This window comes from Actinomadura latina NBRC 106108, assembly GCF_001552195.1.
GTDB classification, from domain to species: Bacteria; Actinomycetota; Actinomycetes; order Streptosporangiales; family Streptosporangiaceae; genus Spirillospora; species Spirillospora latina.
In genome coordinates this window covers 57,331-115,001 of the sequence record NZ_BCQS01000020.1, presented here as the reverse complement: position 1 = coordinate 115,001, position 57,671 = coordinate 57,331, and the positions used below count along the sequence as shown (strand labels likewise).

48 protein-coding genes and 1 pseudogene (2 of these 49 only partly in view) are annotated in these 57,671 nt (G+C 72.3%); 28 read left to right on the top strand and 21 right to left on the bottom strand.

What is annotated here, in order from left to right; genetic code table 11:
- The 4 genes in view from AL2_RS25375 to fxsT are tightly spaced (at most 17 nt apart) and all read left to right on the top strand, a layout consistent with a single transcriptional unit that may run on beyond the window.
- Window positions 1-128 carry the 3' end of an MFS transporter gene (locus AL2_RS25375; protein WP_083946889.1) on the top strand. The gene continues 1,366 nt to the left of window position 1, outside the view, so the window shows 128 of its 1,494 coding nt (coding positions 1,367-1,494); the start codon falls outside the window, past its left edge; its stop codon occupies window positions 126-128.
- Window positions 91-1,671 carry a VMAP-C domain-containing protein gene (locus tag AL2_RS25370; protein WP_281181613.1) on the top strand — a complete coding sequence of 527 codons (1,581 nt, stop codon included), beginning with the start codon at window positions 91-93 and terminating at the stop codon, window positions 1,669-1,671. Before AL2_RS25375 ends, AL2_RS25370 begins: the two co-directional genes overlap by 38 nt.
- 17 nt (window positions 1,672-1,688) lie before the next feature.
- On the top strand, window positions 1,689-2,711 hold the full coding sequence (locus tag AL2_RS25365) for an AAA family ATPase (RefSeq protein WP_067637710.1): 1,023 nt from the start codon (window positions 1,689-1,691) through the stop codon (window positions 2,709-2,711).
- A complete protein-coding gene (fxsT, locus tag AL2_RS25360) occupies window positions 2,708-6,862 on the top strand; it encodes an FxSxx-COOH system tetratricopeptide repeat protein (RefSeq protein WP_067637708.1) in 4,155 nt (1,384 codons plus the stop codon). The genes AL2_RS25365 and fxsT overlap by 4 nt, the downstream gene beginning before the upstream one ends.
- A gap of 19 nt (window positions 6,863-6,881) precedes the next feature.
- Here fxsT and AL2_RS25355 read toward each other — a convergent pair whose 3' ends face one another.
- A complete protein-coding gene (locus tag AL2_RS25355) occupies window positions 6,882-8,102 on the bottom strand; it encodes an FxsB family cyclophane-forming radical SAM/SPASM peptide maturase (protein ID WP_067637705.1) in 1,221 nt (406 codons plus the stop codon).
- A complete protein-coding gene (locus AL2_RS25350; protein WP_067637703.1) occupies window positions 8,102-8,296 on the bottom strand; it encodes a hypothetical protein in 195 nt (64 codons plus the stop codon). Before AL2_RS25350 ends, AL2_RS25355 begins: the two co-directional genes overlap by 1 nt.
- Window positions 8,297-8,646: 350 nt before the next feature.
- Between AL2_RS25350 and AL2_RS25345 the strand changes: the two genes are divergently transcribed.
- Entirely contained in the window at window positions 8,647-9,660 is a 1,014-nt protein-coding gene (locus AL2_RS25345; RefSeq protein WP_157438355.1) for an effector-associated domain 2-containing protein, read from the top strand.
- Between the two features lies 1 nt (window position 9,661).
- On the opposite strand, the gene AL2_RS25340 is transcribed toward AL2_RS25345, so the two are convergent.
- Both AL2_RS25340 and AL2_RS25335 read right to left on the bottom strand, forming a co-directional pair.
- Entirely contained in the window at window positions 9,662-10,117 is a 456-nt protein-coding gene (locus AL2_RS25340) for a nuclear transport factor 2 family protein (RefSeq protein WP_067637699.1), read from the bottom strand.
- Window positions 10,114-10,980 (bottom strand): TIGR03619 family F420-dependent LLM class oxidoreductase, encoded by an 867-nt coding sequence (locus AL2_RS25335; RefSeq protein ID WP_067637696.1) that lies wholly within the window; start codon window positions 10,978-10,980, stop codon window positions 10,114-10,116. The genes AL2_RS25340 and AL2_RS25335 overlap by 4 nt, the downstream gene beginning before the upstream one ends.
- 117 nt (window positions 10,981-11,097) lie before the next feature.
- Here AL2_RS25335 and AL2_RS25330 point away from each other — a divergent pair, with 117 nt between their 5' ends.
- The 8 genes and pseudogenes from AL2_RS25330 to AL2_RS39415 all read left to right on the top strand — a co-directional run.
- A complete protein-coding gene (locus tag AL2_RS25330) occupies window positions 11,098-11,934 on the top strand; it encodes an EI24 domain-containing protein (protein WP_245666904.1) in 837 nt (278 codons plus the stop codon).
- Window positions 11,935-12,009: 75 nt separating this feature from the next.
- Window positions 12,010-13,290: a flagellar basal body-associated FliL family protein gene (locus AL2_RS25325; protein ID WP_067637694.1), complete on the top strand. Its 1,281-nt coding sequence runs from the start codon at window positions 12,010-12,012 to the stop codon at window positions 13,288-13,290.
- Between the two features lie 72 nt (window positions 13,291-13,362).
- Window positions 13,363-15,489, top strand: a complete 2,127-nt coding sequence (locus AL2_RS25320; protein WP_067637692.1) for an acyl-CoA dehydrogenase family protein — start codon at window positions 13,363-13,365, stop codon at window positions 15,487-15,489.
- A 59-nt stretch (window positions 15,490-15,548) separates the two neighbouring features.
- A complete protein-coding gene (locus AL2_RS25315; RefSeq protein WP_067637690.1) occupies window positions 15,549-17,261 on the top strand; it encodes an MmpA family trehalose lipid delivery protein in 1,713 nt (570 codons plus the stop codon).
- The gene (locus AL2_RS39845; RefSeq protein ID WP_281181612.1) at window positions 17,261-17,392 is read left to right on the top strand and encodes a hypothetical protein; all 132 of its coding nucleotides are present in this window, start codon (window positions 17,261-17,263) and stop codon (window positions 17,390-17,392) included. The genes AL2_RS25315 and AL2_RS39845 overlap by 1 nt, the downstream gene beginning before the upstream one ends.
- Before the next feature lie 13 nt (window positions 17,393-17,405).
- On the top strand, window positions 17,406-18,269 hold the full coding sequence (locus AL2_RS25310) for a glycosyltransferase (RefSeq protein WP_083946888.1): 864 nt from the start codon (window positions 17,406-17,408) through the stop codon (window positions 18,267-18,269).
- Entirely contained in the window at window positions 18,266-19,426 is a 1,161-nt protein-coding gene (locus tag AL2_RS25305; protein ID WP_067637688.1) for a glycosyltransferase family 4 protein, read from the top strand. The genes AL2_RS25310 and AL2_RS25305 overlap by 4 nt, the downstream gene beginning before the upstream one ends.
- A gap of 37 nt (window positions 19,427-19,463) precedes the next feature.
- Window positions 19,464-22,670: pseudogene (locus AL2_RS39415) on the top strand (alpha-(1->3)-arabinofuranosyltransferase domain-containing protein); the annotation flags it as partial.
- 1,081 nt (window positions 22,671-23,751) lie between these two features.
- On the opposite strand, the gene AL2_RS39410 reads toward AL2_RS39415, so the two are convergent.
- The 3 genes from AL2_RS39410 to AL2_RS25290 all read right to left on the bottom strand — a co-directional run bounded on the left by AL2_RS39410 (window position 23,752) and on the right by AL2_RS25290 (window position 27,401).
- Window positions 23,752-24,984: an acyltransferase family protein gene (locus tag AL2_RS39410; RefSeq protein ID WP_067637685.1), complete on the bottom strand. Its 1,233-nt coding sequence runs from the start codon at window positions 24,982-24,984 to the stop codon at window positions 23,752-23,754.
- Window positions 24,981-25,715, bottom strand: a complete 735-nt coding sequence (locus AL2_RS25295) for a class I SAM-dependent methyltransferase (RefSeq protein ID WP_067637898.1) — start codon at window positions 25,713-25,715, stop codon at window positions 24,981-24,983. Before AL2_RS25295 ends, AL2_RS39410 begins: the two co-directional genes overlap by 4 nt.
- 225 nt (window positions 25,716-25,940) lie before the next feature.
- Window positions 25,941-27,401 (bottom strand): MFS transporter, encoded by a 1,461-nt coding sequence (locus tag AL2_RS25290; RefSeq protein WP_067637683.1) that lies wholly within the window; start codon window positions 27,399-27,401, stop codon window positions 25,941-25,943.
- 133 nt (window positions 27,402-27,534) lie between these two features.
- On the opposite strand from AL2_RS25290, the gene pgfA reads away from it, so the two are divergent.
- Window positions 27,535-28,719 carry a cell envelope lipid trafficking protein PgfA gene (pgfA, locus tag AL2_RS25285; RefSeq protein WP_067637681.1) on the top strand — a complete coding sequence of 395 codons (1,185 nt, stop codon included), beginning with the start codon at window positions 27,535-27,537 and terminating at the stop codon, window positions 28,717-28,719.
- A gap of 172 nt (window positions 28,720-28,891) precedes the next feature.
- Complete coding sequence (locus AL2_RS25280; protein WP_067637679.1) at window positions 28,892-30,001, top strand: NAD(P)H-dependent flavin oxidoreductase; 1,110 nt, start codon at window positions 28,892-28,894, stop codon at window positions 29,999-30,001.
- Between the two features lie 76 nt (window positions 30,002-30,077).
- Here AL2_RS25280 and AL2_RS25275 read toward each other — a convergent pair whose 3' ends face one another.
- Together AL2_RS25275 and AL2_RS25270 are read right to left on the bottom strand one after the other, a co-directional pair.
- Window positions 30,078-30,470 (bottom strand): hypothetical protein, encoded by a 393-nt coding sequence (locus AL2_RS25275; RefSeq protein WP_067637677.1) that lies wholly within the window; start codon window positions 30,468-30,470, stop codon window positions 30,078-30,080.
- Between the two features lie 195 nt (window positions 30,471-30,665).
- Entirely contained in the window at window positions 30,666-31,478 is an 813-nt protein-coding gene (locus AL2_RS25270) for a crotonase/enoyl-CoA hydratase family protein (RefSeq protein WP_067637675.1), read from the bottom strand.
- Between the two features lie 154 nt (window positions 31,479-31,632).
- Here AL2_RS25270 and AL2_RS25265 point away from each other — a divergent pair, with 154 nt between their 5' ends.
- The 6 genes from AL2_RS25265 to AL2_RS25240 all read left to right on the top strand — a co-directional run bounded on the left by AL2_RS25265 (window position 31,633) and on the right by AL2_RS25240 (window position 38,598).
- Window positions 31,633-33,192 (top strand): acyl-CoA synthetase, encoded by a 1,560-nt coding sequence (locus AL2_RS25265; RefSeq protein ID WP_067637674.1) that lies wholly within the window; start codon window positions 31,633-31,635, stop codon window positions 33,190-33,192.
- Complete coding sequence (locus AL2_RS25260; protein ID WP_067637672.1) at window positions 33,182-34,129, top strand: Zn-ribbon domain-containing OB-fold protein; 948 nt, start codon at window positions 33,182-33,184, stop codon at window positions 34,127-34,129. Before AL2_RS25265 ends, AL2_RS25260 begins: the two co-directional genes overlap by 11 nt.
- Complete coding sequence (locus tag AL2_RS25255; RefSeq protein WP_067637670.1) at window positions 34,129-35,169, top strand: thiolase family protein; 1,041 nt, start codon at window positions 34,129-34,131, stop codon at window positions 35,167-35,169. Before AL2_RS25260 ends, AL2_RS25255 begins: the two co-directional genes overlap by 1 nt.
- Window positions 35,162-36,319: a thiolase family protein gene (locus tag AL2_RS25250; protein ID WP_067637668.1), complete on the top strand. Its 1,158-nt coding sequence runs from the start codon at window positions 35,162-35,164 to the stop codon at window positions 36,317-36,319. Before AL2_RS25255 ends, AL2_RS25250 begins: the two co-directional genes overlap by 8 nt.
- A 30-nt stretch (window positions 36,320-36,349) precedes the next feature.
- On the top strand, window positions 36,350-37,918 hold the full coding sequence (locus tag AL2_RS25245) for an acyl-CoA synthetase (protein WP_067637666.1): 1,569 nt from the start codon (window positions 36,350-36,352) through the stop codon (window positions 37,916-37,918).
- A 212-nt stretch (window positions 37,919-38,130) separates the two neighbouring features.
- Window positions 38,131-38,598, top strand: a complete 468-nt coding sequence (locus AL2_RS25240; RefSeq protein WP_067637897.1) for a MarR family winged helix-turn-helix transcriptional regulator — start codon at window positions 38,131-38,133, stop codon at window positions 38,596-38,598.
- An 8-nt stretch (window positions 38,599-38,606) separates the two neighbouring features.
- Here AL2_RS25240 and AL2_RS25235 read toward each other — a convergent pair whose 3' ends face one another.
- The 9 genes from AL2_RS25235 to AL2_RS25195 all read right to left on the bottom strand — a co-directional run bounded on the left by AL2_RS25235 (window position 38,607) and on the right by AL2_RS25195 (window position 47,856).
- Window positions 38,607-39,182, bottom strand: coding sequence for a TetR/AcrR family transcriptional regulator (locus tag AL2_RS25235; RefSeq protein WP_083946883.1), 576 nt, complete (start codon window positions 39,180-39,182; stop codon window positions 38,607-38,609).
- An 11-nt stretch (window positions 39,183-39,193) separates the two neighbouring features.
- Window positions 39,194-41,311, bottom strand: coding sequence for a YhgE/Pip domain-containing protein (locus AL2_RS25230; protein WP_067637665.1), 2,118 nt, complete (start codon window positions 41,309-41,311; stop codon window positions 39,194-39,196).
- 15 nt (window positions 41,312-41,326) lie between these two features.
- Complete coding sequence (locus AL2_RS39405) at window positions 41,327-42,205, bottom strand: ATP-binding cassette domain-containing protein (protein ID WP_245666902.1); 879 nt, start codon at window positions 42,203-42,205, stop codon at window positions 41,327-41,329.
- A gap of 315 nt (window positions 42,206-42,520) precedes the next feature.
- Window positions 42,521-43,327, bottom strand: coding sequence for a hypothetical protein (locus AL2_RS25220; RefSeq protein WP_157438353.1), 807 nt, complete (start codon window positions 43,325-43,327; stop codon window positions 42,521-42,523).
- 86 nt (window positions 43,328-43,413) lie between these two features.
- A complete protein-coding gene (locus AL2_RS25215) occupies window positions 43,414-44,190 on the bottom strand; it encodes a hypothetical protein (RefSeq protein WP_067637659.1) in 777 nt (258 codons plus the stop codon).
- Window positions 44,191-44,284: 94 nt separating this feature from the next.
- Window positions 44,285-44,965: a hypothetical protein gene (locus AL2_RS25210; protein WP_157438352.1), complete on the bottom strand. Its 681-nt coding sequence runs from the start codon at window positions 44,963-44,965 to the stop codon at window positions 44,285-44,287.
- Between the two features lie 510 nt (window positions 44,966-45,475).
- Window positions 45,476-46,135 (bottom strand): TetR/AcrR family transcriptional regulator, encoded by a 660-nt coding sequence (locus tag AL2_RS25205; protein ID WP_067637655.1) that lies wholly within the window; start codon window positions 46,133-46,135, stop codon window positions 45,476-45,478.
- A gap of 69 nt (window positions 46,136-46,204) precedes the next feature.
- Entirely contained in the window at window positions 46,205-47,395 is a 1,191-nt protein-coding gene (locus tag AL2_RS25200; protein ID WP_067637653.1) for a lipid-transfer protein, read from the bottom strand.
- On the bottom strand, window positions 47,392-47,856 hold the full coding sequence (locus AL2_RS25195; protein ID WP_245666900.1) for a Zn-ribbon domain-containing OB-fold protein: 465 nt from the start codon (window positions 47,854-47,856) through the stop codon (window positions 47,392-47,394). Before AL2_RS25195 ends, AL2_RS25200 begins: the two co-directional genes overlap by 4 nt.
- A 187-nt stretch (window positions 47,857-48,043) precedes the next feature.
- On the opposite strand from AL2_RS25195, the gene AL2_RS25190 reads away from it, so the two are divergent.
- The 3 genes from AL2_RS25190 (at window position 48,044) to AL2_RS25180 (ending at window position 50,191) form a co-directional block, all read left to right on the top strand.
- Complete coding sequence (locus AL2_RS25190; protein WP_067637651.1) at window positions 48,044-48,811, top strand: SDR family oxidoreductase; 768 nt, start codon at window positions 48,044-48,046, stop codon at window positions 48,809-48,811.
- Window positions 48,812-48,821: 10 nt separating this feature from the next.
- Entirely contained in the window at window positions 48,822-49,781 is a 960-nt protein-coding gene (locus AL2_RS25185) for an LLM class F420-dependent oxidoreductase (RefSeq protein WP_067637649.1), read from the top strand.
- Window positions 49,782-49,891: 110 nt separating this feature from the next.
- Window positions 49,892-50,191, top strand: a complete 300-nt coding sequence (locus AL2_RS25180; protein ID WP_067637647.1) for a Fe-S cluster assembly protein HesB — start codon at window positions 49,892-49,894, stop codon at window positions 50,189-50,191.
- Between the two features lie 91 nt (window positions 50,192-50,282).
- On the opposite strand, the gene AL2_RS37690 is transcribed toward AL2_RS25180, so the two are convergent.
- The 3 genes from AL2_RS37690 to AL2_RS25170 are packed head-to-tail and all read right to left on the bottom strand — an operon-like array spanning window position 50,283 to window position 52,667.
- The gene (locus AL2_RS37690) at window positions 50,283-50,483 is read right to left on the bottom strand and encodes a hypothetical protein (RefSeq protein ID WP_157438351.1); all 201 of its coding nucleotides are present in this window, start codon (window positions 50,481-50,483) and stop codon (window positions 50,283-50,285) included.
- 25 nt (window positions 50,484-50,508) lie between these two features.
- Window positions 50,509-51,606: an Rv3169 family protein gene (locus tag AL2_RS25175; RefSeq protein WP_157438350.1), complete on the bottom strand. Its 1,098-nt coding sequence runs from the start codon at window positions 51,604-51,606 to the stop codon at window positions 50,509-50,511.
- On the bottom strand, window positions 51,603-52,667 hold the full coding sequence (locus tag AL2_RS25170; RefSeq protein WP_067637645.1) for a phosphotransferase family protein: 1,065 nt from the start codon (window positions 52,665-52,667) through the stop codon (window positions 51,603-51,605). Before AL2_RS25170 ends, AL2_RS25175 begins: the two co-directional genes overlap by 4 nt.
- A gap of 98 nt (window positions 52,668-52,765) precedes the next feature.
- On the opposite strand from AL2_RS25170, the gene AL2_RS25165 reads away from it, so the two are divergent.
- From AL2_RS25165 to AL2_RS39840, 4 genes are all read left to right on the top strand, one after another.
- Window positions 52,766-53,416 carry an MBL fold metallo-hydrolase gene (locus tag AL2_RS25165; protein ID WP_067637889.1) on the top strand — a complete coding sequence of 217 codons (651 nt, stop codon included), beginning with the start codon at window positions 52,766-52,768 and terminating at the stop codon, window positions 53,414-53,416.
- A 5-nt stretch (window positions 53,417-53,421) separates the two neighbouring features.
- Window positions 53,422-54,087 carry an HAD family hydrolase gene (locus AL2_RS25160; RefSeq protein ID WP_245666899.1) on the top strand — a complete coding sequence of 222 codons (666 nt, stop codon included), beginning with the start codon at window positions 53,422-53,424 and terminating at the stop codon, window positions 54,085-54,087.
- 156 nt (window positions 54,088-54,243) lie between these two features.
- Window positions 54,244-54,447, top strand: coding sequence for a PspC domain-containing protein (locus tag AL2_RS25155; RefSeq protein WP_067637641.1), 204 nt, complete (start codon window positions 54,244-54,246; stop codon window positions 54,445-54,447).
- Window positions 54,448-54,596: 149 nt separating this feature from the next.
- Window positions 54,597-57,671 carry the 5' portion of a hypothetical protein gene (locus AL2_RS39840; protein ID WP_067637638.1) on the top strand. Its footprint extends 909 nt past the window's final position, so 3,075 of the gene's 3,984 nt are visible here — the first part of the coding sequence; it begins with the start codon at window positions 54,597-54,599; its stop codon lies off the right edge, out of view.

The following is a 57,671-nucleotide window of genomic DNA, read 5'->3' as shown; positions in this document are numbered from 1 at the left end:
GCCGCCCTCCGCAGCCCTCGGTCCGCCCTCCGTCTCCTGCGCACTATGTAAGGAGACACATTCGCGGCGTCCTATTCCGGTCGCTGCCGCATGAGGCGGCATCCGTGCGCCGCGCGTCGCGGAGGTAGGCTTTCGGGCGTCGAACTCGGCCGGCATCTCTTTGCGGCCAGCTTTCGGTCGGAGGCGGAGCGTTTGATCACGTCGCTGAACTTCGATGATCAGCATCGGCTGATCGAGGCGATCCTTCGCATCGATGCGATGAGTGTCCGACGTGAGCGGGACGTCCATGTGCAGGCACTGGAGCGCGACCTCGGGCATCGGCTGCACTACGGCCGCCAGGACAAGGAAATGCTCGACGTGTGGGGGCTCGTCGAGGCGCTGCTGAACTATCCGGGGGCGGCGCACGCGCTAGTGCGGATTCTGCGCACCCTCTACCGGAGCAGCCTGTCGGTGCGGGCGCTCGGGGAACTGGTCGCGGAGTTGCTTCCCGAGCCGTGGCTCGACCAGGCGGAGCGGCGCGAACTCCATGAACTGATCACGTCGCTGGAGCGGACGGACCCGGAACTCAAGCATCTCGGCAGGTTCCCGATGCTCTACCGGCGGGCAATCGGGCCCGCTTGGCCGCAGGTCGAGCGCGAGATCAGCAGTTTGCACGACGTCGTCGCGCTCCTGGAGGAGATGCCCGCGGGACCCGACGGCACCCCGCCGCTGCTGGTGTTCGTGCACGACCTGGCCGAGTACGCGGGTTACCCGACCGCGGCCGCGTTCCGCGACTGGGTGCGCCGCCAGGTCGACGCGCAGGGCCTGGACGGTACCGTCCTGCTGCCCGGCCGGACCCCGGAGCTGGGGCGGGCCGAGCCGGAGCAGACCGAGAACTACCTGATCATCGAGTGCGCGCCCGACGCGCTGGAGGCGGACCGCTACCTGGTCACCGCGTGGCTTCAGGTCGGCCGTGAACCGGGCAGCACACTGCGGTGCGGGGACGAGGCGCTGCCGCTCAGCCGGATCCCGGAGCTGCTGGAGCGGCTGCTCACCGCGGAGAGCTCCGTGGTCGGCCGACCCGGCCCCGATCTCACGATCGAGTTCGTCCTGCCGCGCGCGCTGCTGGACCATCCGGTCGAGCAGTCCATGATCAGCATTGCCGGGCTGGAGCATCGCATCGGGATCCGCTACCCGGTGATCGTGCGCAGCCTCGACCGGATGCGGCTGGCCGCCGTCCACCACGACTGGCGGCACAAGTGGGACTGGCTGTCCGGGCACTCGGTCGACGCGCCGGTCTGCCTGGTCACCCGGCCCGGCGAGTACGACAAGGAGGAGCTGTTCTCCGCGCTCGCCGAGGCGTCCACCGCGGTCCTCGCGCTGGCCTTCCCGCCGCGGGGCGGCGCAGGCGACGAGCCGGACGAGCACTGGGTCGGGCTGGTCGCCGGCATCCCCGTCGTCGCGTGGTGCCGGGACGGCCGCGACCCCGCGCTGTTCGCCAGGGAGGTCAAGGGCCTGCTGGCGGCGGACGTGATGAAGCTGCCGCGCCGCACGATGGAGCTGCGCCGCAAGGCGCTGTCGGGCGGCGTCGAAGGTGCCGGATCCGGCCATCTCGGGCTGCATCTCACGCTCGTGTTCGACGATGCCGACCGCATCCCCGAGCCGTACGTGCGGCTCCGACCACCCGCATAGCCCTCCGGAAGGCGTCCATGACGACAGAACCAGAGACCAGCGGCCTCGGCGGTGACTGGCGCATCTACCGGGGCGACAGCAGTCCGCACGACCGGGTGCGGCGGCTCCCGCCGCCCCCGCCGTGGCGCCGGTTCGGCCCGGCGGACGAGACCGGCGGAGGGCTGCGGCGCGACCTGCAGCAGGCGATCTCCTACCGGCCCGACGAATCGGTGGTGGACCGGGTCAACGCCGCCATCCTGCTGCGGCGCCCGCTGCTGGTGACGGGCAAACCGGGATCGGGCAAGTCCACCCTGGCCTACAACGTCGCCTACGAACTCGGTCTCGGCTCCGTCCTGTACTGGTCGATCACGAGCAACACGACACTGCAGCAGGGGCTCTACGACTACGACGCGATCGGGCGGCTGCACGAGACCAGTCTGCGCGGCGCGGGCGGAAGGTCCGACACGGCAGAGCCGCCCGACATCGGCCGCTACATCCGGCTCGGGCCGCTCGGCACCGCGCTGCTGCCCGGCGACCGCCCCCGCGTCCTGCTCATCGACGAGCTGGACAAGAGCAACATCGACCTGCCGAACGACCTGCTCAACGTCTTCGAGGAGGGCCGGTTCGACGTCCTGGAGCTGCAGCGGCTGCCCGAGGAGCAGTCACGCATCCACGTGATGACCGCCGACGGCGGTCCGAGGGTGCCGATCGACCGCGGCGAGGTGCGATGCGGGAACTTCCCCGTCGTCATCATCACCAGCAACGGGGAGCGGGAGTTCCCGCCCGCGTTCCTGCGCCGGTGCGTCCGGCTGGTGATCGAGCCACCGGACCGGAACCGGCTCGCGGAGATCATCGAGGCGCATCTCGGCGCGGACGCCAGGGCGGCGAGCGACCGGCTCATCGAGGACTTCCTCGCCCGCCGCGCCGACGGGGCGCTCGCCACCGACCAGCTCCTCAACGCCGTCTACCTGGCGACGTCCGGGAGCAGGCCACCCGAGACCAAGCTGCAGGAGATCCTCGACACGGTGCTGCGCCCCATCGAGAGGCCCAGCGCGGGATGATCGACCGGCTCGTCGAGGCGCTGCTCGCGCTCGACCCGCAGCCCGCGGCGGAGGAGATCGCGGATGCGCTGTGGCTCGCCGGCTGGTTCCGGACGCACGAGGGCCCGACCCATCTGGCGACCGGCGGCCCGGACGGACCCGGCGAGGGCGGGTCTCCCGACCCGGCGCCGCCCCCCGTCCCGCCACCGGAGCGGCCTGCGGCGCCGGAGCGCGAGACGGCGCCGCCGCGGACGGCGGAGGCGGGCCTCTACCCGGCCGGGCAGGACGTTCCGGCCGCCGCGTTCCCCGTCCGGATGCCCGCCGTGCCGGCCATCTCCGGGACGCTGCCGCTGTCCCGCGCGCTGCGGACGCTGCGGACGACCGTCCCGTCGCCGACCCGCCGGCATCTCGACGAGACGGCGACCGCGCAGCGCATCGCCGAGACCGGAGTGTTCGAGACCGTCATGGTGCCGGCGCAGGAGCGGCGGCACGATCTGGCCCTGGTCGCGGACGTCGGCTCGTCGATGGTGGTGTGGCGGCAGACGGTCGACGAGCTGCGGCTACTGCTGCAACAGCTCGGCGCGTTCCGCGACCTGCGGACGTGGTACCTGGACACGGGTGCACGCCGCCTTTCGCTGCGCACCGGTTCGGCGTTCGGCGTCGGCGCCGAGCGCGATCCGGACGAGCTGGTCGACCCGACGCGTCGACGCCTCATCCTGGTCGTCAGCGACTGCATCGGCGCGGCCTGGCAGGACGGCCGCGCCGCCGCGCTGCTTGACCGGTGGGGCCGCGTCGGCACCGTCGCGATCGTCCAGCCGCTGCCGCAGCGGCTCTGGTGGCGGACGGCGGCGGCGATCGAGCCGGTGCGGTTCGACGCGTCCGGACCCGCGGTCGCCAATGAGCGGCTCACCGTGACGCGGACAGTGCTGCAACTCCCGGACGACCGCCCGCCGGGCATCGCGATCCCGGTGGTCGAGTTGAGCGCGCGCTGGCTGCGGTCGTGGGCGGGCATGGTCGCGCGGGGAGGCCGGGACGTTATGGGCGCCGCCCTGTTCACCGGCCGTCCGGTGGCGTACCCGCCGCCCGCGGAAACCTCTGCGGCCGCCGTTTCGCCGGAATTGCGGGTCAAGCAGTTCCGGGCGTCCTCGTCGCCGGCGGCGTTCAAGCTCGCCACATTCCTTGCTGCGGCCCCGCTGAGGCTGCCCGTGATGCGTCTCGTCCAGCGGGCGATGCTGCCGACGTCCACCTCGGCCGACCTGGCCGAGGTCTTCCTCAGCGGACTGCTCCGCATGGTCGGGCGGCCGTCCGACGGCGGTGAGGAAGAGGTCGTCTACGAGTTCCACGACGGGGTGCGGGAGATCCTTTTGCAGGGGCTGCGCAGGCGCGAGGTGCAGCAGGTGCTGCGCGCGGTGTGGGGCGTCGTGCGGGACCGCATCGGCTCGTCCATGGACTTCCCGGCGCTGCTCGCCGCGCTGCGCCGGGGGGAGGCACCGCTGTCGCCGGAGCTGCCGTTCGCGCAGGTGGCGGCGCAGGCACTCGTCGGGCTCGGTGGGCCGTACCGCCAGATGGCGAAGCAGTTGAAGGACGGCGCAGTCGCAGCCGACGCGGGCACGGACCAGGCGATGGCGCCCGTCACCGGGCGGGAGCCGCCGGTGAGCGCCGAGCCCGCGCCGGTGCCGCGCCGGTGGCTTCCCGGCCGCAACCCGGACTTCGTCGGCCGCGACCGGCTTCTCGCGGATGTCCGGACGGCGTTGACCGGCGGTATGGCGGCGCTCCTTCCGCACTCGGAATCCGGCATGGGGGGCGAGGGGAAGTCCAACCTCGCGGTGGAGTACGCCTATCGTCACGCCGACGACTACGACCTGGTGTGGTGGATTCCGGCGGAGCAGACGACTTCGGTGCGGGCGGCACTCGCCCTGCTGGCGCGCGAGTTGGACATGCCGATGAGCGACGACATCAAGGAGACCGTTGACGGTGTCCTCCGTGCGTTGCGCGCCGGCCGTCCCTACGCCCGCTGGCTGCTGATATATGACAACGCTCAGGAGCCCGACCAGGTCGTCCCACTTACCCCTCGGGCGCTCGGCGGGTCCACGCAAAGCCCCGGGACGGGCCGCCATGTTCTGGTGACCTCCCGCGACCGCAGTTGGGGGCGGCATGCGCCCGTGGTGGACGTCGACGTCTTCGAGCGGCCGGAGAGCATCGCCCTGCTGCTGCGGCTGGTGCCGCGCCTGTCGGAGGCCGAGTCGGACATGCTGTCCGAACGTGTAGGAGACCTTCCGCTGGCGGTCCACCAGGCGGCGGCATGGCAGGTCGTCACCGACGGAACCGTCGAGGACTATCTGCGGCTGTTCGACCGGCGCCTTACCGACATCGCCTCGACGGCCTCGCCCGGCACCGATTTCCCGGAGTCCCTCGCGGCCGGGGTGAGCCTGAACCTCGACCTGCTCCAGGAGGCGGACCCCGTCGCCTGGGCGCTACTGGAACTGTGGGCCGTGTTCGGCCCCGAACCCGTGTCCTGCCGGTTGCTGGCCGCCGGCGGGGCGGCCGCGCTGCCCGCGCGGCTGGCGGGGCTGCTGGCCGACGAGGCGCGGCTGCGGGACGCGATGCGCGCGATCGGCCGGTTCTCCCTCGCCCGTTTCGATGAGGAGTCGGCCGCACTCCAGATCCACCGCCTCGTCCGCGCGATTCTCAACGACCGGCTCGGGGAGGGCGGGAAGCACCGCGTCCAGGAACATGTGCACGCGGTCCTGGCGGCGGCCACTCCTGAGGAGGAACCGGAAGTGGAATCGACCTGGGAACTCCGATCCGGGATCACTCCGCACGTCGTCCCTTCCGGCGTCTTCGAAGCGGACAGTCCGGACGTCCGGCACGTCGGCATCGACCAGGCGAAGTTCCTGTACCAGTCGGGGGACTTCGAGGGCAGCCGCCGGCTGGCGGAGTCCGCTCTGGACCATTGGCGGGAGCGGTACGGGCCCGACGACGAGGATGTCCTGGACGTCTCCCGCGTCCTGGCGAACGCTCTGCGCGGCCTGGGCGACAACAGGGCGGCCGCGGAACTAAGCGAGGACAACCTCGCGAGGACGCGCCGCAAGTTCGGCGCCGACCACCTGCAGACGCTCTTCGCCGCCGCCGGATTCAGTGCCGACCTGCGCTTCCGCGGCGACTTCCGCCGAGCCCACGAGGTCGACCTCGACGCGTGGCGCCGCATGCGCCAGCTGTACGGGGACGACGCGTCCGAGACCCAGCTCGCCGCCACCAACCTCGCCGTCGACCTGCGGATCCTCGGAAGCTTTCAGGAGGCTTACAACATCGACCTGGAGGTGTGGCGCAGGCAGGCCGGGCCCGGCCAGGCCTACCGGCAGCGGTTCCGCACCACCCACCACCTCGCGCGGGACCTGCACGAGTTGGGGCGATATGAGGAGGCCTGCGCCATGCAGACGGAGAGCCTCGGCAGTCTGCGGCCGGTCCTCGGCCCCGGGCATTCGCTCGTCCTGCAGGCGAAGATGAGCCATGCGGGCACCCTGCGGAAGCTCGGGCGGTTCGAGGAGGCGCACCGGCTGGCCACCGAGACCTTCGCGGCCCATGTCCGCCGGTTCGGCGAGGACCACGCGAACACGTTGGCCAGCAAGGTCTGCCTGGCCCTCACGACGAGTGCGGTCGGCCGGCCCGGCGAGGCGCTGCCGCTCATCGACGACGCGCTGGCCGGCTATCGCCGGGCGATGGGGGACGGCCATCCCTTCGTGAACGTCTGTGCGGTCAACAGGGCTGTCGTACTTCGCCAACTGGCGGAGGCGTACGCGGCGCAGGAGGCCGACCAGGCCGCGCTCTCCACCCTCGAAGCCGGAATCCCCGGACCGGATCACTACTACGCGTTGTGCGCCGCGGTGGGGCTGGCGAATGACTACTACCTGCTCGGCGAACTGGATGCGGCGGTCCGGCTCCTCTCCGATGTGCGGGGGAGGATGGCCGGTCTGCTCGGCGAGATGCATCCTCACTCGCTCGCCGTCACGCTCAATCTCCGGCGTGCGCACACCGCCATGGGCGGCGATGTGCGTGGCACCGCCTCGGCCCTGGCCTCGCTCGCGCGTGTGCTCGGCCGGGATCACCCGCAGACGCGCGCCGCCGAACGCGGCGAAATGCTCGACTGCGACATCGAACCCACCGCCCTGTGAGCCCGGCGGCCAGGCCGGGTCAGCGGCTTCGCGCGGGCTGGGCGAGGGCGAGGTCGTGCTGGACGGTCCGGCCGATGTGGCCGATCAGCCGCATGAGGTCCGGGCAGTACACCGACGGGTTGAGGTAGCCGTGCCCCTCGCGGTAGCGGTGCGCGTAGGCGCCGCCACCGCAGATGTCGCGTACCGAGCACGTCCGGCATGTCGCGGAGAGCGCCGCTAGACCGATCTGCCGCGCGACCACGCCGGGATGCCGCAGCGCGTCGTCGAAGCAGTGATCGAAAACGGTGAGGCCGGTTTCGGGCGCGCCCGCGTACGAGGTCTTCAACGAGTCGACCTGCTGTAGCGTCCCGTCGGTGTCGACGACCAGCATGGCGACGGGGGACAGCCCGACGTTCTCGCTCCGGCTCTGCCCGCCGAGCAGAATATTGATGATCTCCTCGAACATCCGGACGCCGGTTTCCTTGCGCGGCGCGTGGTACCAGCGGTCGAACACGGCGATGAGCCACTCGGCATAGGGGGTGCCGCCGCCATTCACCGGACGGCCGGGCGGTGGCGCAGTCCAGGTTCCGTGCGGAAGCAGGAAGTCGATGCGAGGCGGACCCGTCTCTAGAAGGGCCTTGTACGTCCGGACCGGATCATTGGCGAGGTCCACCGTGCACAGGAGCCCTCGGTAGAGCCTCCGGTGGGAGTCGGCGAGCCGGTTCAATCCGCGCATGACGTCGGCGTGGCTTCCGCGTCCGTTGATGCGCAACCGGTGCCGGTCGTGGCCGGCGCGGTCGCCGTCCAGGCTGACCGATACGCCCACATCGTGCTCGTCGAGCATTTCCAGCATCGAGTCGGTGAGGAGCACCCCGTTCGTCTGAGTGCTCACTTCGACGTAGCACGCGTCGGGCACGGACGCGCGGAACCGGGTCGCCGCCGCAGCGATGGCGTCCTTCCCCGCGAGCAGCGGTTCTCCGCCGTGAAGGACGATCGTCACGTTGCCGAGGGCATGGCCTCGGGCGTGCTCGCCCACCCTTGTCGCCGTGGCGTCGAGCACTTCGGGCGGCATCGCTGTGGGCCGCCTTCGCCAGGACTGGTCCACGCCCTCGTAGACATAGCAGTAATCACAAGCCAGATTGCACCGGCCGTGGATCTTGACCACAAACTCGGAGAACGGAAAGGGCCGCCATCCATCGGCCGTCAGGGCAGGAATGTCGAGGCCGTGAAGCGGCCATTCGTCGGATCCGACCCCGGGCATCACACGCGGTTGTCGAACCCGGCCCCGACCGGGTGCGGGTCGTCGTGTTCGGTGCGGGCGCGGTCGACGGCCTCGTTCAGGACCGTCCCCGCGGGTAGTTCGAAGACGTCCAGTTCGCGGGGAGTGAGACGGGTCCAGGAGAAGGAGCCCGTGAGATCGCTGGTCTCTGATGCGCTGCCATGAGTGACCGGCACGGCCGTCTCCCCCTCTTGTCCCATGGAACGGAAATGCGTCGCGCTCCCTTTGTGGACTTCAGGGATGTCAGCCTAGCCGCGCGCGACGCGACGATCATATGGACACGGCGCCTTCTGCGTGCGGATCCATGAAGACACGCCGTGGATTTTTTCGCGGCGGGTCGCTGGGCGTCGGCTCTTCGGCGGTGGGAACCGGAGCCTAACGCCGAAACTGCGCTGGAAGTATCTCCCGGAGACCTCCTCGTTCATCACCTTGTCTACGGTGGAATGTGATGGGTGACGCACTCTTGTTGCGGGGGCGGGGGGAGGGTTGCAGAGTGGGATGGGTAGCGACCAGCGGTGAGGTGCTCGTGACGGAGACCGTGCGCCCGGCCCCGGGGGGATGGCGGCCGGCGGGAATGTGCTCGTTCCTCCTCTGCGACATCGCGGGCTTCAGTGCCGCCTCGCGCCGCGATCCGGTGCGGGTACGGGTGCGGAAGGCGATGTACGAGGGGCTCGATCGGAGTCTGGCGGGGGTCGGGCTTCGGCTGGACGACTGCTACCACGAGGACCGCGGGGACGGGGTGATGGTCGTCCTGCCGGCGGATGTGCAGACGGAGTTGCTGCTGACGGCGGTGGTCGCGCGGTTGCGCGCGGAGGTGCGGCACCACAACGAGGCGGCGAGTGAGCCCGCGCGGATGCGGCTGCGGGTGGCGGTCAATGTCGGCGAGGCCGAGTCGGACGGGCGGGGGATCGTCAGTACGGCGCTGACGCACACGTTCCGGCTGCTGGACGCGGATCCGTTGAAGGAGGCGGTGGCCGCGGCGGAGACCGGGATCGCGCTGATCGTCTCGCGGCGGGTGTACGACGACGTGGTGTCCCATGGCCGGGGCCTCGTCGATCCGGGTGATTACTACCGGGTCCAGGTCCAGGTGAAGGAGACGTCCGATGAGGCGTGGGTCATGGTGCCGGGGGTCCGGCCGGCCCGTCCGGACGGGGGCGGGGTTCCGGCGGTGCCCGAGGAGGACGGGCCGGTGCCGGAGCCGGGTGGGTTCGAGGCGTTCGAGGTGGAGGCGGGCGTCGAGGTGACCGACCTGTTCCGTGTGGTGGAGGTGCTGCTGGAGATCCCCCGGCTGCGCGCCGAGCGCGGCCGCGACCAGCTGGTCGCGGCGCTGTCGCTGGAGATCGCCGGGGCCGTGCCGCGGTCGGCGGAGGCCCGCGCCGACCTTTTCGCCATCGTGCGGACGTGCCTCGACTATTCGGGTGGGTTGCAGCAGTTCCTGCGGGCCGTCCAGGGGTTCGTGGGCGAGTCGATGGCGGTGCGCCGGCTGAAGCAGACGATCGCTCAGTCGCTTCTGGCGCCGCCGGATGACACTTGGTCGTGACTCAGGGCCGGGTAATGGTGGCCATGGCTCTGTCGGGCTCCCAGTGGGCGCGGAGGGACGTGATCTTGCCGTCGTCGTTCACCTTGTAGATGAGGACGCAGTCGATGGTCATGGTGGAGCCGTCGTCCATCGTGGTGGTGATCGTGGCTACGTTCGCGCAGCAGTCGCCGTTGGCGAACGAGTCGGCGATGGTGAAGCGGAAGCCGGCGATCGTGGAGATGAAGTTGTCCCAGAAGGCGGTGATGCCGTCGGGGCCTCGGTGACCGTTGCCGGTGGGGTCGAGGAAGGACGGGCCCACGGGGTCTTCGATCAGGGCGTCGGGGGCGAAGAGGTCCAGCCAGTCGTCCTTGCGGCCTTCGATGACGGCCGCCATGGAGGCGCGGCCGGCGCGCCGGGCCGGGTGGTCGGCGTCGGGGGCGTTCCACGCGATGGCGTCTGCAACGTGTTCCTGTTTCATGGGTTCACCTTCCCGATGACCGTTTCGGCGAAGCGTTCGAGGTGCTCGATCTTCTTGGCCAGGGGCTGGGTGTCGGGGCCCTCGGCGTAGGGCATCCGGAAGCCGACGATCACGTCGGTGACGCCCTTGTCCTGCAGGCGCTTGACTCCGTCGGGCGTGTAGGCGTCCATCGAGATGACGTGGACCTCGAACGGATCGCCGGCCTTGCCCTCCTCCTTCCGGATGTCGGTCAGCCTGGTCAGCAGCCGGTCGAGGTCGTCGCCGCCGGCGTGCATCCAGCCGTCCCCGCGGACGACCGCGCGGCGCAGCGCCGGCTCGCTGTGCCCGCCGACGAGGATCGGGAAGGGACCCGCGGGCGTCATCTTGATCGCCGGGATGTCGAAGTGCTCGCCGTGGAACTCGAAGTACTCGCCGGTGCTGAGGCCGCGCAGGATGTCGATCGCCTCGTCCATCCGCTTGCCGCGCCGCTCCCATGGGACGCCCATCACCTGGAAGTCGTCCGGCCACGGGCTGAGGCCCACGCCCAGGCCGAGCCTCCCGCCCGTCATGCACGCGATGGACGTCGCCTGCTTCGCGACCAGCACCGGCGGCCGGATCGGGAGCTTGAGGACGAACGGGGTGAAGCGGAGTGTCGTGGTCACCGCGCCGAGGGCCGCGATGAGGGTGAACGTCTCGATGAAGGGCTTGTCTTCAAGGAAGTCCCGCTTGCCGTCGGCGGTGTAGGGGTAGGTCGAGTCGGACTCCTTCGGGTAGACCAGCGAATCGGCGATCGACATGCTTGTGTAGCCCGCGTCCTCGGCGGCCTTGGCCAGCGGCACGTAGAACGACGGGTCGGTCATCGCCTCGGCGTAGGTGAACCTCATGCCCAGATACTAGAACGCGTTCTAGTTCTGTGCCAGGGGCGGCGGCCGCGAGCTGCGACGGGCGGTCCGGCGGTGTTCCGCCCTCCTTGTGCGTTTGCCCCGATAAGGTCTGGGTGCGTGAGCCAACCGCACATCCGGCCCGTGCCGCAGGCGCCCGCGAAGCCGTCCGCGTTCAAGGATCTGTTCGGCGGCGCCCGCTATCTGGCGCGCGGCGTCGGCTGGACGGCGCGGCATCCGGCGCAGTGGCTGTTCGGGCTGATCCCCGCGCTGATCGTGCTGATCGTCTACGCGACGGCGCTGGTCTTCCTCGCGCTCGAGATCGGCGGCCTCGCGGGGTGGGTGACGGGGTTCGCCGACGGCTGGGCGGACGCCGCCCGGACGTCCGCGCGGGTCGTCGCGGGCATCGCGATCTTCGGGTCCGCGCTGTTCCTGGCGCTGATCACCTTCACCGCGGTGACGCTGCTGGTCGGCGACCCCTTCTACCAGGCCATCGCGTTCCGGGTGGAGGAGTCGCAGGGCGGCGCGCCGCCGGAGCCGGACATCCCGCTGCTCGTCCAGATCGGGCGGGCGATCAAGGACACGCTGCTCATCGGGGCCATCGCGCTGGCGTTCGCCGTCGTGTTCTTCGCCTGCGGGTTCCTGCCCGTGGTGGGGCAGACGGTCGTCCCGGTGGTCGCGGCGCTCGTGTCCGGCTACTTCCTCGCGGGCGAGCTGACCTCGATCGCGCTGGAGCGGCGCGGGATCCTGCGCAAGGAGCGGTTCGTGCGGATGAGGGCCGACCGGCCGCTCGTGGTCGGGTTCGGCGCCGCGACTTTTGTGGTGTTCCTCATTCCGCTGGGCGCGGTGCTCGCGATGCCGGGGGCGGTGGCCGGGGCGACCCTGATGGCCAGAGAACGCCTGGCGGACGACCCGCTGGTCACACCGGGCGATAACGGCATGGCGAACCATCACTGAGGTGATGTGAAGATGTGTCCCGAGCGTGATTACGCGCGGGATGCCCACGCCTGATCTTCGCGTAACGTGTGCCGCATGTCCGATCAGGGGGAGCGCAGTGCGCGCTGGACCGACATGAGCGAGAGCGAGCCGCGGGACGGGTTCGGGCAGGAGCCCGGCGCCGGCGGTGCGGCCGGTTCGCAGGTGGTCTTCCCCGACTCCGAGTCTCCCGAGGTGTTCATGCCCGCGCCGACCGATCCCGCCGATTCCGCCGACTCCGGCGAGGACGCAGGGTCGCACGACGTGTGGGGCAGGGTCGAGCAGGCCCCGTCCCAGGAGCCCGGCGACAGCGACGCCGACGACGTCAAGGTCGCCCCCGTCCGCGAGGAGGACCCCGCCCCCGAGGAAGCGCCCGCCCCCGAGGACGACGCGCGCCAGTGGGAGGGGTCGCTGTTCGACGAGGGACCGGGCGACTCCAACTACGTTCCGGCCGTCCCGACCGGGTCGGGGCAGCCCGCGAAGCCGGGCAAGCCGAGCAGCGGCAACTGGCAGATGCCCGAGTGGATGGCGGACGAGGAGTCCGCCGACGCCAAGCTCGGAGGCTCGCCGAAGCCGCCCCGCGACGGGCTGGACGGCGGCGGCCGGTCCCGGCTGATGCTGTTCGGCGGCGTCGGGCTGCTCGTCGTCGCGCTGATCGCGGCCGGCGCCGTCTACCTCACCCGGAGCGGCGGCGACGAGCCCGCGGAGCCGGCCGGCAACGCCGACAAGCGGTCGGCGGCGGAGCAGTCCGAGGCGGCGCAGGCGAAGCTGCCGCCGGACAAGCCGCTCGCGCGGTTCGCCGGCACCCCGAGCCGGATGCTCGGCATGGTGAGCGACGCCCATTCCGGGCTGGCGTATCCGCGGCTCGCGGCGCCGTGGCAGGTGCCCACGAAGAAGAACAGGCTGGGCACGTCGGGATGGTCCGGGCAGCAGATCCTGGTCACCGAGCGGCACGCCCAGCAGCTCTGGTACGGCCAGCTGCTCACCGGCACGCTGCACCCGGGCATGCAGAGCGCCTACCAGGGCCCGGACAGCGTGAAGAACGTCACCGCCCTGGTCGCGCAGGGGTATGAGGCGCAGTACTACGCGTTCCCGCACAAGACGGCGCCGCTGGCGTCGCAGGCGCTGACCGTGGGCGGTCACAAGGGCTGGCTGATCGCGTCCTACCTCACCTACCAGCGGGACGGGGTGCGGGCGACCGGCGAGATCGTCGCCACCGCGGTGATCGACACCGGCCGCAGGACGCCGGCGGTCGTGTTCGCGTCGATGCCGAACACGCACAAGCAGCGGTGGCCGGACATCAACGAGTTCTTCGGCCACCTGAAGACCGCGCCCTGACCAAAGACCGCGCCCTGACAAACCGAATGACGTTCTAATAGGCTGTGGCCACGTTCGAGGAAAGGTGTGGCCATGGCGATCGGGTTGACCGAGGAGCACGAGGCGCTGGCGGCGTCGGTGCGCGGGTTCGCGGAGCGGAACATCACCGCGGAGGCCGCGCGGCAGGCGGACGCCGGGTTCTGGCCCGCGCTCGCCGCCCAGGGGCTCCCCGGCCTGCACCTGCCCGAGGACGCCGGCGGGCAGGGCTTCGGGATCCTGGAGCAGGCCGTCGTTCTGGAGGAGCTCGGCCGGGTGCTCGCGCCGGGCCCGTACACGCCGACCGTGCTGGCGTCCGCGGTCCTGCACGCTTGCGGGGCCGACGTGCCGGGCTTGGCGGACGGTTCCCGCACCGCCGCGGTGGCGCTGTCCGGCAGCCTGGACGCGGACGGCTCGACGGTCTCGGGCACGGTGCAGCCTGTGCTGGGCGCTCCGCTCGCCGACCTGTTCGTGCTTCCGGCCGGTGACCGGTGGGTCGTCCTCAACCGGGAGGACGTCACCGTAGGGGCGCTGGAGTCGCTCGACATCACGCGCCCTGTGGGATCGGTCACTGTGGACGGGGTGGCCGTCGACCGCTTCCTCGACGGGGTGGACGCGCAAGCCCTCGCGGCGGTCCTTCTGGGGGCGGAGGCGTGCGGTGTGGCGGGACGTGCACTGGACGACGCCGTCGCCTACGCCAAGCTCCGCGAGCAGTTCGGACGTCCGATCGGCCAGTTCCAGGGCATCAAGCACAAGTGCTCCCGGATGCTCATCGCCGTCGAGCGCGCCAGGGCCGCCGTGTGGGACGCGGCGCGCGCGCTGAACGAACCCGAGGAGCAGCGTGCGTACGCGGTCGGAGTCGCCGCCGCTCTGGCGGCCGACGCTGCGGTCACCTGCGCCGAGGGCAACATCCAGATCCATGGAGGCATCGGCTACACCTACGAGCACGATGCCCACCTCATCTACCGGCGGGCTCTGACGCTCCGCGCGCTCCTGGGGCGGGCCGGCCGGCACCGGGCCGATGTCGCCGCGCTCGCGGTGCGGGGCGTCCGGCGGCCGATGAGCATCGAGCTGGACGAGGACGCCGAGCCGGTCCGGGCGGAGATCCGCGCCCGCGTCGCCGAGATGGCCGCGATGGACTTCCTCGAGCAGCGGGCGGCGATGGCGGAGGGCGGCTGGGTGACGCCGCACCTGCCGAAGCCGTGGGGCCGGGGCGCCGGGCCGCTGGAGCAGATCGTCATCCAGCAGGAGCTGAAGGCGGCGAAGGTGCGCCCGGTGCCGCTGATGATCGCCGCGTGGGTCGTCCCGTCGCTGGTCCAGTACGGGACGCCGGAGCAGCAGGAGCGCTTCCTGCCGCCGACGCTGCGCGGCGAGATCATCTGGTGCCAGCTGTTCTCCGAACCGGGCGCGGGCTCCGACCTCGCCGGGCTGCGCACCCGCGCCGAGCGCACCGAGGGCGGCTGGACGATCACCGGCCAGAAGATCTGGACGTCCCTCGCCCGCGACTCGCAGTGGGGCATCTGCATCGCCCGCACCGACCCCGGCCGGCCCAAGCACGACGGCATCACGTACTTCCTCGTCGACATGAAGTCGCCCGGCGTCGATATCCGCCCGCTGCGCGAATGCACCGGCGACGCCGTGTTCAACGAGGTGTTCCTGGACGGCGTGTTCGTCCCGGACGACCTCGTCGTCGGCCCCGTCAACGCCGGCTGGCGGGTCGCCCGCACCACCCTCGCCAACGAGCGCGTCGGCCTGACCAGCAGCTTCCAGCTCGGCGGCGACCTGCCCAAGCTGCTCGACCTCGCCGCCGGGCTCGGCCTGGACGGCGACCCCGTCGTCCGGGACGGCCTCGGCCGGCTGGCCTGCGACGAGCACTCGTTCAACCTGCTCGGCCTCCGCGCGACGCTGAAGCAGCTCTCCGGCACCGACCCGGGCGCCACCGCGAACGTCCGGAAACTGGTGGCGATGGAGCACGGCCAGGAGGTCACCGAGTTCGGGTTCACGCTCCTCGGCGAGGAGGGCGTGCTGACCGGCGGCTGGAAGGACGACCTGCGCGCCCGCTGGACCCGGTACCTGCTCGCGTCCCGCGCCATGAGCATCGGCGGCGGCACCACCGAGGTCAACCTGAACGTGATCGGCGAGCGCATCCTGGGGCTGCCCCGGGACCCTGAACCGGCACGGTAGCCGGGCGGCGCGGGCGGCGTCTCGCGCGCCGGGACGGGTCGGGTAGCGTCCAGGCTCACATGGGAGAACGGGGAGAACGGGCGCGGCACCTGGTGGCCGCACTGACCGGGCTGGGGCTCGGGCTGGCGGCACTCGGGCCGGGGCTCGCGCCCGGGTTCGTGCTGTCGTACGACATGGTGTTCGTGCCCGGCCCCTCGTTCACCGGCCTGACGTTCGGGCTGACCGGGATCGTGCCCCGGCACGTCCCGAGCGACGCGTTCGTCACCGCGCTCGCCCACGTCGTCCCGGCGGACGCCGTGCAGAAGATCGTCCTGCTGGCGGTCTTCGTCATGGCGTGCACGTCGGCGGCGTCGCTGGTGCCGTCCCGCCGCCTCCTGCCGCGCCTCGCCGCCGGGGTCTGCTACGCCTGGAACCCGTTCGTCGCCGAACGGCTCCTCCTCGGGCAGTGGGCACTGCTCCTCGGCTACGCGGCCCTGCCGTGGGCGGTGGCCGCCGCCGCCCGCACCGACGAGCCCGGCGGCACCCGCCGCCTCGTCCGCGCGCTGCTCCCCGCCGCCGTCGGCGGCTTCGCCGCCCTGACGATCACCGGCATCACGGCCCTGGCCGTCGCCCTGACGTCTCGGGTGCGGCTCGCCGGGGCGGTCCGGGTCGTCGTGGCGGTGGGAGTGTTGAGCCTGCCTTGGCTGGTGCCGGGGGTGCTGCGGCCGGCGGGCCTGCCCGGGGACGGGGTGGCCGTCGATCTCTTCGCGGCCCGGGCGGACACGCCGTTCGGGACGCTCGGGAGCCTCCTCCTGCTCGGCGGCGTGTGGAACGGCGAGACGGTGCCGGCCGGCTACGGAGCGCCGGTGACCGCGGCGATCTGGCTGCTCGTGGTCGTGATCGCGCTCGCGGCCTACTGGAGATGGTGCCGGGAGCCGGTGTGGCGGCGCGGTGCCGCGGTCGCGGCGGCCACCGGGTTCGTGATCGCGGCGCTGGGGGCGGTCGCCGCGCCCGTCCTCGAAGGGCTCATCGGTCTCTGGCCCGGATTCGCCGTGCTGCGGGACGGGCAGCAGTACGTCGCGCCGCTCGCCGTGGTGGTCGCGGTCGGGCTCGGCGCGGCCGCCGACCGGGCGGCCGAGGCGAGGTGGCCGGGAGTCGCCGCGGCGGCGACGGCCGTGCCGGTGCTCCTGCTGCCGACGCTGGCGTGGGGCGCGGCGGGCGAGCTGCGGGCCGTCCGCTATCCGGACGACTGGGCGCGCGCACGGCAGATCATCGACCGCGATCCCGGGAAGGGCGACGTGCTGGTCCTGCCGTGGGCGTCGTACCGGAGCTACCCCTGGAACCACGGCCGCCGCGTGCTCGACCCTGTGCCCCGCTACCTCCACCGGCGCGTCATCGTGGACGACGCCGTGACCGTGGGCGGCACGACCGTCCCGCCCGAGGACCCGAGGGCCGTCCGGCTCGCGCCGGTCGCGAGGACCGGGGCGCCGCCCGCCGAGACGCTCCGCGCCGAGGGCGTCCGGTACGTCGTGGTGGACGCGGAGACCGGGTCGGTCCGTCCGTCCGGCCAGGCCACCGAGGTGCTGCGCGGCCCTGACCTGGCCGTCTACCGGATCGACGGGGCCGCCGAGGCGGCCGGGGAGCGAGTGCCGGCAGCGCCGGTCGCGGTCGCCTGGGGCATCATGAGTCTGGTCGTTTTCTGGTCAATCCTGGGCTCAGGTACTACTCTGAGCTTTCCGTTACTCGGCAGTATCAAGCCCCGCAGCCCCCATCACCGACGAAGGACCCCCTGATGCGCATCGCCATCGCCGCAGTGGTCGGCGTTCTGCTCGCGGCCGGAGCGTCGTTCGGCACGGTCCAGCTCGTGAACGCCTCCCAGCAGGACCCGGTCATCAAGCCGCTGTACAACTACGGCTCCCGGTGACCTGTAGGCCCTGATGGGGACCTGGCGTGACGGCCCCGCCCTCCTGGAGATCGTCGTTCCCGCCTACAACGAGGCCGACCGGCTTCCGGCGGGGCTGGCACTGCTGTGCGACAAGCTCGCCGGCCTCCCGCTGCGGGCGGAGGTCATCGTCGTCGACAACGCCAGCACCGACGGCACGGCCGGGATCGTCCGGGCGTGGGACGGTCCGGTGCCGGTGCGGCTGGTGCGCTGCGAACGCCGGGGCAAGGGAGCGGCGGTCCGGGCCGGGCTGCTGGAGACACGGGCCCCGTACGTGGGGTTCATGGACGCCGATATGGCAACAGACCTCGCTGCGCTGGACGAAGCCATCGTCCTGCTGCGCGAGGGCCGCCCGGTCGTGGTCGGGTCAAGGCGCCACGGTCGGTCGGTCGTCCAGGGATACGCGCTGCCCGTCCGGCGGCTCGGCGCCATCACGTTCAACCGGATCGTCCGGGACCTCGTGGGCGGCATCCAGGACACCCAGTGCGGTTTCAAGTTCTTCGACGGGCCGCTCGGGCGGGCCGCCGCGGAACGGCTCCGCACGAGCGGTTTCTCGTTCGACGTCGAGCTGCTGGCCCACTGCGTACGGCGAGGGGCGTCCGTGACGGCCATCCCGGTGGTCTGGCGGGATCGTCCGGGCTCGACGTTCTCGGTACGGCGTCACTCGTTCCAATGCATGCTGGACCTCGCGCGCATCCGCGCGCGCGCCGGTTTCCGTATGCCCGGTGTTCCGGCGACGCCGATCATCCCCGTCGTGCCCATCCGGACGGTGCTGGCCGAGCCGAAGCTCCCTGAGCCGCGTCCGGTGCCGGTCGCCGTCCCAGAGCAGGCGCCGGCGTCGCGCACCAAGTCGGGATGACCGCGGAACTGCGGCTGGCGGTCGTCAACTGGCGGGATCCCCGGCATCCCGCCGCGGGCGGCGCCGAACGCTATGCCTGGGAGCTGGCGCGCAGGTTCGCCGGCCAGGGGGACCGCGTCCACTACGTGACGTGCCGGGCGCCCGGACAGAAGCGCAGGGAACGGGTCGACGGCGTGGACTTCGTGCGCCTCGGCGGCCGGTTCACCGTCTACCCGCTCGTCCTGCTGTGGATGCTGGCTCATCGCCGGCGCTTCGACGCGGTCATCGACTGCCAGAACGGCATCCCCTTCTTCACGCCGTGGGTGCTGCCGCGCCGTGTGCCGGTGTTCTGCGTCATCCACCACGTGCACGACGCTCAGTTCGGTCTGTACTTCCCTGGATGGCTGGCCTGGCTCGGGCAGGTGCTGGAGGGGCCCGTGAGCCGCTGGACGTACCGGCGGCACGCGTTCGTGGTGGTATCGCCGTCCACGTTGCGCGCCGTCAGGGAGCGGCTGGGGTGGACGGGAGACGCGCATATCGTCCACAACGGGTCGTCGGTCGCCGCACCCGACGCCCTGGTCTCGGAGGCGGCTGGGGACCCGGACCTGGTGTGCGTGACCCGTCTCGTCCCGCACAAGCGCCTCCACCTGCTTCTCGATCTTGCGCAGTGCCTGGCCGAAACCCGTCCCGGGCTGAGGCTCCACATCGTGGGGGACGGCCCAGAAGCGCCCGCGCTGAAAGCCGCTGTCAGCGCGCGGGGCCTGGACGGCGTCGTCATCGCGCACGGGTACGTCCCCGAGAACGTCAAGGCGGCCCTGGTCGCCCGCGCCGATCTGCACCTCAGCTCGTCCCAGGGCGAAGGCTGGGGGCTCAGCGTGATCGAGGCCGCGGCGCTGGGCGTCCCGACCGTCGCCTACGACGTGGACGGCCTGCGCGACGCCGTCCGCGACGGGACCACCGGATGGCTCGTCCACGACGGCGACGACCTGGCCGATGTCGTCGAGCGCGCCCTGAAGGAGCTGGACGAGCCTACGCAGCGCGAGCGGACGGCCACGGAATGTCAGAGGTGGGCGGCAGAGTTCGACTGGGCGCGCACGGCGGGCCGGATGCGCGACCTGATCGGTAGCGCGGTCCGGGACGCGGGCGTCCGCGGGTACGGTGGCGGACACCCTGGCTGACGTCCCGGGGGAGCAGAGAGAGGGGCGGAGGGCGAGCATGGCCGTGGGAGAGGCGAATCCGCCCCGCGCCGGCGCGTCCCGTCAGCCCGCCCCCGGCGGGCCGGACGGGCCGGACGGCCAGGACGCCGCCGCGCGGCTGCGGGAGCGGCTGCGCGTGCTGGCGTGCTGCCTCGCGCTGACCGCGATCGCGTTCGGCACCCGGCCCGGCGCCATCCTCGCCGACACCAAGATCGACATGGCGGTGAACCCGCTCGGGTTCCTCGGCCGCGCCCTCCACCTGTGGGACCCCGAGCAGTTCGGCCAGCTGCAGAACCAGGCCGTCGGCTACCTGTTCCCGATGGGCCCGTTCTTCGCGCTCGGCGACGTCGCCGGCATGCCCGCGTGGATCACCCAGCGGTGCTGGCTGTCGCTGCTGATGTGCCTCGCCTTCATCGGCACGTGGCGGCTGGCCGGGCGGCTCGGCATCGGCGGATCCGGGCGGGACGGGGACGGGCAGTGGCCCCGGCTGTTCGCCGCGGCGGCGTACGCGCTCGCGCCGAACGGGCTGGCGACCCTCGGCCAGATCTCCTCGGAGTACCTGCCGGTCGCGATGCTGCCGTGGATCGTCCTGCCGCTGGTCACCGCCGCGTCCGGCGAGGGCGGGCGGCTGAAGGCCGCGGCCCGGTCCGGGCTCGCGATCGCCTGCTGCGGCGGGATCAACGCGACCGCGACCGCCGCCGTCCTCGCCGTCCCGTTCATGTACATCGTGACGAGGCCGCGCGGGTCGTTCCGCGTCCGGATGCTCGCCTGGTGGTCGGCGGCCGCGGGCGCCGCGACCGCGTGGTGGCTGGCCCCGCTGCTGCTCACCGGCACGTACGGGTTCTCCTGGCTGACCTACACCGAGAAGGCCGAGACGACGACCGGGCCGACCGGCCTGATCAACGTGCTGCGCGGCGCGGAGCGCTGGGTCAACTACCTGATCGTGGACGGCCAGGTCTGGTGGCCGGTCGGGCACGGCCTCTCGCTCAGCCCCGTCCCGATCCTCCTCACGGGCGTCGTCGCGGCGCTCGGCCTCGCCGGCCTGCTCGCCCGGCTGCTGCCGGAGCGGACGTTCCTGCTGCTCACGCTGCTGGCCGGTCTCGCGATCGTGTCCATGGGCCACATCAGCGGCATCCCGGGCCCGTTCGCCGCCGAGCTCCGCGACCTGCTGGACGGGCCGCTCGCGCCGCTGCGCAACCTGCACAAGTTCGACGCCGCCGTCCGGCTGCCGCTCGCGTTCGGGCTCGCCCACCTGCTCGCCGCGGCCGGGCGGCACCTCCGGGACAGGAGGGCCCGGAACGCGCGGGTGCGCGGCCTCAGCGACGGGGCCGGGCCGGCGTTCGGCGTGCCGGCGCGGTCGCTGCTGAGCCTGCCGGTCGCCGCCGCCGTCGCGCTCGGCGGCATCGGCCTCACCGCCGCCTCGCACGGCCTGTCCGGGCCCGGCGACTTCAAGGAGACGCCGAAGTACTGGCGGGACGCGGCGTCGTGGATCAACGCGCGGGCCGGGCAGCAGGGCGTGCTCGCGGTCCCCGGGGCGCCGTTCGGCGAGTACCTGTGGGGCCGCCCGATGGACGACATCGTCCAGCCGCTGCTGACGGCGCGGTGGGGCGTCCGGCAGCTGGTCCCGGCCGGGTCGCCCGGCTACACGCGGGCGCTGGACGCCATCGACCTGCAGGTCCGGTCCGGGCAGGGCTCGCCGGGGCTGAGCGGCTTCCTCGGCCGGATGGGCGTCCGGTACGTCCTGGTCCGCAACGACCTGCGGCGGGAGACGCTGCGCGGCGCCTGGCCCGCCCGCCTCCACCAGGCGCTGGACGACTCGCCCGGCATGCGCAGGGTCGCCTCCTTCGGCGGGCCGGTGGGCGGCGGCAACGAGGACGCGGTGACCGACGTCGACCAGAAGTACCCGCCGCTGGAGGTGTACGAGGTCGAGGGCGCCGCCGACGTCGCGGACCTGACCGGCGCGGCCGACCCCGTCCGCGTGTACGGGGGGCCGGAGGCGCTGCTGGCCATGGCCGACGACGAGGCGCTGCCGGACGGCCCCGTCCTGCTGGACGACGACGCCCCCGACCTGGGCGGCACCCCGGTCGTGACCGACTCGCCCCGGCTGCTGCGGCGCAACTTCGGCGAACTGCACCAGACGTCCCCGACGATGTCGGCCGCGCACAGAGGCGAGGCCACCGACGTCCTCGACACGGGATGGAAGCGGTACACCACCCACGTCACCTACGGCGGCGGCGTCCGCGACGTCACGGCGTCCACGTCGGCGGCCGGCGACGACGCGCTGCCGCAGGGCCGCAGGCCCGAGGCGGTCCCGTACGCCGCGTTCGACGGCAACCGGCTGACGGCCTGGGAGACGGGCGGCTGGACCGGGCCGTCCGGGCAGTGGCTGCGCGTCGACTTCGACCGGGCCCGCGACGTCCGGAACCTGACCGCGACGTTCGTGCAGAACACCGCGCTCGGCCCGCCGGTCACGCGCGTCGCCGTCGAGACCGAGAACGGGAGCCTGGAGCAGGACGTCCAGCAGAGCGCGAACCCGCAGCCGCTCAGCGCCCCGGACGGGCCGACGCGCTGGCTGCGGCTGCGCATCACCGCGCTCGCCACCGAGCCGATCGTGCCCGCGTTCGCGCGCGCGGCGATCGCGGAGGTGGCGATCGGGGGCGTGGCGCCGGCCCGCACGTACACGATGCCCGCGCCCGGCGGGATCGACGGCCCGGCCACGTACGTGATGAGCCGGACGCCCGGCGCGACCAGCGAATGCATGAAGGGCAGCCGGCGGTGGGTGTGCGCGCCGTCCCTCGGCTCCGGCGACGAGGAGGGCGCGGGCTTCGACCGGACGTTCACCTCGGCGGTGACCGGCAAGGCGCCCGTCACCGGGACGGCGGTCCTCACCGACCAGAAGCTCGTCGACCGGTACACCGCCGTGCACGGCCAGCCGGTCGTCGCCGCCAGCTCCACGCTGTCCGCCCACCCGGCCGACCAGCCCCGGTCCGGCTTCGACGGCGACCCGGCGACGTCCTGGATCTCTGGGGAGAGGGACGCGGAACCCGCCTACACCGTCCAGTGGAACGGCCGCGAGCGGGTGTCCACGCTGACGGTCACCCGCCCGCCCGGCGCGGCGGGCCCGGTCCGGCTGCGGGTCGAGGGCGCGAACGGCCAGATCCGCGAGGGCCTGTCGGACGAGAAGGGCACGCTCTCGTTCGCGCCGATGACCACCGACCGGCTGACCGTGACCTTCTTCCGCGACGGCCGGACCCAGCCGGTGCAGCTCGCCGAGCTGACCGTCCCCGGCGTGAAGCCGTTCCCGGACGTGCGCACCTACCCGCTGGAACTCCCCTGCGGCTACGGACCGAAGCTCCAGACCGGCCCGTCCGCGATCCGGACCGGCGGCGGCCGGGCCGGTGCCGGGCGGCAGACGATCCAGACGAAGGCGACCGGGACGCTGGGCGACCTGCTCGCGGGCCGGCCCCTCCAGTTCAGCGCCTGCAAGCAGGCCGTGCTCGTGAAGGGCCAGAACCACCTGACGTCGGTGCCGCTCGACAGCTACCGCATCGACACGGTCACGGTCGGGGCCAAACCGGGGCCGGACGCCGCCGCCCGGCCGCCGCAGCAGGTCAAGGTCATCAGCTGGGGCTCCAGCTCCCGCAAGCTCGACGTCGACGCCGCCACCGCGTCGTTCCTCACCGTGAACGAGAACTTCAACACCGGCTGGCGCGCGACCGCCGGCGGCACCGAGCTGCGCGCCGTCCGGCTGGACGGGTGGAAGCAGGGCTGGCTCGTCCCCGCGGGCACCAGCGGCGTCGTCGAGCTGGCCTACACGCCCGACCGGGCCCAGCGGATCGCCGTCGTCGCCGGCCTGAACCTGCTCCTCGTGCTGCTGATCGTCGCGCTGTGGCCGGGCCGGTCCGGCGGCCGGCGGCCCGACCCGCGCGCCATGGTCGCCGGCACGGGCTGGCCCGCGTGGGCGGCGATCGGGCTCGCCGCCGCGCTCGGCGGCTGGATCGCCGGGCCGCCCGGCGTCGCCGTCACCCTCGGCGTCGCCGTCCTGTGCGGCTGGGCCCGCACCCGCCGCTCCGCCGTCCTGCGCGCGCTCGCCTCCCCGTGGCCGATCGCGATCGCGATGCTCGCCGGCACCGGCTGCCTCGCCGCCGGGATGTGGCTGGACCTGCTCGAAAACCCGGCCGCCCCGTCCGGTCCGGTCGGCGACATCGCGCCCCAGCTGCTCGGGCTCGCCGTCGTCGGACGCGTCGCGGTGGAGCTGTGGCGGCCGAAGCCGCGCGGCGGCGGCGACTCCCGCGGGCGGATCCCGCTCAGCTGGACGGCACCCGGGCAGGGGCCGGGCGGGCCCGGTCCCGGCGCCGGGTCAGCCGCTGGACCGGCCACTCCACCAGGTAGTAGCTCAGAGTCCCCGCTGCGATGGACGCCGCCGCCATCAGCGGCAGATCCGTCGCGACGTCCCCCCGGAAACCCCGGTCCGTCGCCTCGTACCAGGAAACGATGATCAGCAGCTGCCACAGGAACACGCCGTAGGAGATCCGGCCGAGGAACCGCATCACCCGGTTGCCGAGGATCGCGCCGAGCGTGGGCTGCCCGGCCGGCGCCAGCGCGACCGGCGCGACCAGCGCCGCCGCGCACAGCCCGAACACGACGAGGTGCAGCGTGGACGTCCAGAACGCGTCCGGCGTCTGCAGGCTGAGCGGGCCCGCCGCGGGCGTCGCCGCCACCACGTACAGCATCGCCGCCGCGGCCCAGCACGCCGCCCACGAGTCCGACACGGCCCGGCACAGCGCCGCGACGGGGCGCCGCTCGTCGAGCCGCGCCCACACCGTCACCACCGCGAGCGCCATCCCGATCGCGAACCAGGTGAAGTACCGCGGGAGCCACAGCCCCATCTGCGAGTGCCGGTCCGGGACGAACATGGCGGCCGTCCAGGGGAACGACAGCGCCGCGTACACGCCGATGCCGGCCAGCAGCCGCCGGGCCCGGACGCCGACGTCGTGGGTCCGCACCCGGCGCGCGTACCAGGCGAGGATCGCGGCGGTGAACGGCAGCGTGACGTACCAGGCGGCCTCGATGACGAGGCTCCAGAACTGCCCGAGTTCCGACGGGCCCAGCGGGCCGGTCCACCACGGGTCGGGCAGGTAGGTCTGCGACAGCGTGAGCAGCGAGGCCCACGTGACCGGGTCGCCGATGTGGTCGCGCCCCGCCGTGACCATGTAGACCGCGATCACGGCCCAGTAGGCGGGCATGATGCGGAGCACCCGCTTGCGCAGGTACTCCATCGTGCGCGGCGCGGACCGTCCGTCCAGCGCGGCCGCCGCCCACGGGCGGTAGAGCAGCAGCCCCGACAGCGTGAAGAAGATCGGCACGCCGATCTGCCCGCCGTTGAACAGCCACCGCGGCCCGTTCGGGTTGGTGATGGACCCCGCCGCGCTGGCGACGTGGAACACGAGGACGGCGAGCGCGGCCACCGCCCGCAGCCCGTCGATGGTGTCCTGGTGACCGGAGATCGGCGGCGGGGCCGGCCGCGCCGCGGTCCTCAACGGTCCTTCTTCCGCAGGACGAGGACCAGGTTCCAGGTCGCGATCTCCCGCAGGCCCGGCACCCGCACGATGCCCTCCGCCCAGCGCGGGTGGTAGCGCGGCACCGCGTCCAGGACCCGGACGTCGTCGCGCCGCCGCGCCCATGACAACGCCCCCGACACCGACACGGGGTGCAGGGTGCGGCCGTACCGGTTCTTCGGCGGGCGCCCGGTCCGGCGCTCGTACCAGCGGGCGGCCCGGTCGCCGCCCAGGTAGTGCCAGGGAGAGGTCTCGTGCCCGCCCCACGGCGACAGCCAGTTGGTGAACGACAGGAAGACCGTCCCGCCGGGCCGCGTCACGCGGACCATCTCGTCGCCCATCCGCCACGGGTCGGGAACGTGCTCCAGGACGTTGGACGAGAAGCAGACGTCGGCGGACCCCGTCCGGAACGGCAGGGCGAGGGCGCTGGCGACGAGCTGGTTCGCCCCGCGGCCGCCGTGCGCGGTCAGCTCATCGAGATCATGGTCGATCCCGGTGCAGCGCGCCCCGGCGGCGGCCAGCGCCCGCGCGAAGAACCCGAAACCGGTCCCGACGTCGACGACGGTCGCGTCCCGCAGATCGGTGTACGAGCCGAGCTGCGCGACGGTGTCCCGCGCCATCAGGTCGTAGAAGTACTCCGGCTCGCTTCCCTCGCGCCGGAACGCGCTCAGCAGCCGCACCGACCGCGCCAGCGTCGCGCAGTGCCGCGGCAGGGGCGGCCATCCGCCGTGCCCGGGCGCGGCCCGGCCGGGTGCCGCGGGCCGATCGTGCGCCGCCGGCTGATCGTGTGCCGCCGAGGTCAATGATCACCTCACCTGTCCGGACGCCGAGGTAACGGGGAGCTTACCGGCCGGTACGACCCCCCGGCACCCACTCCACCGGAAGCGACGGCCTCCACCGGAAGGGACGGCGGAGGGCGCGGGCGGGGTGGGGGCGGGTCAGGGGCTGGCCGGGGCCATGGGATGGGAGGCGTGGGCCATGGGGTCGGGGGCGGTCCGGGGGACGCGGCGGGGCAGCAGCGGGGAGAGCAGCGCGGCGAGGGCGAAGGCCGCCGCGCTGAACAGGAGGGTCCGGCCGCCGGCGGCGGTGAAGTCGGCGGGGCGGGGCCCGGGGCTGTCGCGGGCGCCGAAGAAGACGACGCCGGCCAGGGCGACGCCCATCGCGTTGCCCAGCTGGATCACCGAGTTCAGGACGCCGGAGGCGGCGCCCGCGTCCGAAGCCGGCAGGTCGCCGAGGACGAGGTTGGACAGGATCGGGATCGTGAGCCCCATCCCGATGCCGGCGGCGAACATCCATGGGATCGCGCGCCAGGCGTCCAGGCCGGGGCCGTGGTGGAGCGCGGCCCAGGCGAGTCCGGCGGTCGCGGCGGCCATGACGGGGGTGCCCAGCGCGACCAGGGTGCGGGCGCGCGGCTGGCCGAAGCGGTTGGTGAGCTGGGCGGTGCAGGCGATCCCGGCGGGCCACGCGAGGCCGACGAGCGCGACGCGCAGCGGCGACCAGCCGAGGCCGAACTGGAGCGTCCAGGTGAGGACGATGAAGAACCCCGAGACGCCGGTGAAGAGGACGAACATGAGGGTGAGGCCGCCCGCGTAGGAGCGGCGCGCGAACAGGCCGATCGGGACGAGCACGCCGCGTCCCGCGCGCTCCCGCCGCCGCTGGTGCAGGACGAACAGCGCCAGCACCGGGCCCGCGGCCGCCATCGCGGCGACCGACCACGCGGGCCAGCCCAGCTCACGGCCCTGGACGAGGGGGTAGGCGAGCAGCAGCGACGCGACCGAGATCAGCAGCACGCCGGGAACGTCCAGGCGGGGCCGGTGGACGGACCGGGACTCGCTCATCCACAGCCAGGCCCCGGCCAGCGTCGCGAGCCCCACCGGCAGGTTGACGAGGAAGATCGTCCGCCAGCCGGGCGGCAGCCCGGAGGTGAGCAGCAGCCCGCCGAGCAGCGGCCCGCTGACCTGCCCGACGCCGAGCACCACCCCGTAGAGGCTGATCGCCGCGGTCCGCTCCCGCGGCGTCCGGAACTCCGTCGCGATGATCGACATGACCTGCGGGACCATCACCCCGCCGAACGCGCCCTGCGCGACCCGCGCGGCGATCAGCATGCCGGGCGACACCGCGACCGCCGCCAGCGCCGACGCCGCCGTGAACCCGGCCACGCCCGCCAGGAACACCCGGCGGCGCCCGTGGATGTCGCCGAGCCGGCCGCCCGTCACCAGCAGCAGCGCGAACGCCAGCGCGTAACCGGCGCTGATCCACTGGCCGACCGCGTAGGACGCGCGCAGGTCGGACTGGATCTCGCGCAGCGCCACTCCGACGATCGTGACGTCCATGAGGTCCATGAACGTGGCGAGCAGCACCGCGAGCAGGGCGAGCCAGCGGCTCGGAGAGGGGGACACGGTGTCCTTTCCGCGGAGGTCGGCGCCTACTCTTATTGGACTGGCGGTTTGAGAGGTCCTGTAGGGTAACTCGGACATGCCGGACCCGGCCCCTCGGCCGTTGAGTTGACGACGGCAGCCCCCGGAGGTTTACATGCGGCGACCGGTCGGCCTGGTCCTGATCGGCCTCGGTGCCTTCTTCCTGGCGCTCGCGCCGCTGGTCCGCTTCTATGTGGCCGACCAGGTGGTCGTGGCGCCGCTGAACCGGTACCAGGTGACGCTGCTCGAGTCGAAGAACTCCACGTACTTCGACCAGGCGGACCTGAAGACGAAGACCGGCGTCACCCTGCTGGCCAAGAACACCGTCCGCGGTGACGTCCGCGCCAACGAGGGCGACAACGACATCGCGGTCTGGGACTCCACGACCAACATCTACGACCAGGCGAAGCCGGACCAGCCCGTCCAGATCCAGGGCTACCGCATCGCCTTCGACCGCCGGACGGCCAGGCTGGTCAACTGCTGCGGCGTCAACGTCGACGGGGACAACACCGTCCGGATGTCCGGCTACGGGCTGCTGTTCCCGCTCGCGGACGTGCAGAAGCGCGACTACCCGTTCTTCGACATGACGACGAAGCAGGCGGCGCCGATGCAGTTCGGCGCGGTGGAGAAGGTCCACGGGCTCACGACCTACCGGTTCACCCAGACGATCCCGCTGACGAAGACGGCCGCGCTCGACACCAAGCTGCCGGCCAAAATGCTGGGCCTGCCGGAGGACGCCGGGAACCAGAAGGTGGACCGCTACACCGAGGCCTACAACACCGTCTGGGTCGACCCGCGCACCGGCATCCCGGTGAAGCACCGCAAGAACATCCGCAGCACCGTCCAGACGGCGGACGGCAAGGGCAAGATGATCGTCGCCCAGGCCGACCTCGTCAGCGTCGACAAGGACCAGGCGGCCATGGTCGACCTGGCGGACAAGACCGCGCTGCAGATCGACCTGGTGCGCAGCTACGTCCCGGCCGGCGCGGTCCTCTTCGGGCTGATCCTGCTCTTCGTCGGCGGCTTCCTCGGCCTGGCCCGCCGCGAGCCGCCGCCCATCGAGGCGCCCCGCCGCGCGGACGGCAAGTTCGGCGACATGACCCCGGCCGGACCGCCGAAGCCCCCGGCCCCGCCCGCCGACCCGGGCGCGCCGTCCGGCCCCCTCTCGCCACCGGGCTCGGGCGCGCCGCCCGACCCGGCCGCGCGACCCGGCCCCGCCGCGGCTCCGCCTGCCCGCCGGCCGGCCCCCGGCAGCCAGCGCCAGCGGCGCAAGGCCGCCGGCCCCTCCAAACGCCGCTGACCCACCGGACCCGTACGGCCCGCGCACCGCGCGGGCCGTACGCACGTCCGGGCCCGGCCCGTCTGATACGCGTTCTAGTCCGGTCGGACGTTGATCCTTTCCATGCGGCCGTGCTGAGGTTTGTAAGTAGAACCTGTTGCAGTTTTGTGGGAGCGCGCTTAGGGTCGAAGCTGTGCGGACACGAGTCACCGAACTATTCGGCATCGAGTACCCGATCTTTGCGTTCAGTCACTGCCGCGACGTGGTCGCGGCAGTGAGCCGCGCCGGCGGCATGGGCGTCCTCGGCGCCCTGCACTTCACCCCCGAGGAGCTCGAACTCGAGCTCAAGTGGCTCGACGAGAACGTCGGCGGCAAGCCCTACGGCGTGGACGTCGTCATGCCCGCCAAGTACGAGGGCGCCGACATGGGCGACGCCGAGGAGCTGCTCGGCAAGCTGCAGGGCATGATCCCGGCCGAGCACAAGACGTTCCTGGAGGGCCTGCTCGCCGAGCACGGCGTCGACCCGCCGTCCGAGAAGGCGGGCAAGGCGCTGCTCGGCTGGACGGACGTCACCGCCCGGCCGCAGGTCGAGGTGGCGCTCAAGCATCCGATCGCGCTGCTGGCCAACGCGCTCGGCCCGCCCCCGGCGGACGTCGTCGCGCAGGCGCACGAGCACGGTGTGAAGGTCGCGGGCCTCGCCTCCAACGCGCGGCACGCCCGCAAGCAGGTCGAGGTGGGCGTCGACATCATTGTCGCGCAGGGCACCGAGGCCGGCGGCCACACCGGCGACGTGGCGACGATGGTGCTGATCCCCGAGGTGGTGGACGCGGTCGGCGAGGACACCATCGTGCTGGCCGCGGGCGGCATCGGCCGGGGCCGGCAGATGGCCGCGGGCATGGCGCTCGGCGCCGACGGCGTCTGGACGGGCTCGATCTGGCTGACCGTCGACGAGGCCGACACCCCCGAGCGGGCCCTGCCGAAGCTGCTCAACGCCACGTCCCGCGACACCGTCCGGTCCCGGGCGTGGACGGGCAAGCCCGCGCGCTTCCTCAAGACCGCGTGGACGGAGGCGTGGGAGAGCGAGAACTCGCCCGGCTACCTGCCGATGCCCATGCAGTTCATGCTGATCGCGGACGCGCTGCCGCGCATCCAGCGGTCCGGCGACGGCGAGCTGGTCACCTTCCCGGTCGGCCAGATCGTCGGCTCGATGAACCAGATCAAGCCGGCCGCCCAGGTCGTCTACGACCTGATCGAGGAGTACGTCGAGGCGATCGAGCGCCTCAACACCATCACCGACGCCTGACCTTCCCCACAGGCCCCGGCCGGCGGCACCCCCCGACGCCGGCCGGGGCCCTCGCACATGCGGGACCGCGGTGCGGTCAGAACCTGGTCATCCAGGAGAGGGCGCGGGCGATGACGTAGTAGACGACGGCTGCGATCGTCCAGTTGATGTAGAGCTGCTCGTCGGGGTCGGTGCGGGTGAAGGCGTCGTGGAACGGTGTGGCGAGCCAGCGGCCCGCGTCGAGTGTCGCGTCCACCAGGGAGTTGCCGGGGTTCGCGTCGCCCCACACCAGCAGCATGCCGAGGGCGAGGATCGCCACGGCGGCCCAGCCCGCCGCCATGATCATCGCGCTGACCGGGTTCGGCCTGCTGCGCCGCCACCGCGGCGGCTTCCGCTTGGCGGCGGGGTCGTCCGTCGTCCGGCGCCACAGCGGTCGCCGGGGCGTCTCCTCAATGCTCTCCGGCCGCTTGCGCCGTATCTGCAAGGCCATGGCCTGCTCAGTCCTTCCGTGGCTCGTGTCGTCCCCAGCGATGCCACGCAGGAAAACTCGCAAACTCCGACCGAATTACGGACGACCGATAACACGTCGACCGGCGACCTTCACGACGGAGCACAGCGCCGGCACAGCGCCGGTACGGCGGAGTGCCGGCGCTGCGCGGATGGCGTCTGGTTCGCGTGGAGGGTCTTATTTGCCGTGGTAGACGGCGGGGCGCTTCTCCTTGAAGGCTCGGGAGCCCTCCTTGGCGTCCTCGGAGCCGATGACGGGCCAGCCGATCTCGTCGGAGATCTTGAGGGCCTCCTCCTCCGGGAGGTGCGCGGTCTCGCGGTAGGTGCGCAGGATGCCCTGCACGGCGAGCGGGCCGCATTCGGCGATCTGGTCGGCGAGTTCGCGGGCGGCGGCGAGGGCGGTGCCGGCCGGGACGACCTTGTTGATCAGGCCCATGGCCAGGGCCTCCTGCGGGGTCACCGAGCGGGCGGTGAGCAGGATGTCCATCGCGTTGGCGTAGCCGATCTGGCGGGGCAGCCGGATCGCGGAGCCGCCCATCGGGAACAGGCCGCGCTTCGCCTCGTACAGGCCGAGGGTGGCGTCCTCGGCGACGACGCGCAGGTCGGTGCCGACCAGGAGTTCGGTGCCGCCGGCGACCGCGTACCCCTCGATGGCGCAGATCAGCGGCTTGGTCGGCTGGCCCTCGCGCAGCAGGCCCTTCCAGTGGAAGTTCGGGATCTGCGCCATCCGCTCCTGGACGCGCGGGTCCGACGGCGTCTGCCCCATGGCCTTCAGGTCGGCGCCGGCGCAGAACGTCCCGTCGGCGCCGCTGAGGATGCCGGCCCGGATTTCGGGCGTGTCCGACATGTAGGCCCAGGCGTCGGCGAGGCCCACCAGCATGGACGAGCTGAGCGCGTTGCGCGCCTCGGGCCGGTTCATCGTGACGATGACGACGTGGCCGTCGCGCTCGACGATGCAGTGCTCGGTGCTGATCGGCAGCCGTTCCGCCATGGTTCCTCCAGCTCAAGTGTTAAACGAGAACAGATTCTAGTTAAGCAGGTGCCTGGCCGGTAGGGGTTGAACTGCAAAACGAGAACGTGATCTACTTTCATCGCCGAGTGCCGCCATGTGACGGTGCTCACCGTGATCACTTAGGGGAGTTCCGATGGGGTCATTGGGCTTTTGGCGATTGGCGCAGGCTGATCCGGAGTGGGTCGCGTGCGTCGATCCGGACGGGACGAAGCACGCCGCGGGCGACCTGCTGGCCCGCTCGAACCGGCTCGTGCACGGGCTGCGCGCGCTGGGGCTGGAGAAGGGCGACGGCATCTGCGGGCTCGTCCCGAACGGCGTCGAGGGTCTCGTGCTGTACCTGGCGGCGCTGCAGGCCGGCTGGTACTACACGCCGATCAACTGGCACCTGACGGGCCCGGAGATCGGCTACATCGTCGCCGACAGCGATGCCAAGGCCTTCTTCGTCCACGAGCGGTACGCCAGGGAGGGCGTGCCGGCCGGTGCGGAGATCGAGGCGCACCGCCGGTTCGCGTTCGGGGACGTCGAGGGCTTCCGCCCGCTCGCCGAACTCGTCGAGGGGCAGCCCGACACGCTGCCGGACGACCGCAGCAACGGCGCCACGATGCACTACACGTCCGGGACGACGGGACGACCGAAGGGCGTCAAGCGGGCCCTGATGGGGATCGACCCCGACGACAGCGCCGAGCTGATGACGTTCCTGCTCGGCATGTTCGGCATCCCGCCGGGGATCCCCGCGGGGGGCGAGCACCAGGCCCATCTGATCACCTCGCCGAACTACCACACGGCCGTCACCCAGTTCGGCGGCACCGCCCTGCAGATGGGCCACACGCTCGTCTACATGGACAAGTGGGACGCCGAAGACACCCTCAGAGTGATCCAAGAACACCGCGTGAGCAACACCCACATGGTGCCGACGCACTTCAAGCGGCTGCTGTCCCTGCCCGAGGACGTCCGGTCCCGGTACGACGTGTCGAGCATGAAGTGGGCGATCCACGCGGCCGCGCCCTGCCCGGTGCCGATCAAGCAGCAGATGCTCGACTGGTGGGGCGACTGCATCTGGGAGTACTACGCGGCCACCGAGGGCGGCGGGACGATCGCGAGCCCCGCCGACTGGCGCGCGCACCCCGGCACGGTCGGCAACGCCTGGCCGATCAGCGAGCTGCTGATCGTCGATGACGACGGCGAGCCCGTCCCCACCGGGACGCACGGCACGATCTACATGAAGATGGCCGGTGTCGAGTTCGAGTACAAGGGCGACAAGGAGAAGACGGAGAAGAACCGCCTCAAGGACTTCTTCACCGTCGGGGACATCGGCTACCTCACCGAGGACGGGTTCCTGTTCCTGTCCGACCGCAAGGCCGACATGATCATCTCGGGCGGCGCGAACATCTACCCGGCCGAGATCGAGAACGAGATCATCCTGCATCCGAAGGTCGGGGACGTCGCCGTGTTCGGCATCCCGGACGAGGAGTGGGGCGAGCAGATCAAGGCCGTCGTGGAGCCCGCCGAGGGCGTCGCCCCCGGCGACGAGCTCGCCGCCGAGATCCTCGCGTCGCTGGAAGGCCGGCTCGCCAAGATGAAGTGGCCGAGGACCGTCGACTTCATCGAGACGATGCCGCGCGAGCCCAACGGCAAGCTCCTCAAACGCAAGCTGCGGGACCCGTACTGGAAGGACCGCGACAGTGCCATCTGACACCGCGCCGCCCGACGCCCCGAACCACCTCGTCGCGTTCCCCGGCGGCTACACCCGCTCGGTCGGCCCGGTGATCGGGCGCTTCCTGAGCGAGCTGCGCGACGGCCGGATGGTCGGCGTCCGCACGGCGGGCGGCAGGGTGCTCGTCCCGCCGCAGGAGTGCGACCCCGAGACCGGCGAGGACGTCACCGGCGAGTTCGTCGAGGTCGGCCCCGCCGGCACCGTCACGACCTGGTCGTGGGTGCCGCGCCCGGCCAAGGAGCATCCGTTCGACCGCCCGTTCGCGTGGGCGCTGATCCGCCCGGACGGCGCCGACACCGCGCTGCTGCACGCGCTCGACCTCGGCGTCTTCGAGGCGGGCGCGAAGCCGCCGAAGTTCCTGAAGACCGGGATGCGGGTGCGGCCGAAGTACCGCGCGGAGCGGACCGGGACGATCGGCGACATCGAGTGCTTCCTGCCCGAGGTCACCATGATCAACCCGCAGGCCGGGCTGGAGTACCGGCTGAAGGGCGGCCGGGCGCTCGGCCGGTTCCTGGAGGGGATCTCCGAGGGCCGGATCACCGGGCACCGCTGCCCGGTGTGCGAGAAGGTCATCGTGCCGATGAAGGGGTTCTGCCCGCGCGACGGCGTGCCCACGACCGAGGAGGTGGAGCTGCCCGACACCGGCACCGTCACCACCTTCGCGGTCAACAACATCCCGGACCCGCGCGCGCCGGAGGTGCCGTTCGTGTCCGGCTACGTCCTGCTGGACGGCGCCGGCCTGACGATGCTGACGCTCGTCGCGGGCATCCCGGCCGACCAGGTCCGGATGGGCATGCGGGTGAAGGCGGCGTGGCGGCCGCGCGAGGAGTGGACCCGGTCGATGGCCAACATCAAGTGGTTCGAGCCCATCGACGAGCCCGACGTCCCCTTCGAAGAGATCAAGGACTTCATGTAATGCGTGATGTCGCCGTCGTCGCGTTCGCACAGACCCGGCACAGCGCCGAGGACCAGGGGATCGCGGAGACCGAGATGGTCCTCCCGGTCATCACCGAGATCAAGGAGCGGACGGGGCTGTCCCGGTTCGGCTTCACCTGCTCGGGCTCGTGCGACTACCTGCAGGGTGCGCCGTTCGCCTTCGTGTCCGCGCTCGACACGCTGGGCGCGTGGCCGCCGATCGCCGAGAGCCACGTCGAGATGGACGGCGCGTGGGCGCTGTACGAGGCGTGGGTGAAGCTCCAGATCGGCGAGATCGACACCGCGCTGGTGTTCGGGTTCGGCAAGTCGTCCCAGGGCGACCTCCGCGCGATCATGAGCCAGCAGCTCGACCCGTACCACCTGGCGCCGCTCGGCGTCGACCAGGTGTCGATGGCCGCCATGCAGGCCCGCGCCTACATGGAGAAGTCGGGCGCGAAGGAGGACGACCTGCGCGCGGTTGCGGCGCGGTCCCGGGCGTCCGGCCGCGACAACCCGTTCGCGCTGCACCTGCCGGACCCCGAAGGCGACGAGTACGACGTGGCGCCGCTGCGCCCCTACGACGTCGCGCCCGTCACCGACGGCGCGGCGGCGATCGTCCTCGCGGCCGGCGACACGGCCCGCGAGCTGTGCGAGCGGCCCGCGTGGATCGCCGGCATCGACCACCGCACCGAGCCGCACGCGCTCGGCGTGCGCGACCTGACCCGCTCGGAGGCCGCCCGCATCGCGGGGGAGAAGGCCGGCGCGACCGGGATCGAGGTCGCGGAGCTGCACGCGCAGTTCAGCCATGAGGAGCTGATCCTGCGCGAGGCACTCGGCCTGGCCGACGGCGTGACCGTCAACCCGTCCGGCGGGGCGCTGTCGGCGAACCCGGTGATGGCGGCGGGCCTCATCCGCATCGGCGAGGCCGCGTCCCGCATCCACGACGGGACGGCGTCGCGGACGCTCGGGCACGCCGCGTCCGGCCCCTGCCTCCAGCAGAACCTCGTCTGCGTGCTGTCGGGAGAGAAGAACCATGGCTAAATCCTGCGCGGTCATCGGCATCGGGCAGACCGAGTACAAGACCAAGCGGCTGGACGTGTCGATGGCGGGCCTGCTCCGCGAGGCGGCCCGCCGCGCCCTCGACGACGCCGGGCTGACCTGGAAGGACATCGACGCCGTCGTCGTCGGCAAGGCGCCCGACCTGTTCGAGGGCGTCGTGATGCCGGAGATCTTCCTGGCGGACGCGATCGGCGCGACCGGCAAGCCGATGATGCGGGTGCACACGGCCGGCTCGGTCGGCGGGTCCACGGCGATCGTCGCGGCGAACCTGATCCAGTCCGGCGTCCACGAGCGGGTCCTCACGATCGCGTGGGAGAAGCAGTCGGAGTCGAACGCGACGTGGGCGCTGACGGTGAACGGCCCGTTCACCACGTCCCTCGTCGTCGGGGCGGGCGGCTACTTCGCGCCGCACATCCGCGCCTACATGGCCCGGTCCGGCGCACCCGACCACATCGGGACGCTCGTCGCGGTCAAGGACCGGCAGAACGCGCTGCGGAACCCGTACGCGCACCTGAAGATCCCCGGCATCTCCCGCGAGATGGTCGAGTCGACGCCGATGCTGTGGGAGCCGATCCGGTACCTGGAGACGTGCCCGTCGTCGGACGGCGCGTGCGCGATGGTGCTGGCGTCCGAGGACGCGGCCAAGAAGGCGCCGAACAGCCCCGCGTGGGTGCACGGCACCTCGATGCGCTCCGAGCCGATGCAGTTCGCGGGCCGCGACACCGTGAGCCCGCAGGGCGGTAAGGACGCGGCGGCGGCCGTGTACCGGCAGGCCGGCATCACCGACCCGCGCCGCGAACTGGACTGCGCCGAGGTGTACGTCCCGTTCTCCTGGTACGAGCCGATGTGGCTGGAGAACCTCGGGTTCTGCGGCGAGAGCGAGGGCTGGAAGCTCACCGAGGCGGGCGCGACGGCGTTCGACGGCGACATCCCGTGGAACCCGTCCGGCGGCGTGCTGTCGTCCAACCCGATCGGCGCGTCCGGGATGATCCGGTTCGCCGAGGCGGCGCTGCAGGTGCGGGGGCGGGCCGGCGACCACCAGGTGGACGGCGCGCGCCGCGCGCTCGGCCACGCCTACGGCGGCGGCGCCCAGTTCTTCGCGATGTGGATCGTCGGCAGCGACAAACCCTGATTTCCCCAGACCCCCTCCGGAGGCTCTCCGATGGAGTACAACCACGCTGACCTGTTCGAGGGAGTCGCGGACGCGATCGGGGACCGTGTCGCCCTGATCTGCGGTGACCAGCGGCTCACGTACGCCGAGCTGGACGAGCACGCGAACCGGCTCGCGCACCATCTGGCGGACGCCGGAGTGCGGCCCGGCCAGCATGTCGCCGTCCAGCTCTACAACGGTGTCGAGTACGCGGCGGCACTGCTGGCCGCGCTGAAGATCCGGGCCGTGCCCATCAACGTCAACTACCGGTACGTGGAGAGCGAACTGCTCTACGTGTACCGGGACTCCGACAGCGTCGCGCTGCTGTACGACGTGGAGTTCGAGGACCGGGTCGCGGCGACCGTCCCGGAGGTGCCCGAGCTGAAGCACCTCATCGCGGTGGGCGGCACGCCGTCCATCCCGGGGGCGGTCGCCTACGCGGAGGCGATGAAGGACGCCGCAGGCACGCGCGGCTTCCCGGCGCGTTCCGGCGACGACGTCTACATCATCTACACGGGCGGGACGACCGGGATGCCGAAGGGCGTCATGTGGTCGACCGAGCAGATGCTGCTCGCGTTCTGGAACCCGTCGCTGCCGCGGCCGACGCGGCCCGAGGACGTCGTGGAGAACGCCCGCAACGGCGGCCCGCTGGTGATGATGCCGGTGGCGCCGCTCATGCACGGCGCCGCGCAGATGGCCACGTGGATCGCCTGGTTCATGGGCGCGACGCTCGTCTACACGCGCAAGTTCGACGCGGCGGACGTGTGGGCGACGATCGAGCGGGAGAAGGTCAACTCGCTGACGATCACCGGGGACGCGATGGCGATCCCGATGGCGGAGGAGCTGGCGCGCGGGAGCTACGACACCTCTTCGCTGTTCGCCTACGTCTCCACGGGCGCGATCTTCACCGGGACGGTCCGCGACCGCATCCAGCGGCTGCTGCCGAACGTGATGATCCTCGACCGGTTCGGGTCGACCGAGTCGGGCTCGACGGCCGAGGCGGTCGCCGGCTCCACCCCGGAGAAGGGGCTGCGGTTCGCCCCGGACGTGGCGAACGTCACCGTGCTGGACGACGCGTTCCAGCAGGTCAAGCCGGGCTCGGGGGTGATCGGGCAGGTCGCCCGCAGCGGCTACATCGCGCAGGGCTACTACAACGACCCGGAGAAGACGGCGAAGACGTTCCCCATGGTGGACGGCAAGCGCTGGCTGCTCACCGGCGACATCGCCACCGTCGAGGAGGACGGGTCGATCGCCGTGTACGGGCGCGGGTCGCAGGCGATCAACACCGGCGGCGAGAAGGTGTTCCCGGAGGAGGTCGAGGCCGTCCTCAAGGGGCATCCGGCCGTGTACGACGCGGTCGTCACCGGCATTCCGGACGAGCGGTGGGGGAGCCGTGTGGCGGCGGTGATCCAGCCGTCCGGCGACGCGCCGCCCTCCACCGATCTGGACGCGCACTGCCGCCGCGAGCTGTCGGGCTACAAGGTGCCGCGCGTCTACGCGTTCGTCGCCGAGATGAAGCGCTCGCCGGCGGGCAAGGCGGACTACCGGTGGGCGAAGCAGGTGGCGGAGGAGGCGAAGTAGCCCGGTAGAGGTCGGCCCCGAACCTTCGTGGGATTCGGGGCCAGGAGCGGACCTCTGTTAGTGGTCCTAACAAATCCATGATAGGGGTGACCTGGGAGTGCTTCGATCATGAGCGGGTGAGTCCTGCGCCACACGCCGCGCCGTCCCCTGTGGTCCTGTCCGGATGCGGCCACTAGGCTCTGGAGTCGAGAGCTGAAGAGGGAGAGGTGGGCGTGTCGACCCCGGACCGCGAGCGGTTGGACGAGCTGCAGCGGGCGATGCAGCGCAGCACCATGTTCACCGTCCTGCTGCACCACGCCACCGCGAGCAAGGCGGGGCTCAACGTCAGCGACGCGCAGTGCGTGAACGCGCTGATGCTGGACGGGCCGCAGACGCCCGGTCAGCTCGCGCAGCTCATGGGCATCACGACCGGCGGCGCCATCACCGCCGTCATCGACCGGCTGGAACGCGCCGGATACGTCAAGCGCACCCGCGACCCCGACGACCGCCGCCGCGTGATCGTCGAGCTGGTCCAGGAGAACGTCGCGGAGTTCGCCCGCTACTTCGAGCCGATCTCCCGCGCCTTCTACGACCGCCTCGGCGCCTACGATGACGAGGAGTTCGACGTCCTGCTGCGCTGGATCCGCGAGAACAACGAGGCGATGCCCGGCGTCATCGAGGAGATCCGCAACCTTCCCTAGCCCCCGCCCTAGCCCGCGAGACGCCCGCGCAGCAGGTCCATCAGGGTGGCCTGGACGTCGGCGAGCGGGCGGCCGGGCTGGAGGGCGCGCCAGTCGAGCGCGACGGTCAGCACCATCCCGAACACGGCGGACGCGGCGGTCCCGGTGTCGAGGTCGGCGCGCAGGTCCCCGGCGGCGACCGCGTCCCGCAGCACGTCCGCGATCACGCCGATGGCGCGTTCCCGGATGAGCCGCGCGGTCCGCTGCCAGTCGCCGCCGGACCGCCACGTCTCGGCGATCAGCAGCCGGGCGAACGACTCGTGCTCGCCGATGAACGCCAGCTCGGCGGCGACGGCGGCCTCCAGCGCGTCCAGCGGCGGCCGGCCGGACGCGGCGTCGCGCAGCGCGGTCGCGAGCCGGTCGACCCCGTACTCCAGCAGCGCCGAGAACAGCGCCGCCTTGCTGCCGAAGTTGTAGTAGACGGTGCCCTTGGCGACCCCGGCCCGCTCGGCGATCTGGTCGACGGTGGTCGCGGCGAGCCCGCTCTCGGCGATCAGCTCGATCGCCGCGCCGAACAGCTTCTCCCTGGTCGCGCTGCGGGCCACGTCCCTGCCTCCTAGAGCTTCAGCGCCGGGTGCAGGCGCTTCATCGTCCAGACCCGGTTGTGCCGGACGGCCAGCGCGGTGAGCGCGAGCCCGCCGGCCAGGAAGGCGACCAGCACCGCACAACCCTGCCATACCGGCGTCATCGGGCCGCCGCTGATCAGGTGCCGGACGCCGTCCACCACCCACGACATGGGCAGGTACGGCCGGATCAGCTGGAAGAAGCGCGGACTCGTCTCGATCGGGTAGGTGCCCGCCGCCGAGGTGAGCTGCAGCATCAGCAGCGCCAGCGCGAGGATCCGGCCGATCGGCCCGAACCGGGCGTTCACCCACTGGATCACGGCGAGGAACGCGGCGGACGCGAGCGCGAGGAACGCGACGAGCCCCGGCCAGTGCTCGGCCCGCAGCCCCAGCGCCAGATGCAGCACGGCGAGGACGACGCACGCCTGCGCCGTCCCGATCACGGCGGCGGGCAGCCAGCCGGCGAGCGCGACGCGGCGGCCGGGCGCGGTGCCCGCCATCGCGCGCGGGTTCAGCGGCCGCAGCAGCATGTAGATGATCATGCCGCCGACCCAGAGCGACAGCGGGACGAAGAACGGCGCGAACCCGGTCCCGTAGTTCGGCACCGCGTTGTCGGTGGCGCTGGCCAGCCGCACCGGGTCGCTCATCATGTCGTCCCGCGCGGCCCGCTCCTCGTCGCCGTAGTCCGGGATCTTCCGGACGCCCTCGTCCAGTCCGGTCGCGAGCTCGCCGCTGCCGGCGGAGATCTGCGCGAGCGCCGTCTCCAGGGTCACCGCGCCGCCCGAAAGCCGGCCGAGCCCGCCGCGCAGGTCGCCCGCGCCGCCCGAGAGCGTGCCGAGCCCGGTCGTGAGACCGGACGATCCGGCGAGGAGCCGCCCGGCGCCCGCGTCGACCCGCCGCGTCCCGGCGTTGAGGCGGTCCACGTCCCGGCGGGCCTTGTCGACCTTGGCGGCCAGCGTGGGCGCGTCCTCGGCGATCTTGCGGGCGGCCTTCTCGACCGTCCGCGCGTCGGCCGCGACCTTGCGCAGGTCGCCGGTGTGCTCGCGGACGTAGCCGTCCACCTGCTCCGCCACGGCGACGACCTGCGCGGCGGACCGGGTGAGATCCTGCCGGACGTTCGCGGGGATCTCCGGATGCGCGGCAAGGTACGCGCCCAGCTCGGCCTGCGCCTTCTCCGCCCGCTCCACCGCGGCGCCCGTCTGCGCGGGCAGCCGCCCGGCCCCGTCCGCGAGGGCGTCCGCGCCCCGCGCGACCACGAGCGCGGCCCGCCTGATCTCCGGCGCGTTCTCCCGCAGCAGCGGGACGAGCGTGTCGCCCGCGCGGTCGACGGTCGCGGTGAGCTTCTGCATGCCGGCCGCGACCTGGGCGGTCCCGTCCCGCAGCTCGCCCAGCCCGGCCGTCAGCCTGCCGCTCCCGGACCGGGCCTCGTCGATGCCGTCCTTGAGCTTGCCCGCGCCCGCCTCAGCCCGGCCCGCGCCCTCGGCGAGCTCCCCGGCGCCGTCCTCCGCCTGCCCGGAGCCCGCGGCGAGCTTCCCGGCCCCATCGGCGGCCTGGCCCAGATCGGTGTGCAGCTTGCCGAACGACAAGAAGATGCGGTCGAAATAGCCGTGCACGGCCTCGCTGCCGGCGGCGGCGCTGATCTCCTTGAACGCGGCCTGCGCGAGCGTCCCCATGACGTAGTTGTTCGCGTCGTTCATCCGCAGGCGCAGCCTGGCGGGCGTGGGAGCGCCGTCCCCGGACGGCGACGCGATACGGGTACTAAAGTCGGACGGGATCGTCAGCGACATGTAGTACTCGCCCGACCGCACCCCCTTTTCAGCGTCCTCCGCCGACACGGTCCGCCAGTCGAAGACCTTGCGCTTCTTCAGCTCGTCCGCGAGATCGGCGCCCGCGTGCACCGTCCTCCCGTCCGCCGCGGCGGGCCGGTCCTGGACGACCAGCGCCACCGGCACATGCTGGAGCCGGGAGTAGGGATCCCAGAAGGACCACAGATAGAGCCCCGCATAGAGCAGCGGGAGCAGAACGAGCCCGGCCAGGGCGATGCGGGTCAACCGGTTGCGCTGGAAGCGGCGCAGCTCCAGGCCGCCGGACGTCAACGCGGGAAGTCTCATGGGGGGATCTCCTGGCTAGAGGGAAAGGCTGTGCGTGGCCAGGCCCTCGGCGGGCGCGGTGTCATGGCATGCCGCGACGATGGTGACGCCGGTGGCCGCGATACCGGCGAGCCGCCGCCACAGCTCACGCTGCCGTTCGGCGGGCAGCCCCTCGTCGACGTCGTCGAGCAGGAGCAGCCCGGGCCCGCCGACGAGCGCCAGGGCGGCTCCGAGCAACTGCGCTTCATCGGGCGCGAGTTCCGCGGCGAGCGTCCGCGGGCCGACGTCGAGGCCGACGCGTTCGAGCGCCCGCCGCCTGCGCGCCTCCCGTCCCCGGAACCTGCCGAGGACGCCCTCGCGCAGCGCCAGCGCCTCGTTCAGGTGCTCCCGGACGGTCAGCGCCGGATCCAGTTCGGTGACGCCCGGGACGAGCCCGAGCGCCGCCACCCGCTGGACGTCTCCGATCTTGCTGAACCCGCCCACCGAGACGGTGCCCTCGCCGGGTCTCATCCGCCCGCCGAGCGTGAGCAGCAGCGCCGTACGGCCCGTCCCGGCGATACCGCCCACGGCCACCAGTGCTCCGCCGGGCACGTCCAGATCGACGTCCCGGAACACCCAGCCCCGCGCGCCCCGCACGCCGAGCCCGCGCGCCCGCACGCCCAGCGGGTCCCGGCCCGGCTGCTCCGGGACCCGTGCCGGCCCTGTCCGTGCCGTGTCGGGGCGCTCCGTCCAAACCGTCCGCAGGACGTCTCCGTCCTCGGCAGTGCGGGGAGGGGCGGCGGGTGACGGGGGCGGGCCCTCGGCTCCGGGACGGCCCCCGCCAGTCCCGGAGCCGGTCGGGCCCGGTCCGGAGACGGCCGCGGCGGTCCCCCCGGCCGCGGCGGCCGTCCCCGGAGTCTTGTGCTCGGGCGTCATCGCGGACCCTCCCGGGAGGCAGATTTGAACTGACCGGTCAGTGCAAATCTAGCCGCGCCCAGGACCTCGCGAATCCACCGAGACGGTGACATCTGACACGTGACCGCTACGCCCCAGGTCACACAGGTTCGATGCAGTGACTTGCATCACATCGCCGCCACCGGGGCCGCGCTATTGGACGACTCGTCCGATCTGCGAGACTGCGTGGCATGACCGAATCGTCGCGCGGCGCCGCGGCCGGGCACCGGGGGCCCCGGACGCACCGCCGGCCGGCCCGCCTCGTGAGCGGGCCGGCCGGCGGTGGTGCCGCCGCCTCTAGGCGGTGGTGTTCGGCAGCGAGGTGTACGCGGTGAACTTCGCGTAGGACTCGAAGACGGCCGTGTTCTTGCCCGCGGCGGACGGCAGGCCCGCGCGGAAGTCGGCCACCGCGTTGAGGAGGCCGTTCCAGCCGCAGCCGGACGACTTCGGCACCGCGAACGCGTTGTCGACCAGCGTCGAGCCGATGACGCCGTCGCCCACCGGGTGCGCGGGCGTGCCGGAGATCGGCTGGTTCGGCGGCGGCGGGGACGTCGTCCCGAAGGTCAGGTTCAGCACGATCGGGTCCTGGCCGCTCCCGATGTAGCAGGTGTCGCCGAGCAGCGGGTTGATCGTCTTGATCTTGAGCCGCAGGCGGAGCGCGATCTGGCCCTCGGGGGCCAGTTCGGGGTCGGCCGCCATCTCCGGCTGCGCGCTGATCTGCAGGATGGGGATCACGTCGGTGCCCTCGATGCCGAGGACGCCGCCCTTGACCCGCTGCGGCTCGGCCCGCATCGGGCCGAAGACGCTGTAGCCCTCGAACGTGATCGGGTCGAAGCCGGTCGCCCAGGTCATCTTGATCGGCTGGGTGATCTCCTGGTCGATGGACCCGATCTGCAGCCGCCCGGCGCTGATCACCGTCACGTTGCACTGCCAGAACGTCAGATCTGCGTTCGGCGGCAGCTCGCTGACCGCCGGGCAGTCGTCGAAGTCCAAGCCGGGCGGGACGTCCGCGGCCGCCGGACCGGACAGGCCCGTGAGGGCCAGGGCCGTGAGGCCCGCACCGGCCACCGCCGCGGCGGCGCGCCGCATGGAGGGTGTTCTCATCGTGTCAACTCCTGGGGGAGGGATCATGGCCCGCGCCCTCCGGCGGGGAGGAGCGGCGCGGGCCGGGTACGGCGCGTCGGGCCGGGCTAGGACAGTTCGGTGTAGGGCTTGAAGCTCGCGTACTGCTGGAAGATCGCCGTGTTGTTCCCGGCGGCGGACGGCAGCCCGGCGTACAGGTTGACCAGCCAGTTCTCGAGGCCGAGATCGAGGCCGCACTTGTCCGCCTTCGGCACCGCGAACGCGTTGTCGACCACGGTCGTCTTCAGCACGACCGGGTTCGTCCCCACGACGACGGGCGGTTCGCCGTGGATGGAGGTGTTCGGCGGCGGCGGGTCCGTGGCGCCGATGCCGAGCTTCAGCGCGATCGGGTGCGAGCTCGACCCGATCGTGCAGCGGCTGCCGAGCAGCGGGTTCTGCACGTTCACCGACAGGTTCAGGTTGACCTTCCCGCCGTCGGTGTTGAGCCCGCCCGCGTACTTCGGCTGCGCGTAGACGGCCGTGACGAACGGGTCGCCGAACAGGCCCGGCTGGACCAGGAATTTGCTCGCCTTGAAGGAGCCGAAGACGGTCTGCGCCTCGTAGGTGATGGGATCGAAGCCGTTCGCGTAGGTGAGGGTGATCGGCGACTCGATCGTCGTCTCGATCCCGCCGAGCTTGAACGTCCCGCCGTAGGTGACGGCGATGTTGCACTGCCAGAACTGCGGGTCGGCGCCCGCGGGCAGGTCGGGGCAGGTGGAGAAGTCGAAGTCGGGCAGCGTGTCGGCGGAGGCGGCGGGTGCGGCGGCCACGGCGCCGAGCAGGCTCCCGGTGAGGGCGAGGGCGGCGGCGCCGGCCGGAAGCCGGCGGCGGAGGCTGGAACGCATGGGGACTCCCGGCTGAGGTGGGACGGGCCAGCCGTCGCGGATGGCCCGTCCCGGTGGGGTGGGTCGATCGGGGAACGGGGTCAGGGAACGCGGATCAGGGGCCGAGCAGCAGGTCGTTGCCGCCTGGGCTGGTGACGATCTGGAAGTTGCCGTTGGCCGACGCGGACGCCGGGCAGACCGAGTCGCCGGAGATGAACTGCAGCGACTGGCCGGCCAGCTTGCCCTGCCCGTGCGGGTTGGACGGGACGGGCTTGTTGGCGTTGGAGGGGTTGTAGACGTCGATGTTCAGCGGCGTCGTCGTCGTGAGGCCGTAGTGGCACTCCACGCCCGTGAGCCCCCAGGCCGGGAGGTTCAGGATGGCCTTGATGTCGACGGCCGCGTTCGGCGCGTCGATGACGATCTTGCCGTCCCGGCCGCCCGTGACGGGGGCGTAGTCAACGTGGCCGCCGGTGTAGGGCAGGCCGATCGCGGTGACGGTGGTGGTGCCGCCGCGGTTGTTGGTGCAGCCGGAGAGCGACACGCTGTCGAGGCGTCCGCTGGTGCCGTCGGACTTGGTGTAAGCGCCGAGGCTCCCGCTGCTGCAGCTGTTGATGATGGGGCCGAGGAAGCTGTTCCCGGCCAGCGTCACGTTGCCGAGGTTGGTGGCGATGACGCTGCCGGTGTACGGGGAGCCGCCGGAGGTGATGGTGCCGGACGCGAGCGCGGTTCCGGCCATTCCGACGAGCAGAGCCGCCGATCCCACCAGGGGAATGGCGATTTTGCCGAGCTTTCTCATGCTGCCTCTTTCAGGGTGGGAGACATGTGCACGACGTCCCGCACGGTCTGGGCCCGTGACCGCGCAGCGGATGTCGCGGCACACGGGACGGAACCATGAATGAAGGCGTTCATCAAGGGGCGGGCCATTCCGGCGGAGCGCCGGACCGGGTTTCTGCTTTCGGGTTACCGGCCCGGCGCTTGTCCGAATAGGGGCCCGGTGGCCGTGTGGTGTCCGTCACGTTGCGCGGTGGTCGCCGGTGAACGCGCAGCGTGTGCGGGCGCCGGCCGGCCGCCGCGGAGCTGACTCGATGGTCATTTCGGTTTGAGTTCCCGCTGGCCGGATCCGGCCACACCTCGAACGGGCCCGTCTCGGCCGGCCGGCATTGCGGGCTTCAACTGGACGAACACCCTTGGTCCTGCGGAGAGGGGCTGTGCCGTGGCCTCAACCGGACCAGCGGCAGGCACAAGGAATACCCTGGCGCGTCCCGGAATTGCGCGCCTTTCGCCAATTCGGGAAGGGGCCGAACCCCTACTCGCGCCGGGGCGCGTCCGGCCCCCAGCGGTCGGAGTCGGGGAGCGCGAACGTGTGCAGCAGGCCGTCCAGCAGCTCCGGCAGGCGGTCGGTCTCGCCCCGCGAGATCCGCGCGTAGGCGACCTGGTAGATCCCGCCGACGACCGTCTCCGCCAGCAGTTCCGGGCTCGGGTAGTGGGGGAAGAGCTCGTGCATGTTGTCGGTCACGACCTGCGCGAACGCGGCGAGCGTCCGGTCCCGGCGGGCCGCCGCCACCGGCCCGGCGGACAACGACTCGATCACGCACATCCGGGCCGCGCGCGGGTGGGCGGCGAGGTAGCGGAGGAACTCGCCGACGCCCGCGCGGACCCGGCTGAGCGCGTCCGGCTCCTCCCGGTAGGTGTCCACGACGCTGTCCATCATTTGCCCGACTTCAAGGTCATAGGCGTGTAGAAAGGCGTCGTCCTTGTTCTTGAAATGGACATAGAACGTGGCGCGGGAAACGCCCGCATTCGCGATGATGGAATCGACGGTGAGGCTCCGGTACCCGTCGGTTCCGGCGATGTCCACGACGGCCGAGAGAATGCGGGACACCTGGTGGCTCGCGACGTAGTCCCGGGACAGGCGGTGCCGGCCCGAGGGGAGCCGCCGCAGTTCGCCGACACCGTCCCGATCCATCACCGCTCCCCGCGCTCGCGACAAACCGCCGAGCGGATCGTCTCACGGCGCGCGGAGAGTCCACACCCCTCAGCGGACGGTGATGACGGCGGAGCCGTGGCCGAAGAGTCCCTGGTTCACCGCGATGCCCGCCCTGGCGTTCTCGACCTGGCGGCCCTCGGCCCGGCCGCGCAGCTGCCAGGTGAGTTCGCACACCTGCGCGATCGCCTGGGCCGGGATCGCCTCGCCGAAGGAGGCCAGGCCGCCGCTCGGGTTGACCGGGACGCGGCCGCCGAGCGTCGTGGCGCCGGAGCGGAGCAGCTCCTCGGCGCCGCCCTGCTCGCACAGCCCGATGTCCTCGTACCAGTCGAGTTCGAGGGCCGTGGACAGGTCGTACACCTCGGCGAGCGACAGGTCCTCGGGGCCGAGGCCGGCCTCCTCGTAGGCGGCGTGCGCGATCGCGGAGCGGAACGGGCGCTCGGGGGCGGCGGCGGTCATCGCCGAGTCCGTCGCGAAGTCGGGCAGGTCCAGGACGGTCTTGGGGAAGGTCGGCGTGACCGTCGAGATCGCCGGGATGCGCACCGGGTCGGTGACGCCGTGCCGGCGGGCGAAGTCCATCGAGGTGAGGACCAGGGCGGCGCCGCCGTCGCTCGTCGCGCAGATGTCCAGGAGGCGCAGCGGGTCGGCGACCACGGCGGACTCGCGGACGTCCTCCGCCGTCACCTCCTTGCGGTACCGGGCGTTCGGGTTCGCCAGGCCGTGCCGCGCGTTCTTCACCTTGACGGCGGCGAAGTCGTCCAGCGTCGCGCCGTACATCGCCATGCGGCGGCGCGCGTAGAGGGCGAAGTAGATCGGGTTCGTGGCGCCCAGGAGGCGGAAGCGCAGCCAGTCGGGGTCGTCGGGGCGGTCGCCGCCGACGGGCTTGAAGAAGCCCTTCGGGGCGGCGTCGGCGCCCACCACCAGGGCGACGTCGCACAGGCCGGCGAGGATCTGCGCGCGCGCCGTGTTGATGGCCTGCGCCCCGGAGGCGCATGCCGCGTAGCAGCTCGACACCCGCGCGCCCGACCAGCCGAGCGCCTGCGCGAACGTGGCGCCCGCGATGAACCCCGGGTACCCGTTCCGGATGGTGTCGGCGCCCGACACGTACTGGACGTCCGGCCACGAGAGCCCGGCGTCGGCGAGCGCGGCCCGGGCGGCCGCGAGCCCGTACTCGACGAAGTTGCGCCCCCACTTGCCCCACGGGTGCATCCCCGCGCCGAGGACGGCGATGTCGCGACTCATTCGACGGGCCTCCACATCCAGACCGTGTATTCGGCTTCGTCGTCCTCGTAGAGGACGCCCTCGGTCAGCTCGACCTCCATACCGACCTCCAGGTCGTCGACCGTGTGGCCGGGAGCGACCTGGCCGAGGACGACCATGCGTTCGGCTTCGAGTTCGACGGCCGCGACCGTGTAGGGGACGAACGGGTCGGGGGAGACGTACGGGGGCGGCGGCTTGTAGCGCGAGTCGGCGTACGACCAGACGCGCCCGCGGCCGGACAGGGCGTACTGCTCCAGTTCCGAGCCGTCCTTCGGCCCCGTGCATGCGGGGTTGCGGCATGCCAGCTCGTTGCGCGGGAAGTACGGCGTTCCGCACGACGAGCAGCGGGTTCCGAGCAGGCGGACGTCGCCGTCCGCGGTCGTGAACCAGCCCTCGACGGCCGGACGGCGCTCCTTGGGTGTGCTCACGCGGGTCGTGGTCACGCGGCCCCTCCTCGTGTCGTCCGGCGCAGCGTAACAACCAAACGATCGTTAGAAAGAATGCGCGTCCGGTGAGCGGGACCGGATCGCCGGGCCAGCTAACTGACGCGTCAGTCACTTCGCTACAGTGAACCGAGTCGGATTCTGCCCACTGCCGCCACCGGGGTGGGAGCGAGTAGGGAGCGCGCGGATGCGGACTGGACTTGAGGGAAGGACGGCCCTGGTCACGGGTGCGTCCCGGGGCATCGGGAAGGCGATCGCGGCCGCGTTCGCCGCCGAGGGCGCCAACGTGGTGATCTCGTCCCGCAAGCAGGCGGCGTGCGACGAGGTCGCCAAGGAGATCGGCGCGGCGAACCCGGGCGTGGGCGTGCTCGCCAAGGCGGCGCACGTGGGCCATGCCGACGAGGCCGCCGCCTGCGTGGACGCGGCCGTGGAGCGGTTCGGCGGCATCGACATCCTGGTCAACAACGCCGGCACCAGCCCCTACTTCGGGCCGATGGCCGACATCGAGCCCGCCGCCGCCGCGAAGACCGTCGAGGTCAACCAGTACGCGGTCGTGCAGTGGACGCAGCTCGCGCTCAAGGCGTCCATGGCCGAGCGCGGCGGCTCCATCATCAACATCGCGTCCGTCGGCGGCATGGTCACCGAGCACGGCATCGGCTACTACAACGCCACGAAGGCCGCGGTGATCCACCTCAGCCGGCAGTTCGCGATGGAGCTGGCGCCCAAGGTGCGGGTGAACTGCATCGCGCCGGGCCTCGTCAAGACCCAGCTCGCCCGCGCGCTGTGGGAGGCGAACGAGGCCGAGATCAGCAAGTACATGCCGCTCGGCCGCCTCGGCGAGCCCGAGGACATCGCGAACGCGGCCGTGTTCCTCGCGGGAGACGCCTCGTCCTGGATGACCGGGCAGACCATGGTCGTGGACGGCGGCGCCACCATCCGCCCGTCGATCGCCTAGGAGGACGCGCATGTCACGCTGGGGACTGACCATTCCGCTGACCGGGCTCTCGCTGGCAGAGCACCGCGAGATCGTCGCCGAGCTGTCCGGGCTCGGCTACACCGACGCCTGGTCCGCCGAGACCAACGGCACCGACGCGTTCACTCCGCTGGCGCTCGCCTCCCAATGGGGCCCGGAGCTGCGCCTCGGCCCCGCGATCGTCCCGGTCTACACGCGCGGGCCCGCGCTGCTGGCCCAGCACGCCGCGACCCTCGCGGGCCTCGCGCCCGGACGGTTCGTGCTCGGCATCGGCACCTCGTCCGACACGATCGTGCAGCGCTGGAACGGCATCCCGTTCGACGAGCCGTACAAGCGGGTGCGCGACACGCTGCGCTTCCTCCGCAAGGCGCTCGCCGGGGAGAAGGTGAAGGAGGAGTACGACACCTTCGCCGTCAGGGGATTCAAGCTGGACAACGCGCCCGCCGTGCCGCCGCCGATCGTCCTCGCGGCGCTGCGTCCCGGCATGCTGCGCCTCGCCGCGCGGGAGGCCGACGGCGCGATCACGAACTGGCTCGCGCCGAAGGACGTCCGGACGGTGCGCGGCGAGCTGGGCGACGAGCCCGAGCTGATCGCGCGGCTGTTCGTGTGCCCGACCGCCGACGCCGGGGAGGCCCGCGCGATCGGCCGCTGGATGATCGCCGCGTACATGACGGTCCCCGTCTACCGGGCGTTCCACGAGTGGCTCGGACGCGGTGAGGCGTTGCGCCCGATGAACGAGGCCTGGGCGGCCGGCGACCGGAAGAAGGCCCTGGAGGTCATCCCGGACGAGGTCGTCGACGACCTGATCGTGCACGGGTCGCCCGAGGCGTGCCGGGCCCGGATCCGCGAGTACGTGGACGGCGGCCTGACCACGCCGGTCATCGCGGTCGTCCCCGGCGGCGGGCTCTCCGCGGCGGAGGCGGTCCGGGCGCTGGCCCCGGCTGCGGACTGACGTTCCGGCTGCTCACGGGCTGCTCACGTCTCGATGTTTGCCGCCATGCCGATCGGGGAGGGTGGGGCAGATCCGATATGAGAACGACAGAGACGTGAGGAGAGCTGATCGTGCTCACCCTGACCAGCGGTGCCGTCCAGGTCATTCGTACTGTGACCGCGAACCCGGAGCTTCCTCCGGAGACCGGCATCCGCATCGAGTCCGGGCTCGACGGCTCGGACGCCCTGCGGCTCTCGGTCGCCCCCGCGCCCGAGGCCGGCGACCAGGTGGTCGAGGAGGAGGGCGCCAAGGTCTACCTGGAGCCCACCGTCGCCGAGATGCTCGACGACAAGACCCTGGACGCGCAGGTCGACCCGCAGGGAGACGTCGCGTTCACCATCGCCGAGGGGGCCGAGGGAACCCCTACCTGACGCGCGGGACGAGACCCCGGGCCCCCTCGCCGGGCGCCCGGGGTCTCGCTCTGTCATCGCGACGCAGCTCTGTCAGCGCATCGCCGTTCTGTCAGCGCATCGCCGCGACGACGGCGACCACGGCGAACACGAAGGCCGCCGTCGTGAGGATCATGAAGGCGGCGATCACCGCGCAGGCCAGGCCGCGCGGCTGGTCGCGCCAGGTTCCGTAGCGGTTGCGCACCTGCCGGTCCAGTTCTTGCCGGGACGGCCGTCTCGCGTCCGGGGGGTCGGGCGAAGGCGGGGTCGTCACGACCGCCAGTCTGGCAGATCCCGTCTCAGCCGAAGGACGGATGCGGGCCGAGGGCCCAGTACTCGTAGAGGCCGTAGCCGGTGGTCGCATCGGTGGGTTGCGCTCCATCCAGGTATTCGTAGCGGCCGACGGCGTCGACCATGCCCCACATGCGGGCGGCGTCGTCCGGTTTGCGGGTGTCGTAGGCGACGCCCTGGACCTTGATGTCCGGCCCCTGGTACATGCCGTGCTTCCAGTCGGGCTCCAGCCCGTACCCGGTGCCGACCATCAGGTGGACGGGCAGGATCGGCGTCGCCCTCACCTCGAACGGCTCCCCGCCAGGCGGCGCGAACCGGAGCGTGGCGGTGACGACGTCGCGGGTGCCTTCGGCGTACACGGGACGGTATTCGGGACGTCCCAGGTACTCGGTCTCGCGGTCGGGCCAGACCCGGGTGGCCTCCTCCAGGATGCGGCGGCCCTTCTCGTCCTCCTGCATGATGCAGAGGATCGAGTGGTCCTCGAACTGGATCGGCGTGTACAGCCAGTAGAACGTTCCCGCGTTCTTGATCTGGATGCCCGGCGGCTCTGGCTCGCCCACGGGGCGGATGCCCCAGGAGCGGTCTCGGGACCCCCACCAGTGGTCGGGCGTGACCTCGATGGTCTCGCCCTCCACCGTGATGGTGCCGGTCCAGCGGCCGGTCTGCGCGAGGCGCCGCGAGTCGAAGACGACGCGTTCCTGCCAGCGCAGGTAATGCGGGGGCTCCAGCGTCGCCGGGATCGTCCCCTCCCAGGTGAGGTCGAACGAGAGGCCGTGCTCGTTCTCGTCCAGGACGACCCTGAGCCGCTTCAAGCCCTCGATGACCTCCACACGGAACGGGCCGACCGTGGTGTCCATGCGGTCGTCGCCCAGCTCGCGCGACGCCCGGACGACCTTGTGCAGCGGGCCGCGCCGCACGACCGCGAACGCGTCCATCACCCCGAGGTTCGGGTACTGCCCGACGCCGATGAGCATCATCATCTCGTCCGAGCAGGGGTGGACGTTGAAGTAGTACCGGTCGTAGAAGTTGCGGTCGGACGTGGTGACGTGGCGCATCACCTCGGGCGCCTGGTGGATCGGGTAGTCGTCGAGCGGCGAGAGCGTCACCGGCCGGCCTCCAGGATGCGCGCGAGCAGCTGAGTGCAGTTGTTGTTGTAGGGGAAGTCGGAGGTCTCGTCGATCCAGCCGAAGTCGATCATCGCCTGCCCGATCCGGGCCATGATCACCGAGAACTTGAAGCCGGAAAGGATCTCGTAGTACGCCATGTTCCGCATCGGGCGTCCGAGCAGCTCCTCGTAGCGGGCGACGGTGTCGGCGTAGGACGGGAAGCCGTCCAGCCTTTCCGCGGCCATCCCGTCGCTGTGGTGCCGGTCGAGGAACATGAACCAGGCCAGGTCCTCCTCGGGCGCGCCGAGCGCCGCGGTCTCCCAGTCCAGGACGGCCTTCGGCACGCCGGCCTGGAAGATCACGTTGCCGATGCGGGAGTCGCCCCACAGCGCGACGGGCGCGTCCGGCTCCTCGGGACGGTTGGCCTTCAGCCAGGCGAGCGCCTTGAGCGCGGTCTCCTGCGGGCCCTTGTAGGCCCAGTGCAGGTAGTGCTCGTAGTAGTTCAGCCGCTGGTCGAGACCGGGCGCCCCCCACTTGGGCTGGTCGAGGAAGCCGAGTCCCAGTTCCCCGACGTCCAGCCGGTGCAGATCCGCGAGGATCCCCAGGGTGGACCACCACATCGCGGCCCGCTCGTCCGGCTCGGCCTCGGTCACCCAGCCGCCGGTGTGGTACGGCGGCATGTCGGTCGGGACGCGGCCATCGATGCGCCCCATCACGAAGAACGGGGCGCCCAGCACGTCCGTCGACGGCTCGTACCAGCGGATCGGCGGCACCGGGATGGACGTGCGCTCGTCCAGGATCCGCATGAGCCGGTACTCGTTCTCGAATCGGGGTTCGGGGAAGACCTGGTACCTGGTGGGGGCGACCCGTGCGACGAACGGCTCCCGCCTGGTCTCGCCGCCGTCCGTCCACTCGGCGTCGAAGATGAGTGTCTCGTTGGAGAATCCGCTGGTCTGCGGGGTCTCCACATGAGGGATCCGGACGCCGGGCAGGTGCCCGGCGAGCCAGTCGGCCAGCGCGCTTCTGGTGACCTCGGGATCGCGTTGGTCGGGAACGGGCATCGCCGCCTCCTTGCGCCGAACCAAAGTAGAACGTGTTCTATCAAGGAGCCGGGGGGCGGTCAATGGGCCCGGCCTCCCCGTCGTGCGACCATGGCCGGATGCGTCTAACGAAGCTCGGGCACGCCTGCGTCCAGATCGCCGAGGACGATCGCACCATCGTCATCGACCCCGGTTCCTTCAGTGAGGCGTCCGGCGCGCTGGCCGCCGCCGACGCCGTCCTGATCACCCACGAGCACTTCGACCACTTCGACGCCGACGCTCTGCGCGCCGCGATGGCCGAGCGCCCGGAGCTGGAGGTCTGGACGTCCCGGGTCGTCGCCGAGAACCTCGCCGACCTCGGCGGACGCGTGCACCAGGTCGGCCACGGCGACGCCGTGACCATCGCCGGGTTCGACGTCCACGTCTACGGCGAGGACCACGAGCTCCTCCACCCGGACGTGCCGCCCATCCCGAACGTCGGTTTCCTCGTGGACGGGGAGGTCTTCCACCCGGGCGACGCGCTCACCGTCCCGTCCGAGCCCGTCCCGACCTTGTGCCTGCCCGGCAACGCGCCCTGGATGAAGATCACGGAGCTGTTCTCCTACACGCGCGAGGTCGGCCCCGAGCGCGCCTTCGTCATCCACGACGGCCTGCTGAACGACATCGGCCTCACAGTGATGCAGACCGCCGTCACCAGGGCCGGCGACGAACTCGGCAAGGACTTCCGCCGCCTGTCCCCCGGCACCTCCGTGGAACTGGCCGCCAAGTGAACCGAGTGTCCACACCCCGGCCCGTTCAGGCCGTGTTCTTCGACATCGGCGAGACCCTCATCAATGAGGGGGAGATCTATGGGCGCTGGGCCGACTGGCTGGGCGTGCCGAGGCACACGTTCCTCACCAAGCTGGGCGCGGTGCTCGCGCTGGGCGGCGACTACCGGGACCTCTTCGAGTACTTCCGGCCCGGGTTCGATCTTGCCGAGGAGGAACGGCGCCGGGCGGGGGCGGGCGTCCCGAACGGGTTCGGGGCCGACGACCTGTACCCCGACGCGCGGGCGTGCCTGTCCGGGCTGCGCGACCAGGGCCTCTACGTCGGGATCGCGGGCAACCAGCCCGTCGAGGCGGCGGCGCAGATGGCGGCGCTGGGCCTGGACGCGGAGGTCGTCGGCATCTCGGGGGTGTGGGGCGTCAGCAAGCCGTCCCACGAGTTCTTCGAACGCTGCGCCCAGCTCGCGGACGTGCTGCCCGACCGCGTCCTCTACGTGGGGGACCGCATCGACAACGACGTCCGCCCCGCCCTGGAGTTCGGGATGCGGGCGGCGTTCCTGCGGCGCGGCCCCTGGGGGCACATCCAGGAGGACGACGACGCGCTGCGCGAGTGCCTGTTCGTCCTGGACGACCTGGTCGGCCTGCCGAAGCTCCTCGCCGAGTACAACGCCCCGTAGGGCGCCCCTAGGGGACGTCCCCTAATCCCGGAGTATGGCTCGGGAACGGGACGTATGGCGGATGTGGGACGTGCCGTCCGGTTCGTAGCGTGGGGAATGTGGCCGCGAAACCCGCGGCCGTGTTCACCACTCGACGAAACGGGGAGAGAAGAACCCATGAACGGCCTTTACCGTCCGCGCAACGACCGGATGATCGCGGGTGTCTGCGCCGGCCTCGGCCGCCGGTTCGGCATGAGCCCCGGGACCGTCCGGCTCCTCTTCGTGCTGTCGTGCCTGCTGCCGGGCCCGCAGTTCGTCGTCTACCTTGTCCTGTGGGTGATGATGCCGAACGAGGACCGCCACATGGCGTCCACCCGGTAACTCAAGATCATTGATAGCGCTCGACCGGGCCCGCCCTTGGGTGTTAGATCGGGGCACCACCATCGGACCTCTTCCGCCGTCCGGTCGCCGCCGCGGGGACCGCCGGGCGTGAAGGTGTCCGCCCCGCCGTGGGAAGGGAAGGAGCCGCGGTGCCTGAGCAGGCCCCGGGTCCCGGCCGCAGCGCCCGGCCCGGCCGGGCCGGCCCGGCCGGCGACGGAGCCGCCGCGCGCGAGGCCGAGTACGCGGCGCGGCTGCTGGGGTTCCTGCGCGACCTGGCGCGGGCCCGGCGGCGCCCGTCCCGCGACCTCGCCGACCACGACCACGTCCACTGGCTGGCCGGCCTGCCCGGCGACGTCTACGTGGAGGCGGACGCCGGGCCCGGCGACGTCCTGTTCAGCGTCCCCGTCATCCCGCTCACGCCGCCCGTCGTGCTGGACGAGTTCGACGGGTGGCTCGGGCTCCGCAACTGGTACCGGCTCCTGCGGGAGCTGGCCGACGAGGAGGTCGTGCTGGCGACGGGCCTGCTGTCATGGCGCCCGGCCGTCCACGACCATCTGCTCTGCACGCCGGTCCGGATCGTGGTGGACGAGCGGACGGAACGCATCGACGTCGTCCTCGCCGGGCACACGACCCTGCGCGACAGGGAACTGCTGTCCGGGCACCCCGGTTTCCGGCCCGCCGGCTGGATCGCGGACGCCGTCCAGACCGGGCAGGGTTTCGGGCTGAACGCGTCGGTCGGGGACGTCCTCCGCAAATGGTGCCAGGTGGCGCTGACCACCCCCGCCGACTACCGCGAGGACTGGACGCCCGACACCGACACCGTCTCGCCCGCCCCGCGCATCCGGCTGGCGCCCGCCCTGGTCGTCCGGCCGCCGGGCCGCGCCGCCGTCGCCGACCACCACGCCACGCTGCTGAGCCTGCTGCCGCGCGGCGTGCCGGCCGGGCTGGCGCGGCTCGTGGCCGGGAAACCGCAGGTCCTGCACGTACCCGAGCGTGCCCCGGAGACCGTCCCCGACCTGCTCACCGGGCTGCTCTCGCGCGGCCACCGGGTGCTCGTGGCCACGTCGGGGCCCGCCGCCTCCGCCGCGCTCCGCGCCGCCCTCCCGCAGGGCCTCGCCGCGCTCGCGGCGACCGACCAGGCCACCGCCGCCCAGGTCGCGGACGCGATCCGCGCCGCCGAACCTGACCTGGAGGCGGCGGCCGAGCGCGAGCGGGCCGCCGATCGGCGGGTCACCGAGCTCACCCAACGCGCCAACGACGAAGCGGACGAACCCGCACAGGACCGCCGCGACGAAGAGCCCGAACTGTCGTGGATGCCGGTCCGGCCGGACATGCCGCCGACCCCGCCGATCTCCCGGTCCGAGGCCGCCGAACTCGTCGTCCTCCTCGCGGAGGAGAGCGCCGCGCGCAAGGCCCGCACCGCGCAGCGCGACGTCGACCCGGGTGCGCTGCCGAGCGCCGCCTACGTCCGCACCCTGATCGACGCCGAGGTCACCGCCGCCGAGCGGGCCGAACGCGCCAGGACGGACCTGTCCCAGCGCCTCGCCGACAGCGACGTCACCCTCCTCGCCCGGCTCGACGGCGACGCGTCCGTCGTCACCGCCGCGCTCCACGAGCTCGGCCTCGACGGCCACCCGGGCGGCTGGAACGCCGCCGACCTCGCCGTCCGCGCCTTCGGGGACGCCCTCGCCGAACGCCGCCCGCTCATCTGGTCCCGCGTCTCGGAGATGACGTCCCGCGCCCAGTGGGCCGAACGCGCCCTGGCCGAACTCGGCGCCCACCGCGTCGAGCTGCCCGCCGACGCCGACCTGCGCGGCCTCGCCGCGGCCGCCCAGGACCTGCGCGCCCACCTCGCCGGCGGCGGCACGCTGAAGCGCGGCCCGCTCCGCTCCGCCGCCCAGCGCCAGGCCGAGCCGCTCCTCACCACCGTCACCGTGGACGGCGCCGCGCCCACCACGCCGGAGCTGCTCGACCTCGTCCACACCGACCTCATGGTGCGGATCACCTGCCGCGAGCTCCAGTACGTGTGGGAGGCCGCCGGCATCTCCTTCCCCGCCGACCTGCCGCCCGCCGAGCGCGTCACCCGGTTCGTCCGCGCCCACGCCCGCCTCGCCCGCATCGGCGAGGCCATGCGCGCCGTCGACTCGACGCGCCGCCTCCTCGACCGGGGCGGCTTCGGCATCAACCTCGCCCACCCCGTCCAGTGGCACACCTACGCCTCCGCCCTCCGCAACGCCCTCGAAGGGCTCGGCGTCAACCGGGCCGGCGCCGACCTCGACGCGCTCCGCGACTCGATCGGCCCCGCCGCCGCCGACGACCCGCCCGAACTCGCCGCCGCCGTCGAGGCCGTCGACGCCCGCGACGCCGGCGCCTACGGCCGCGCCCTCGGCGCCCTCGCCGAGGCCCGCCACGAGCGCTCCCTCCAGATCCGCTGCGAGGAGCTCCTCGCCCGCGTCCGCGCCGTCCACCCCGACCTCGCCAACCTCCTGATCGCCACCGACGGCGACGAGGCCTGGACCGCCCGCACCCGCCGCTGGGAGGACGCCTGGACCTGGGCCCGCCGCGCCACCGCCGCCGCCCCGCCCGCCGCCGACCGCACCCGCGCCGACCTGGCCGCCGCCCGGGAGGAACTCCACGCGGCCCGCACCGCCCTCACGGCCGCCCGAGCCTGGGCGTCCGCCGTCGCGCTCGCCGACGTCCCCGCCTGGATCCTCCCGCTCTGGCGCATCCCGGACGTCCTCCCGCCCGCCCACGACTCCTTCGACGTCGTCATCGTCGACGGCGAGCACGAGGCCGGCGCGGAGGCCCTCTACATCCTGTGGCTGGCCCCCCGGGCCATCCTCGTGGGCCCCGCCGGCCCCGACCTGCCGCCCCCCGAGGGCCCACTCCCCGCCACCCGCCTCCCGTCCCACCTGCACGAGGCGATAACCCCGACGACCTCCCTCTTCAAGGCCCTGACCGAGCCCGCGGCGCCCGCGTCGCCCTCCCCGCGCGACACCGTCCCCGACCCGGGAATCAAGGCCCCCCGGCCCTCCGCCGAACCCCCGCCGAGACCCGAGGCGCAAGAACGGCCGCAGGCACGCCCGGCCACGCCGCCTCCGCATGCCCCCGCACAAGGATCGGCCGTCCGGCGCCCCGGCGAACGGCCCGCGCCGCCGCCCCCGGCAAGACGCGGCGACATGCCGGGCCACGCCCCCCGCGCGACACCGCAACCACGATCCGGG

Excerpts from the sequence above, each read along its gene's own strand:
- AL2_RS25370 (WP_281181613.1), top strand. The coding sequence starts at position 91 with ATGAGGCGGCATCCGTGCGCCGCGCGTCGCGGAGGTAGGCTTTCGGGC.
- AL2_RS25365 (WP_067637710.1), top strand. The coding sequence starts at position 1,689 with ATGACGACAGAACCAGAGACCAGCGGCCTCGGCGGTGACTGGCGCATC.
- fxsT (WP_067637708.1), top strand. The coding sequence starts at position 2,708 with ATGATCGACCGGCTCGTCGAGGCGCTGCTCGCGCTCGACCCGCAGCCC.
- AL2_RS25355 (WP_067637705.1), bottom strand. The coding sequence starts at position 8,102 with ATGCCCGGGGTCGGATCCGACGAATGGCCGCTTCACGGCCTCGACATT.
- AL2_RS25340 (WP_067637699.1), bottom strand. The coding sequence starts at position 10,117 with ATGAAACAGGAACACGTTGCAGACGCCATCGCGTGGAACGCCCCCGAC.
- AL2_RS25335 (WP_067637696.1), bottom strand. The coding sequence starts at position 10,980 with ATGAGGTTCACCTACGCCGAGGCGATGACCGACCCGTCGTTCTACGTG.
- AL2_RS25325 (WP_067637694.1), top strand. The coding sequence starts at position 12,010 with ATGTCCGATCAGGGGGAGCGCAGTGCGCGCTGGACCGACATGAGCGAG.
- AL2_RS25320 (WP_067637692.1), top strand. The coding sequence starts at position 13,363 with ATGGCGATCGGGTTGACCGAGGAGCACGAGGCGCTGGCGGCGTCGGTG.
- AL2_RS25315 (WP_067637690.1), top strand. The coding sequence starts at position 15,549 with ATGGGAGAACGGGGAGAACGGGCGCGGCACCTGGTGGCCGCACTGACC.
- AL2_RS39845 (WP_281181612.1), top strand. The coding sequence starts at position 17,261 with ATGCGCATCGCCATCGCCGCAGTGGTCGGCGTTCTGCTCGCGGCCGGA.
- AL2_RS25310 (WP_083946888.1), top strand. The coding sequence starts at position 17,406 with ATGGGGACCTGGCGTGACGGCCCCGCCCTCCTGGAGATCGTCGTTCCC.
- AL2_RS25305 (WP_067637688.1), top strand. The coding sequence starts at position 18,266 with ATGACCGCGGAACTGCGGCTGGCGGTCGTCAACTGGCGGGATCCCCGG.
- pgfA (WP_067637681.1), top strand. The coding sequence starts at position 27,535 with ATGCGGCGACCGGTCGGCCTGGTCCTGATCGGCCTCGGTGCCTTCTTC.
- AL2_RS25275 (WP_067637677.1), bottom strand. The coding sequence starts at position 30,470 with ATGGCCTTGCAGATACGGCGCAAGCGGCCGGAGAGCATTGAGGAGACG.
- AL2_RS25270 (WP_067637675.1), bottom strand. The coding sequence starts at position 31,478 with ATGGCGGAACGGCTGCCGATCAGCACCGAGCACTGCATCGTCGAGCGC.
- AL2_RS25265 (WP_067637674.1), top strand. The coding sequence starts at position 31,633 with ATGGGGTCATTGGGCTTTTGGCGATTGGCGCAGGCTGATCCGGAGTGG.
- AL2_RS25255 (WP_067637670.1), top strand. The coding sequence starts at position 34,129 with ATGCGTGATGTCGCCGTCGTCGCGTTCGCACAGACCCGGCACAGCGCC.
- AL2_RS25250 (WP_067637668.1), top strand. The coding sequence starts at position 35,162 with ATGGCTAAATCCTGCGCGGTCATCGGCATCGGGCAGACCGAGTACAAG.
- AL2_RS25245 (WP_067637666.1), top strand. The coding sequence starts at position 36,350 with ATGGAGTACAACCACGCTGACCTGTTCGAGGGAGTCGCGGACGCGATC.
- AL2_RS25230 (WP_067637665.1), bottom strand. The coding sequence starts at position 41,311 with ATGAGACTTCCCGCGTTGACGTCCGGCGGCCTGGAGCTGCGCCGCTTC.
- AL2_RS39405 (WP_245666902.1), bottom strand. The coding sequence starts at position 42,205 with ATGACGCCCGAGCACAAGACTCCGGGGACGGCCGCCGCGGCCGGGGGG.
- AL2_RS25220 (WP_157438353.1), bottom strand. The coding sequence starts at position 43,327 with ATGAGAACACCCTCCATGCGGCGCGCCGCCGCGGCGGTGGCCGGTGCG.
- AL2_RS25215 (WP_067637659.1), bottom strand. The coding sequence starts at position 44,190 with ATGCGTTCCAGCCTCCGCCGCCGGCTTCCGGCCGGCGCCGCCGCCCTC.
- AL2_RS25210 (WP_157438352.1), bottom strand. The coding sequence starts at position 44,965 with ATGAGAAAGCTCGGCAAAATCGCCATTCCCCTGGTGGGATCGGCGGCT.
- AL2_RS25205 (WP_067637655.1), bottom strand. The coding sequence starts at position 46,135 with ATGGATCGGGACGGTGTCGGCGAACTGCGGCGGCTCCCCTCGGGCCGG.
- AL2_RS25200 (WP_067637653.1), bottom strand. The coding sequence starts at position 47,395 with ATGAGTCGCGACATCGCCGTCCTCGGCGCGGGGATGCACCCGTGGGGC.
- AL2_RS25190 (WP_067637651.1), top strand. The coding sequence starts at position 48,044 with ATGCGGACTGGACTTGAGGGAAGGACGGCCCTGGTCACGGGTGCGTCC.
- AL2_RS25185 (WP_067637649.1), top strand. The coding sequence starts at position 48,822 with ATGTCACGCTGGGGACTGACCATTCCGCTGACCGGGCTCTCGCTGGCA.
- AL2_RS25170 (WP_067637645.1), bottom strand. The coding sequence starts at position 52,667 with ATGCCCGTTCCCGACCAACGCGATCCCGAGGTCACCAGAAGCGCGCTG.
- AL2_RS25165 (WP_067637889.1), top strand. The coding sequence starts at position 52,766 with ATGCGTCTAACGAAGCTCGGGCACGCCTGCGTCCAGATCGCCGAGGAC.
- AL2_RS25155 (WP_067637641.1), top strand. The coding sequence starts at position 54,244 with ATGAACGGCCTTTACCGTCCGCGCAACGACCGGATGATCGCGGGTGTC.